The organism is Streptomyces macrolidinus (assembly GCF_023887685.1).
In the GTDB taxonomy this organism is placed as follows: Bacteria; Actinomycetota; Actinomycetes; order Streptomycetales; family Streptomycetaceae; genus Streptomyces; species Streptomyces macrolidinus.
Map to the genome: position 1 here is coordinate 57,672 of NZ_JAMWMR010000011.1, position 56,041 is coordinate 113,712.

Sequence of the window (56,041 nt, forward strand, 5' to 3'; positions counted from 1 at the left end):
CGGCGAAACGACCATGCACGTCACGCATCTGTCGCTGGCCGACTTCCGCTCGTACGCCCGGGTCGAAGTCCCCCTCGACCCGGGCGTCACCGCGTTCGTCGGACCCAACGGCCAGGGCAAGACGAACCTCGTCGAGGCGGTCGGCTATCTCGCCACGCTCGGCAGCCACCGCGTCTCCTCCGACGCGCCCCTGGTCCGTATGGGCGCCGACCGCGCCATCGTCCGGGCCGCCGTCCGGCAGGGCGAGCGCACGCAACTGGTCGAGCTGGAGCTGAACCCCGGCAAGGCCAACCGCGCCCGCATCAACAGGTCCTCGCAGGTCAGACCGCGTGATGTGCTCGGCATCGTACGAACCGTGCTGTTCGCGCCCGAGGACCTCGCCCTGGTCAAGGGCGACCCCGGTGAGCGCCGCCGCTTCCTGGACGAGCTGATCACCGCCCGCTCCCCGCGCATGGCCGCAGTCCGCTCCGACTACGACCGGGTCCTCAAGCAGCGCAACACCCTCCTCAAGACGGCCGCGCTGGCCCGTCGGCACGGTGGACGCGCTCTGGACCTGTCCACCCTGGACGTCTGGGACCAGCACCTCGCGCGCGCGGGCGCCGAACTGCTCGCCCAGCGCCTCGATCTGATCTCCGCGCTCCAGCCGCTCGCGGAGAAGGCGTACGAGCAGCTCGCCCCCGGCGGCGGCCCGGTCACCCTGGACTACAAGCCGTCGGCGCCCGGCGAGGCCCACACGCGCGAGGCCCTCTACGAGCAGCTCATGGCCGCCTTCTCCGACGCCCGCAAGCAGGAGATCGAGCGCGGCGTCACCCTCGTGGGACCCCACCGCGACGATCTGCTGCTGGGCCTCGGCCGACTGCCCGCGAAGGGGTACGCCTCCCACGGCGAGTCCTGGTCCTACGCGCTGGCGCTGCGCCTGGCCTCGTACGAACTCCTGCGCGCGGAAGGCAACGAGCCGGTGCTCGTCCTCGACGACGTCTTCGCCGAGCTGGACGCCCGCCGCCGCGAGCGCCTGGCGGAGCTGGTCGCGCCCGGCGAGCAGGTCCTGGTGACCGCCGCGGTCGACGACGACGTACCGGATGTTCTGACCGGGACGCGGTACACCGTGTCCGACGGCACGGTGGAACGCGCATGAGCACCGACGAACCGGCACCGGCACCGAAGACCCCCGAGCTCTCGGGCGTCGACCTCGCGCGCGTGGCGCTCAGAGCCGCGAAGGAGCAGGCACGCGCGCGTGGCGACGCGGCCCAGCAGAAGCGGCAGGCCCGGCGCGGCGGACTGCGTTCCGGCGCCCGCGCCGACCGCCGCGACCCGATGGAGCTGGGGGCGGCCATCAACCGCCTGATCACCGAGCGCGGCTGGGAGACCCCGGCCGCGGTGGGCGGGGTGATGGGGCGCTGGCCGCAGATCGTCGGCGAGAACCTCGCGAAGCACTGCGTTCCCCAGCGGTACGACGAGGACGAACGCGTCCTGACCGTGCAGTGCGACTCCACGGCGTGGGCGACGCAGTTGCGGCTGCTGGCCCCGCAGCTCGTCGCGCGCCTCAACGAGGACCTCGGGCACGGCACGGTGCGGCTGCTCAAGGTCCAGGGCCCAGGCGGTCCCACCCAGCGTTATGGCCGCCTGCGCGCCCCCGGGAGCACGGGGCCCGGTGACACCTACGGGTGACCGACATCACGCCGGGGCCGCTGGAAACGGGCGTCGGCGGCCCTGTCACCACGGTCGCGCGCGCCCATGAAGATCGACCTGACTCCGAAGTAGCCAAGGGTTGACAGACGGAAGCGCTGAGTGCCGCTCAGAGGCTCTTGGAGCCCCGCTCCGCATATGGGGAGTCGGGCGAGACCGGTTGAGGGCGGCACATGCGTACTCAGGTACCGGCAAACCCCCATCACTGTCAGTGCTACCGGTAGACTGGAAGCCAATCCCGCCCCAAACGTGGGGACCGTCCGGGAAAAGCTGAGCAACGCTGATTCAGGGCTTACCAACGCAACATGCCGCAGCCGCTCCGGCAACCCTCCTTGGAGGGGGCACCCCCAGGAGCCTGGCTCGTGCTGTGCCAGAAAGGGCGCTTCGTGGCCGATTCCGGCAACCCCAACGAGAACATCCCGTCCACCGATGCCGACGTGAACGACGCGGCCGTCGCTCCGAGCGGCGAGGCAGCCGCGTCGTACGACGCGAGCGCCATCACCGTCCTCGAGGGTCTGGACGCGGTCCGCAAGCGACCCGGTATGTACATCGGCTCCACCGGTGAGCGCGGTCTGCATCACCTGGTGTACGAGGTCGTCGACAACTCGGTCGACGAGGCGCTCGCCGGTTACGCGGACACCATCGACGTGACGATCCTCGCCGACGGTGGCGTACGCGTCATCGACAACGGCCGTGGCATCCCCGTGGGCATCGTGCCCTCCGAGGGCAAGCCGGCCCTCGAGGTCGTGCTGACCGTGCTGCACGCGGGCGGCAAGTTCGGCGGCGGCGGCTATGCCGTGTCCGGCGGTCTGCACGGTGTGGGCGTCTCCGTCGTGAACGCCCTGTCGTCCAAGGTCTCCGTCGAGGTCAGGACCGACGGCCACCGCTGGACGCAGGACTACAAGATGGGCGTCCCGACGGCACCGCTGGCCGAGCACGAGGCGACCGAGGAGACCGGCACGTCGGTCACCTTCTGGGCCGACGCGGAGATCTTCGAGACCACCGAGTACTCCTTCGAGACGTTGTCCCGGCGCTTCCAGGAGATGGCGTTCCTCAACAAGGGCCTGACGATCCGGCTCACCGACGAGCGCGAGCAGGCCAAGGCCGTCACCGGGGCGGACGAGGCCGGGGCGGACGAGAAGGCCGAGGTCAAGTCCGTCACGTACCACTACGAGGGCGGCATCGTCGACTTCGTGAAGTACCTCAACTCCCGCAAGGGAGAGGTGGTGCACCCCACGGTCATCGACCTGGAGGCCGAGGACAAGGACAAGAGCCTGTCCCTCGAGGTCGCGATGCAGTGGAACAGCGGCTACAGCGAGGGCGTGTACTCCTTCGCGAACATCATCCACACCCATGAGGGCGGTACCCACGAAGAGGGCTTCCGCGCCGCGCTGACCTCGCTGATCAACAAGTACGCGCGCGACAAGAAGCTGCTGCGGGACAAGGACGACAACCTCACGGGTGACGACATCCGCGAGGGTCTGACCGCGATCATCTCGGTCAAGCTGAGCGAGCCGCAGTTCGAGGGCCAGACGAAGACCAAGCTGGGCAACACGGAGGCCAAGACCTTCGTGCAGAAGGCGGTCTACGAGCACCTCACCGACTGGCTGGACCGCAACCCCGTCGAGGCCGCGGACATCGTCCGCAAGGGGATCCAGGCGGCCACCGCGCGCGTGGCCGCCCGCAAGGCCCGCGACCTCACCCGCCGCAAGGGCCTGCTGGAGACGGCGTCCCTGCCCGGCAAGCTGTCGGACTGCCAGTCCAACGACCCCACCAAGTGCGAGATCTTCATCGTCGAGGGTGACTCCGCCGGCGGCTCGGCCAAGTCCGGCCGCAACCCGGAGTACCAGGCGATCCTGCCGATCCGCGGCAAGATCCTCAACGTCGAGAAGGCCAGGATCGACAAGATCCTGCAGAACCAGGAGATCCAGGCGCTGATCTCCGCCTTCGGCACGGGTGTGCACGAGGACTTCGACATCGAGAAGCTCCGCTACCACAAGATCATCTTGATGGCGGACGCCGACGTCGACGGCCAGCACATCAACACCCTGCTGCTGACCTTCCTGTTCCGCTTCATGCGGCCGCTGGTGGAGGCGGGGCACGTGTTCCTCTCCCGTCCCCCGCTGTTCAAGATCAAGTGGGGCCGGGACGACTTCCAGTACGCGTACTCCAACCGCGAGCGGGACGCCCTGGTCGAACAGGGCCGCCAGCAGGGCAAGCGGATCAGGGACGACTCCATCCAGCGCTTCAAGGGCCTCGGCGAGATGAACGCCGAGGAACTGCGCGTGACCACGATGGACCAGGACCACCGGGTCCTCGGCCAGGTCACCCTGGACGACGCCGCGCAGGCGGACGACCTGTTCTCGGTCCTGATGGGCGAGGACGTGGAGGCCCGCCGCCAGTTCATCCAGCGCAACGCCAAGGACGTCCGCTTCCTCGACATCTGAGTCGGTCTCGGCTGACCGCACCAGGAAGGATCTTCACCAGCAATGGCCGACGAGAACACCCCCGTCACCCCGGAAGAGGGCGGCGAACTCGCGATGCGTGTCGAGCCCGTCGGGCTCGAGACGGAGATGCAGCGCTCGTACCTGGACTACGCGATGTCCGTCATCGTGTCCCGTGCGCTGCCTGACGTCCGGGACGGCCTCAAGCCCGTCCACCGCCGCGTCCTGTACGCGATGTACGACGGCGGCTACCGCCCCGAGCGCGGCTTCTACAAGTGCGCCCGTGTCGTCGGCGACGTCATGGGCAACTACCACCCGCACGGCGACTCCTCGATCTACGACGCCCTGGTGCGCCTCGCGCAGCCGTGGTCGATGCGGATGCCGCTGGTGGACTCCAACGGCAACTTCGGCTCTCCGGGCAACGACCCGGCGGCGGCCATGCGCTACACCGAGTGCAAGATGGCGCCGCTGTCGATGGAGATGGTCCGCGACATCGACGAGGAGACCGTCGACTTCACGGACAACTACGACGGCCGCTCCCAGGAGCCGACCGTCCTGCCCTCCCGCTTCCCGAACCTGCTGATCAACGGCTCGGCCGGGATCGCGGTCGGTATGGCGACCAACATCCCGCCGCACAACCTGCGCGAGGTCGCGGCCGGTGCCCAGTGGTGCCTGGAGAACCCCGAGGCCTCGCACGAGGAGCTGCTGGACGCGCTCATCGAGCGCATCAAGGGCCCGGACTTCCCGACCGGCGCCCTGGTGGTGGGCCGCAAGGGCATCGAGGAGGCCTACCGCACCGGCCGCGGCTCGATCACGATGCGCGCGGTGGTCGAGGTCGAGGAGATCCAGAACCGCCAGTGCCTGGTGGTCACCGAGCTTCCGTACCAGGTCAACCCGGACAACCTGGCGCAGAAGATCGCCGACCTGGTGAAGGACGGCAAGATCGGCGGCATCGCGGACGTCCGTGACGAGACGTCCTCCCGTACAGGCCAGCGCCTGGTGATCGTCCTCAAGCGGGACGCGGTCGCCAAGGTCGTCCTGAACAACCTGTACAAGCACACCGATCTGCAGACGAACTTCGGCGCCAACATGCTGGCGCTGGTGGACGGCGTGCCGCGCACGCTGTCACTGGACGCGTTCATCCGCCACTGGGTGACGCACCAGATCGAGGTCATCGTCCGCCGGACCCGCTTCCGGCTGCGCAAGGCCGAGGAGCGCGCCCACATCCTGCGCGGCCTGCTCAAGGCCCTGGACGCCATCGACGAGGTCATCGCGCTGATCCGGCGCAGCGAGACCGTCGAGGTCGCGCGCGGGGGCCTGATGAGCCTGCTGGAGATCGACGAGATCCAGGCCAACGCGATCCTCGAGATGCAGCTCCGGCGGCTGGCGGCCCTGGAGCGGCAGAAGATCGTCCAGGAGCACGACGAACTCCAGGCGAAGATCACCGAGTACAACGAGATCCTCGCCTCCCCGGTCCGCCAGCGCGGCATCGTCAGCGAGGAGCTCGCGGCGATCGTCGAGAAGTACGGCGAGGACCGCCGCACCCAACTGGTGCCCTTCGAGGGCGACATGTCCATCGAGGACCTGATCGCCGAGGAGGACATCGTCGTCACGGTCTCCCGCGGCGGCTACATCAAGCGCACCAAGACCGACGACTACCGCGCGCAGAAGCGCGGCGGCAAGGGCGTCCGCGGCACGAAGCTCAAGGAAGACGACATCGTCGACCACTTCTTCGTGTCCACGACGCACCACTGGCTGCTGTTCTTCACCAACAAGGGCCGCGTCTACCGGGCGAAGGCCTACGAGCTGCCCGACGCCGGCCGGGACGCGCGCGGCCAGCACGTAGCGAACCTGCTCGCCTTCCAGCCGGACGAGGCGATCGCCCAGATCCTCGCGATCCGCGACTACGAGGCCGCGCCGTATCTGGTGCTCGCCACCAAGGGCGGTCTGGTCAAGAAGACGGCTCTGAAGGATTACGATTCGCCGCGCTCCGGCGGTGTCATCGCGATCAACCTCCGCCAGATGGAAGACGGTTCGGACGACGAACTGATCGGCGCCGAGCTGGCCTCCGCCGCTGACGATCTGCTCCTGATCAGCAAGAAGGCGCAGTCGATCCGGTTCACCGCGACCGATGAGTCCCTGCGCCCGATGGGCCGCGCCACCTCCGGTGTGAAGGGGATGAGCTTCCGCGAGGGCGATGAGCTGCTCTCGATGAATGTTGTCCGACCCGGTACGTTCGTGTTCACTGCCACCGACGGCGGGTACGCGAAGCGGACCGCCGTCGACGAGTACCGCGTCCAGGGGCGCGGCGGTCTCGGTATCAAGGCCGCCAAGATCGTGGAGGACCGCGGCTCCCTCGTCGGCGCGCTGGTGGTCGAGGAGAACGACGAGATCCTCGCCATCACACTGGGCGGCGGTGTGATCCGTACCCGGGTCAGTGAGGTCAGGGAGACGGGCCGTGACACCATGGGCGTCCAACTGATCAACCTGGGCAAGCGAGATGCCGTGGTCGGCATCGCGCGGAACGCCGAGGCGGGGCGCGAGGCGGAGGAAGTCGACGGCGACGAGGCCGTGGACGAGACCGCCGAAGGTGCCGCGAGCACCAGCACGGACGAGGGCGAGGCGCCCTCCGCCGAGTAGCACTAGGAAGTGAGTCAGCGTGAGCGGAGCCACGGGCGCCGGATCGACCGGTACGGACACGGACGGCGGCGGCCGTGGCTCCGCCACGCACTCCCATGACTTTCATGGATCCCAGGGGGGAACTGTGACGGACACCCGAGGCCCGCAGCAGCAGTACGCGGCTGGAGCGGGCCCGGCCGCCGCCGGCGCACAGCCGAGCGCGGCACAGGCGGGCGACGCGCCCGCCTCTCCGCTGCCGGGGCAGCGCCCGCAGCAGCCCGCGAGCCCCTACCACCCGCCGCAGGCCTATCAGGCGCAGCCGTCGACGGGTGGCGTGCGCCGCCCCCGGACCGGCGCGAGCACCACACCGCGCACCCGCAAGGCCCGTCTGAGGGTGTCGAAGGCCGACCCGTGGTCGGTGATGAAGGTCAGCTTCCTGCTCTCCATAGCCCTCGGCATCTGCACGATCGTCGCGTCGGCGGTGCTGTGGATGGTCATGGACGCGATGGGCGTCTTCTCGACGGTGGGCGACACGATCTCGGAGGCCACCGGCTCGACCGACTCGAAGGGCTTCGATCTCCAGTCGTTCCTGTCCCTGCCGCGTGTGCTGACCTTCACGACGATCATCGCGGTCATCGACGTCGTCCTGGCGACGGCTCTCGCGACCCTGGGGGCGTTCATCTACAACATCTCGGCGGGCTTCGTCGGCGGTGTCGAGCTGACCTTGGCGGAGGACGAGTAGCGACCCGGGAGCGGCCCAACGGGCCTGTCCTGGAAGCGACTTCGGACGGCAGAGCGCATCCCGGCGCGGGGTGCGCTCTTCTCGTACCCGGATCGTTCCCGGCCGGCCGGAGCCCGGCGCCGTTATCGATTTTGGGACTTCCCACGTCGTGCGCTAATCTTCAGGAGTCAGCGCGCGGGACACACACCGCACAGCGCGGCGGGGCTATAGCTCAGTTGGTTAGAGCGCATCCCTGATAAGGATGAGGCCACAGGTTCAAATCCTGTTAGCCCCACAGTGAAGATCGCAAGAGCAGGCGTTTCCCCTGGTGGGAAGCGCCCGCTCTGCGTTGTGAGGTGGAGCGGGGGTATGGCCGTCCGCGCGGCTGGTCTCGCCCTGCTGCCGTACGGGGAGCAGCATGGGAGGAGAGCGACCGAGGGAGGCCCATCATGAGAACCGGAGCCTCGGGCTACGACAGCTCGCCGTACTCCCACACCCCGTCCCAGGCCGAGGGCGAACGCGACGAACCAGCCGCGCGTTCGGCCATGGAGGAGCACCCGGACGTCCCCAGGACCGAGCCGTCCCAGGCGGAGGGGGAGCGGCCGGAGGACACCAAAACCGCGTGAATCTGACGAAGGCGGACAGCGACGGCCCGGCACCGTGGACAGGTGCCGGGCCGTTCTCGTGTTCTCGTGCGGGGCTTGGTACGCAAGTTCGCCGCTGGAGTGGTGGGGCTCCCCAAGGGAGCGGTGAGGTCTGAAGCGGGGGGCCGGATCAGCTCTGGAGGGGCGTGGTCCCCTTGTGCGGGGCGATGGGTTCGGTACGGGGCCGGGGGACCGAGGGGGGAAGCGGGTCCGCGGCGATGAGATCCATGAGCGGGTCGCGTCGGCAGGACGGGGAGGTGTTGTGGGCCTCCGCGTGGATGCGTTGTTTCATCGTGGGGGGCAGGGACCGTTCGCGGGCCGCTCTGCGCTGCAGGGGCCTCGGCTTCGGCGGCGTCAGGCGCGTGCTGCTGTTGTGCTCCGGCTGGGGCTGGGGTACGGCCGCCGCGGCGGCCGGGGTGATGAGTCCGAGCGCGGTGCACAGAGCAAGGAAGGCGGTGACGATAGCGGTCCACAGCGTCATGACCTTGTTCTCGGCCATGGCCCCTCACTTTCGGGTTGGGCGATTTGCGTACTTTGCTCATGATGTGTATGTGGACCCAGAAGTGGTGGACCTACGCCCGTGGCGCATCGATCTTCGGATGAACACCACTCGGATGGGCGCAGAGAGCCCGGAAAGCTCGGAAAGTGGGCCGGAGAGCGGCGAACATCACAGTCCGTGGTGCCGTGGTCGCCGAAGGTCCGGAGCGGCGCCCTCCGGTCGTTTCGGCCGTATCGCCCTGTCCAGAGCCGGAGTTGGGGAGCCGATCCAGGTCACCGATCGATATCGATCGGTGTGTATAGTCGGGCGCCAGAGGTCCCCTACGTCAAGGAAAGACGAGGTCGCGCGGTGAAGAAGCTTCTCCTGGTCGCACTGGCCGCCATCGGCGGGCTCCTCGTGTACCGCCAGATCCAGGCGGATCGCGCCGAGCAGGATCTGTGGACGGAGGCGACTGACTCCGTGCCCACGGGTTCCTGAGTCGACAGACAACAGGTTCAGAGCAGGCCCCGATCGCAGTGGCGGTCGGGGCTTTGTGTTGCCCTCATGGCGCGAGCCGGGTGAGCGACCGCTCAGGCACGGGCGTGGGCGGGGTGTGCCGGGGTCCAGGAGGCCGTGTGACGGGGCTGTGGTGGTGTCGTGCCCTCTTCTGTGGTCGCGCGGCCCGTGAGGGCTCGTAGGGGGCTTGCGGCCCGTCCGGATTCCCGGCCGGGTACGGCTCGGAGATCCCGCTCGGTGTTCCTGGTGTGCTGTGGGTGACGACGTCACCTGCGGTGGACTCCCGCGTGCCCCGGGCGCGGGAGTCACCGGTGGTCGAGGCGTCGGATCAGTTCTGGTGGGACTGGTAGTGGGCGACCGCGTCGGAGGTGCGGCCGGCCCCGTAGACCCGGAGGAACTCCGCCAGTTCCGGGTGGGTCGGGGCGAGGGTGTCCGCCGCCTCGATGATGTCGCCCGCCGCCGCCACCGAGCGCATCAGCGACTGGATCTCGCGGACCACGCGCTTGACCGTGGGAGCGCCCGAAGTGATCGTCGCGTGCGTGGAGTTGTTGAGCACCGAACCCCCCTGCGACTTTCTGATCTCGTCCATCCGCTCCGTCGCCTCGGCCGCGCTCACACTGCCGTCCGCGACCTGGCCTGCCAAGTCCTGCAGCAACTGCACCCGTTGGACCACCGCCGGATTACCGATCTTGGCGCGCTGACCGCTCATCAACTGCGACAGCATCGGAGCGGACAGCCCCAGTACACCGGCGAGACGGGCCTGGTTGAGGCCGAGATCGTCGATGAGCTTGCGGAAGAGCACCCCCAGCGGCTCCCCGTACCAGTTCCGCTGAAGCTCCCGCGCTCTTGCGGTTGCTTCCTGCTGTGCGGTGTCCATTGCGTCTCCCCATCGCTTCCCCAAATACCGTGGTTCGCTGTAGCGAACCACGACGAGCATCTTACGGAGAGTGTTTGTCCACCGGGACCCCCCTCTTTTTGTGAGTTACAGCCGAAGACCCGGTACGCTGGTCCGCAGCGCCCGCCGGTCCGCTTCACCGCCGGTCGGACGCAGTCCTCCGGGGCCTTAGCTCAGTTGGTAGAGCGCTGTCTTTGCATGGCAGATGTCAGGGGTTCGACTCCCCTAGGCTCCACACATCGGACCGGTCAGGTGCCCACGCGGCGGCTGACCGGTTTCTCGTATGCGGTGACCCACGTCACATCAAACCCTTTGCAGGCGTTGCACTTCTTTGCGCAAACGCTCGCGGCGGCCGAGGGGTCCGCAGCCGTCGCGCGGACGTCCGATGTGGTCGCAGAGTGATGTGTGGTGACGTAAGAGGTCGAGTGTGGGCGCGTATGTCCCGGTATGTACGCGCGAGATGGTGCATCCCGTAGGGGAAGTCTCCACCGAACCCGCACAGTTGGCGCATTGCAAACGTCATCAAGGGGCGTGTGCGTAAACGCTCCCGAGCGGGGGCGTGGTGTTCCACGTGAAACATGGCTGTGGGGCAGAAGACCTCAAGTCCTCTGCCCCACAGTGGTGATGGGAGGAACGTTCAGAGACGGCCGCGACGGCCGCCGTTCTCTCCTTCGTCGTCGGCTCGCATCGCCTGTACCTCGGGATCCAGTGTGTTCGCGCCGCTGCCGTCCACCGATGCCAGGCGGTCCCCCTGCGGGACCTCGGTCGCGGCGGGCGGCTCGACCAGCCAGTCGGGGTTGGTCTGCTTGTCCCACCACTTCCAGGCGGCGCACGCGGTGCCGGCCAGCACGCCCAGCAACGCCAGGCCCTTCACGGCGCGAGCGGCGTTGGCCCGCCGCTGTTGTCGGCGCACCAGCTTCTGGATCTGCTGCGGGGTGACCTGGCCGCGCAGGGCCGCCAGCGCCGCGGTGCTCCGGGCCGCGGCCTCCTCTCGCGCGGGACCGGCGACGGCCATCGCCTGCTCGATCATCGGCCGGGAGTACTCGGCCGCCTGCCGATAGGCTCTGGCGGCGTTCTGGGCCGCCTGATCCACCCTGGACGGCACATGGGAGCGCGCCTGCACCAGGCGGGGGGCGAGATGGGCGTCGTACTGGATGCGCGCCTGGTCGGCGGCCTGCGACATCTTCGGCGCGAGACGGACACCTGCCTCGCGCGCACACTGTGCTGCCTTGGTCCTGGCCATGTCGGCGTAGGGCGCCACCACTTCCGCGGCATGCAGCACGCTGTCCCTCGCCGAGCCGGTCGCGGCGCGCACGCTGTCGATGCGGGTCACGGCTTCCTCCTCCTCGGTGGCGTACAGAACTTCGACTTTCCAGCCTTGAACGGATCATGCCCCGGGCAGCGCTCGCGGGCATGCGAGCGCGGGCATCCGGGTCATAGGAGCTTTCGGGGGTGATTCGGGGCGACAAGCCCCTTTTCGACGACAATGCCATGGATCGTCGCACCGCGCCCCGCGAGCGGGACCACTCGGTCGTAGCCGGACGACGCACCGCCCGTCCCGTGCGAGGATCGGGGAGTCACAGAGGACAACGGAAGGCAGATCGTGGCTGAGCAGCTTTACGCCACCCTGAAGACCAACCACGGCGACATCGTGATCCGGCTCCTGCCGAACCACGCGCCCAAGACGGTCCGTAACTTCGTCGAGCTCGCCAAGGGCGAGCGTGAGTGGACCCATCCCGCGACCGGCGAGAAGTCCACGAAGAAGCTCTACGACGGCACGGTCTTCCACCGGGTGATCAGTGGCTTCATGATCCAGGGCGGCGACCCGCTGGGCAACGGCATCGGTGGCCCGGGGTACCAGTTCGGGGACGAGTTCCACCCGGACCTCGCCTTCGACAAGCCCTACCTGCTGGCCATGGCCAACGCCGGCCCCGGCACCAACGGCTCGCAGTTCTTCATCACGGTCGCTCCGACGGCCTGGCTGAACCGCAAGCACACCATCTTCGGTGAGGTCGCCGACGCGGCCAGCACGAAGGTCGTGGACGCCATCGCCGCGGCCCCGACCAACCCGCGCACGGACCGTCCGGTCAACGACGTCGTCATCGAGTCCGTCGTCGTCGAGACCCGCGAGGGCTGAGCCCGCGGGACACCGCACGAGGGAACAAAACGGCCCCACTCGTCCGTACAAGGAAGGGCGGGGCACCCCGTCGTACGGAGAAGTGAGGGAACCGCATGGACGAGGCGCCTGGCACCCCGCAGGGCCCGCAGAGCCAGGGTCCGCACGGCGCCCCGGAGCTGCCGGTCTGCTACCGGCACCCGGACCGCGAGACCGGCATTCGCTGCGCCCGCTGTGAGCGCCCCATCTGCCCGCAGTGCATGGTCGACGCGGCGGTGGGCTTCCAGTGCCCGCAGTGCGTCAGCAGCGGCTCCGGCACGGGCCACTCCCCGGCCGCCAACCGGCCCCGCACGCTCGCGGGCGGCACGATCACCGCCGACCCCCGGCTGCTCACCAAGCTGCTGATCGGCGTCAATCTGGCCGTGTTCCTGGTCCAGCTCTCCGTGGGCGATCGCTTCACCGAGCGCTTCGAACTCTTCGGCCGGGCCGCCTCCTACTGGCAGCACGGTGAGATCGTGGGTGTCGCGCAGGGTGAGTGGTACCGCCTGCTGACCGCGATGTTCCTGCACGACCCCCAGAGCTACTTCCACATCCTGTTCAACATGCTCAGCCTGTGGTGGGTCGGCGCCCCGCTGGAAGCGGCCCTGGGCCGCGCCCGCTATCTCGCGCTGTACTTCACCGCCGGACTGGCAGGCAGCGCGCTCACCTACCTGGTGGTCGCGCCCAACCAGCCCTCGCTCGGGGCCTCCGGTGCGATCTACGGGCTCTTCGGCGCCACGGCCGTGCTGATGCGCCGGCTCAACTACGACATGCGCCCGGTCCTGGCCCTGCTGGCGGTCAACCTGATCATCACCTTCAGCCCGGGGTTCCACATCTCCTGGCAGGCGCACGTCGGCGGACTCGTCGGCGGTGTCGTGGTCGGCTACGCGATGGTGCACGCGCCCCGCGAGCGGCGGACGCTCGTGCAGTACGGGACCTGTGCGGTGGTGCTGGCCGCAGTGATCGTCATGACCCTGGTGAGGACCGCCCAGCTCACCTGAGTGGCGGGTATGCACACGCCGTAGCCCGAGGTTGTACCCAGTGTTGTCCACAGCCCGCAGATGATCTTGTGCACAGTGCGGAGAACACGCGTGCCCCCTGTCGCCGACTGGAGTTTTCCCAGGTGGGACAGGGGGCGAACAGGTTTACGAGGCCCGGTGATTCCGTCATACCGACGTCACGACCCCCATGAGTTATCCACAGATCGTCGTTCTTTTTCCACCGCCCCACCCTTCTGTGGACAAGGCTGTGGATAACTAGGCCGCTACTTCCACTGCGTGGAGACGCCGAAGCCCGCCGCGATGAACGCGAAGCCCACGATGATGTTCTTGTTGCCCAGCGCGTCCACCGGCAGGGACCCGTCGGTCACGTAGAAGACGACAATCCAGGCGAGCCCGATGACGAACATGGCCAGCATGACCGGTACGACCCAGCGGCGGCTGCTGAGGTTGACGCTCGTCGTCTGCTTCGACGGCGGGGGCGTGTAGTCGGCCTTCTTGCGGATACGTGACTTCGGCACGAGAGTCTCTCCTGTCGATGCGCTGCGTGGCCACGCAGGGAACGGGGGCGCGTTCCGGGGCAGCGTACAAGGGGACACCGGCGCTCCCCCGGGCGTCCGTTAGCGTAGTGCTTCCGAGGCGCCGAAGGAGATAAGGGTACGTGAGCGATACGGCCGACTCCCCCCAGGGGGGTTCCGGTTCGCCGGAATCGAAGTCCACGTCCTCCCCCGGGCACCGGCTCCGGCCCGTGCGCGTGCTCACGGTGGGTGTCTTCGCGCTCGCGGGGCTCATCTTCTTCACGAGCTTCGACACGGCCAAGGGGACCAACATCCGTACGGACTCCTCGCTGCTGAAGCTCTCGGACCTCATCCACGAGCGCAGCCACAAGAACGCCCGGCTCGACGAGTCCAACGCCGCGCTGCGCGACGACGTCGAGGGCCTGGCCAAGCGGACCGGCGGCAGCACCGGCAAGGCGGAGCAGGCACGGCTCGCTGCGCTGGAGAAGAACGCGGGCACCCGGAAGCTCACCGGCAAGGCCATCACCGTCACGCTCAACGACGCGCCACCGAACGCGACCGCCAAGCTTCCCGGCTACCCCGAGCCCCAGCCCGACTACCTGGTCATCCACCAGCAGGACCTCCAAGCCGTGGTGAACGCGCTGTGGCAGGGCGGTGCCGAGGGCATCAGGGTCATGGACCAGCGGCTGATCTCCACCAGCGCCGTGCGCTGCGTCGGCAACACCCTGATCCTCCAGGGCCGCGTCTACTCGCCTCCGTACAAGATCACCGCGGTCGGGGACCCGGAGAAGCTCAAGAAGGCGCTCGCCGACTCACCGGCGATCCAGAACTACATGGTCTACGTCAACGTCTACGGCCTCGGCTGGAAGGTCACCGACGACGGGACGGTGACCCTTCCCGGGTACACGGGCACGGTGGATCTGCACTACGCACAGCCCGTGCAGTAGGGCGGTCCCGCACGGTCCGGCGGAATTGTACGGCCCTTTGTCGATCCGATACCGGAACCACGAAACAGGCGGCTCGGCGCCGTTAGTCTGGTGGAGTACGGCGTGAGTCCGGTGCCGTGGTGAGACGGAAGGGACGGCATGTACGGCTGGATCTGGCGGCATCTGCCGGGGAACGCGTGGGTGAGGGCGCTGCTGTCGGCGGTGCTGGTGCTGGCCGTGGTCTACGTCCTGTTCCAGTACGTCTTCCCGTGGGCCGAACCGCTGCTGCCCTTCAACGATGTGACGGTGGACAACCAGTGAGTGTGCGCATTCTCGTCGTCGACAACTACGACAGCTTCGTCTTCAACCTGGTGCAGTACCTGTACCAGTTGGGCGCCGAGTGCGAGGTGCTGCGCAACGACGAGGTGTCGACGGCGCACGCCCAGGGCGGAGGGTTCGACGGCGTGCTGCTGTCCCCCGGCCCCGGGACCCCGCAGGAGGCGGGCGTCTGCGTCGAGATGGTGCGGCACTGCGCCGCGACCGGCGTCCCCGTCTTCGGTGTCTGCCTGGGCATGCAGTCGATGCAGGTGGCCTATGGCGGTGTCGTCGACCGGGCGCCCGAGCTGCTGCACGGCAAGACCTCACTCGTCGAGCACGAGGGCAAGGGCGTCTTCGCCGGGCTGCCCTCCCCCTTCACCGCGACCCGCTATCACTCCCTGGCCGCCGCGCCGGAGACGGTGCCGGCCGAACTGGAGGTCACGGCGCGGACGCACGACGGGATCATCATGGGGCTCAGGCACCGTGAACTCCCTGTCGAGGGCGTGCAGTTCCACCCCGAGTCGGTGCTGACCGAGCACGGCCACCGGATGCTGGCCAACTGGCTGGCGGAATGCGGCGACCAGGAGGCCGTGGCGAGGTCGACGGGGCTTGCCCCGGTGGTGGGCAGGGCCACGGCGTGACCGCGCTGCGCCCCGAGCGCGACAGCGGCGCGGCTCCCGTGGGTGCCGCGGACGACGGGGCCTCGTACGGGGAGCAGCCGTACGAGGGCTTCGGCGCGTGGCAGGGGCAGCAAGGGCGGCAGGGGTACGCGGGCACGGGCGCGGGGCGCGAGGGGGCGTCGTACGAGCAGCAGGCGCCGCAGTCCTCGTACGAGGCGACGGCGGTGCTTCCCGTCCTTTCCGGCTACGAGGACCCCGAGACGTACGAGGCACCGGACCGGCGGGGCGCCTTCGCGCCCAGGGACAGCGAGACCGTCGCGCTGCGCACCGTGGACATCGAGGGGATGCCGCGGGCCGCGGAGCGTGCCGGTGAGTCGTCCGGGCCCGCTCCCGGCGGCCGGGCCGCCCGGCGCAAGGCGGCCAGGAGACAGGGACGGCGGCACGCAGGACGGTCACAGACGGCCGAGAAGCCCGCTGGGAGCGCCGGAGCGGCGCCCCTGTCCCGGGTGGAGGCCCGACGGGCCGCACGGGCGCGCAAGCCCAGCGCGGGGGTCATCGCGAGCCGGGTGCTCGGCGAGCTGTTCATCACCACCGGTGTCCTGATGCTGCTGTTCGTGACCTACCAGCTCTGGTGGTCGAACGTACGGGCGCACCAGCAGGCGGACCGAGCCGCTCAGCATCTCCAGCAGGACTGGGCGAGCGGCAAGCGGGAGCCGGGGGAGTTCGAGCCGGGGCAGGGCTTCGCCATTCTGCACATCCCGAAGCTCGACGTGGCGGTGCCGATCGCGGAGGGCACGAGCAAGTCCGCGGTGCTCGACAAGGGGATGGTCGGGCACTACGGCGAGGAGGGCCTGAAGACGGCGATGCCGGACGCCAGGACGGGCAACTTCGGGCTCGCGGGCCACCGCAACACCCATGGGGAGCCGTTCCGGTACATCAACCGGCTGCAGCCGGGGGACAAGATCGTGGTCGAGACCCAGACGGAGTACTACGTCTACACGATGGCGTCCCTCCTTCCGGTGACCTCACCGGCGAACACGAGTGTCCTCGATCCCGTACCGAAGGGGTCGGGTTTCACCAAGCCGGGCCGTTACATCACACTGACCACCTGCACGCCTGAATTCACCAGCAAGTACCGGCTGATCGTCTGGGGCAAGATGGTCGAGGAACGGCCGCGCAGCAAGGGCAAACCGGACGCGCTCATTCGGTAGGGCATGTGGGCGCACGAGCACGTGGAACAGGCGGGGCAGACGCAGTGGGAGTGACGACCGACCAGGACGAGCAGAACGGCGCGCCGTCACCGGGCCTCGCCCCCTCCCCGGTGCCGCGGCGCCGCGGGCGGCGCCGGATCGCGCTGGCGGTCAGCTTCCTCGGGGAACTGCTGATCACGGCGGGCCTGGTGCTCGGACTGTTCGTCGTCTACTCACTGTGGTGGACGAACATACTCGCGGACCGCCAGGCCGACCGGCAGGGCGACAAGGTGCGCGACCACTGGGCGGCGGGCAAGGACAGCGGGCCCGGCGCCCTGGACACCAAGGACGGCATCGGCTTCCTGCATGTGCCGGCGATGCACAACGGCGAGGTGCTGGTCGAGAAGGGCACGTCGACGAGCATCCTCAACGACGGCGTGGCCGGCTACTACACGGACCCGGTCAAGGCGACGCTGCCGACGACGGGGAAGAACGGCAACTTCACGCTGGCCGCGCACCGGGACGGGCACGGGGCGAAGTTCCACAACATCCACAAGCTGAAGGACGGCGACCCGATCGTCTTCGAGACGAAGGACAAGTGGTACGTCTACAAGGTCTTCGCGACCCTTCCGGAGACCTCGAAGTACAACGTGGACGTCCTCACCGCCGTCCCGAAGGAAGCGGGCGTGAAGAAGCCGGGCCACTACATCACGCTGACGACGTGCACACCGATCTATACGTCGGAGTACCGGTACATCGTGTGGGGCGAGTTGGAGCGCGTGGAGAAGGTGGACGGCAAGCGGACGCCGCCGAAGGAACTGCGCTGAGCGGGATGCCGCCTCGGCCCTGATGACGCCCAAGGGCCTGGAATCCGTCATGGATTCCAGGCCCTTGGCGAACTCCGCGCGGACCGCGGCGAGTTCTTACCGCTGTTCTACTGTGGCGGGCCGCCGGTGCCGATGGCCCAGAGGGTCACCTTGTCGCCCTTCTTGACCTGTGCGCCCTCCGTCGGCTCGCTCTTCACCACCATGGCGTTGTCGTCGTTCGCGCCAGGACCCACAGCCTTGTCGAGTTCCAGGCCGGCCCCCGCGAGGACCTGCTTGGCCTGGCCGAGCGTCATCTGGGTCACCTTCGGCATCGCGAAGGGCTGCTCCTGCGGGGCCTTGGCGATCTTGACGTCGATCGTGGTGTCACGGGCGACCTCCGAGCCGGCGCCCTGGCTCTGCCAGAAGATCGTGCCCTCGGGCTGGTCGCCCGACTCCTCTTCCGTCTGGGTGCCGAGCTGGAGGCCCTTGGACTGGAGATAGGTCCGCGCGTCCTCGGCCGACTTGCCCGACAGATCGGGGACGGTGACCCGAGACGGCTCCTGGGCGTAGGTGATCGTGATCGTGGAGCCCTTCTGCACCCTCTTGCCTGCCGCGGGGTCGGTCGAGAGGACCGTGTTCGCGGCGGCCTGGCCGGACTCCTGGGGCTTGAGCTCGACCTTGAACCCGTACTCCTCGCCCTCGAGCTTGGCCTTGGCGTCGTCGACGTTCTGCCCGTCGACATCGGGCACCGCGACCTTCGGCGCGCCCGTGGACACCACCAGGTTGATCGTGTCGCCCTTCTTGACCTCGGTCGGCGGTTTGGGGTCCTGGGAGCAGACGTAGCCCTTCCGCTCCTTCTCGCACGGCTTCTTCGTGATGGCCAGCTTCAGATCGGCGTTCTCGGCGTTCCGCTCGGCCTCGTTCTGCGAGAGGCCGACGAAGTTGGGCGTCGGCACCATGTCGTTGCCCGCGCCTCCGCCGCCGGAGATCCACTTGCCGATGAACACCGCGCCGACCAGGACCAGCACGGCCGAGACGACGAGCAGGATCGTCGACAGGTTCGACTTCTTCTGGCGGCGGCGGGCCGGGCGGTCGTCGTAGCCGTAGCCGCCGTCGTCCGGGTTCATCGGCGGCAGCATCGCCGTGGCTCCGCCGCTCGGGTCCGGGCGCAGGGCCGTCGTGGGCTGCTCGTCGGGGTAGCCGCCGTAGCCGCCCGCACCGACCGCGCCCAGCGCCGCCGTCGCCGCGACGGGCTGTCCGTCGAGGCAGGCCTCGATGTCCTGGCGCATCTCGTCGGCGCTCTGGTAGCGGTAGTCCGGGTCCTTGACCAGGGCCCGCAGCACGATCGCGTCCATCTCGGGCGTGATCTCGGGGTCGAAGACGCTCGGGGCCTGGGGCTCCTCGCGTACGTGCTGGTAGGCGACCGCGACCGGGGAGTCGCCGACGAAGGGGGGACGGACGGTCAGCAGCTCGTAGAGGAGGCAGCCCGTCGAGTACAGGTCGGAGCGCGCGTCGACCTGCTCGCCCTTGGCCTGCTCCGGCGAGAGGTACTGGGCGGTGCCGATGACCGCCGCGGTCTGCGTCATCGTCATGCCGGAGTCGCCCATGGCGCGGGCGATGCCGAAGTCCATCACCTTGACCTGGCCGTTGCGCGTCAGCATGACGTTCGCCGGCTTGATGTCGCGGTGGACGATGCCGCTGCGGTGGGCGTACTCCAGGCCCTGGAGGATGCCGATGGTCATCTCCATGGCCCGCTCCGGCAGCAGCTTGCGGCCGCTGTGCAGCAGTTCACGGAGCGTGGAGCCGTCGACGTACTCCATGACGATGTACGGGATGGAGACCCCGTCGATGTAGTCCTCGCCCGTGTCGTACACCGCGACGATCGCGGGATGGTTGAGCGAGGCGGCCGACTGGGCCTCCCGGCGGAACCGGGCCTGGAAGGAAGGATCGCGCGCCAGGTCGGCGCGCAGGGTCTTCACTGCCACGGTGCGGCCGAGACGGGTGTCATGCGCGAGGTAGACCTCGGCCATGCCACCACGGCCGAGCACCTGGCCCAGCTCGTACCGGCCGCCGAGGCGACGCGGCTCTTCCATAGCTTCCTACCAGCCCTCTCCGTCGGTCCCGACCACACCCGCGTGTGGTCCGGCGGTGTGCTGTCCGGGCATACGCTACCCGGCTCGCTCTGCGTGACCTGGCCACATCCGCCACCCGATACAGGACCGGTATCGCAACGTGCACCGATGTGAAGGGGACGTGACGGGGGTCACTGCCTGCTGTCGATGACAGCCTTCATGACGTTCTTCGCGATGGGGGCGGCGAGGCCACCGCCGGAGATGTCGCCGCGGTTGGCGTTCTCGTCCTCGACCACCACGGCCACGGCGACCGGCGAGCTGCCGTCGCTCATCTTCGCGTAGGAGATGAACCAGGCGTACGGCTTGCCGGAGTTGTTGATGCCGTGCTGGGCGGTACCGGTCTTGCCGCCCACGGTGACGCCGTTGCCGAGCTGCGCGTTCGTGCCGGTGCCGGTCTTGACGACCGTCTCCATCATCGACTGCAGGATCTGGGCGTTCTTCGAGGACAGCGGCTGGCTCAGCTCCTCCGGCTGCGTCTGCTCCAGGGTGTCGACGCTCGGTGACTGGAGCTTGTCGACCATGTACGGCTTCATCAGCTTGCCGTCGTTGGCGATCGCCGAGACGACCATGGCCATCTGCAGCGGGGTGGCCGCGGTGTTGAACTGGCCGATGGAGGACAGGGCCGTCTGTGACACGTTCATGTCCTTGGAGAACACGGAGGCGTCGGCGCGGGTCGGGACGAACTGCTGCTTGTTGAAGCCGAACTTCTCCGCCTCCTCGAGCATCTTGTCGTTGCCGAGGTCCGCGCCGATCTTGCCGAAGACGGTGTTGCAGGAGACCCGCAGCGCCTCGCGCATGGTGGCGTTCTTGCAGGGGAGGTTGCCCTCGTTCTGCAACGGCGTGGTGGTGCCGGGCATGGTCCACGGCAGCGGGGAGTCGGTGGGCTGGTCGGCCGAGGCGTACTTGCCGTTCTCCAGCGCGGCGGCGGCGGTGACCACCTTGAACGTGGAGCCCGGCGGGTAGGTCTCGCGCAGTGCCCGGTTCAGCATCGGGTCGCTGGGGTTGTTCTTCTTCTGCAGCCCCTCCCAGGCCTTGCCGTCGTAGCTGCCGGCGATCGACCCGGGGTCGTAGGACGGGTAGGAGGCCAGCGCGAGGATCTTGCCGGTGGACGGTTCCAGGGCGACGACGGCGCCCTTGCCGTGGCCCTGGAGCCCGTTGTAAGCCGCCTTCTGCGCCGCCGCGTTGAGCGTGGTGACGACGTTTCCGCCCTGCTTCGGCTTGCCGGTGAGCATGTCCAGGGTGTTGCGGAAGAAGAGCTTGTCGTCGGTGCCGGTGAGGATGCCGTCCTCGACGCCCTCGAGGAAGGTCGCGCCGTAGACCTGCGAGGCGTAGCCGGTCACGGGCGCCCACATGGGGCCGTCCTTGTACGTGCGCTTGTACTTCAGGTCGTTGAGCGCGTCGGTCTTGGTCTCCACCGACCCGGTGACCGGGGAGCCGCCGACGATGATGTCGCCGCGCGGCGAGGCGTAGCGGGTGATGTTGACGCGACGGTTGTCCTTGGCGTTCTTGAGGCTGTCGGCCTTGGCGTACTGGAGCCAGTTGACGCGGACGAGCAGCGCGAGGACCAGGAGGCCGCAGAAGATCGCGATGCGGCGCACGGGCTTGTTCACGGGCGGACCACCTGGGTCATCTCGGCGTCGGGGTTGGGAGCGGGGGACGGGGCGGGTCTGCGCGCCGTGTCGCTGATGCGCAGAAGGATGCCGATCAGCACCCAGTTGGCGATGACGGAGGATCCGCCGTAGGCCAGGAAGGGCATCGTCATACCGGTCAGCGGGATGAGCCCCATGACACCGCCGGCGACGACGAAGACCTGGAGCGCGAAGGCGCCGGACAGGCCGACGGCCAGCAGCTTGCCGAACGGGTCGCGGGCGGCGAGGGCGGTGCGCACGCCGCGCTCCACGATCAGACCGTAGACCAGCAGGATCGCCATGAGGCCGGCCAGACCCAGCTCCTCACCGAAGGTGGCGAGGACGAAGTCGGAGTTGGCGGCGAAGCGGATGAGGTCGGAGTGGCCCTGGCCGAGGCCGGAGCCGAGAGTGCCGCCGGACCCGAACGCCCACAGAGCCTGCTGGAGCTGCTCGGAGTGCACGACGCCGTCTTTGACCCCGGCCCGGCTGAGCAGGTACTCGTTCATCGGGTCGAGCCAGGCCTGCACACGCGTCTGGACGTGCGGTTCGAAGCTCGCCACACCGACGGCACCGGCTGCGGACATCAGCAGACCGAAGACGATCCAGCTCGTCCGCTCGGTCGCCACGTACAGCATGATGACGAACATTCCGAAGAACAGCAGCGACGTACCGAGGTCGGTCTCGAAGACCAGGATGAGGATCGAGATCGCCCAGACGACGAGGATCGGGCCGAGGTCGCGGCCACGCGGCAGGTACAGCCCCATGAAGCGGCGGCTGGCGAGCGCGAGCGCGTCCCGCTTCACCATCAGATAGCCGGCGAAGAAGATCGCCAGGACGATCTTCGCGAACTCACCGGGCTGGATGGAGAATCCGGCGACCGAGATCCAGATCTTGGCGCCGTAGGTGAGGTCGGCGCCGAGTCCCGGTACCAGCGGCAGCAGCAGCAGGATCAGCGCGCCGACCATGGAGATGTACGTGTAGCGCTGGAGGGCCCGGTGGTCCTTGAGGAAGATCAGTACGACCACGAACAGCCCGATACCCAGGGCGGTGTACAGCAGTTGGCGGGGTGCCGCCGTGCCGGCCTGGTGGATGTGCTGCAACAGCTTGGACTGGTCGAGGCGCCAGATGACCACCAGACCGAGCCCGTTGAGCAGGGTGGCCAGCGGCAACAGGAGCGGGTCCGCGTACGGAGCGAACTTCCGTACGACGAGATGGCCCACGCCGGCCAGCAGACCGAGGCCGAGGCCGTAGCTTAGCAGGCCGGGCGGCACCGTGTTGTTGATGGCGAGGCCGACGTTGGCGTAGGCGAACACCGGGATGACGACGGCGAACACCAGCAGCGCCAGTTCGGTGTTGCGGCGGCTGGGCGCGCCGATCGCGCCGATCGTGGACGTGTGGTGCGTCGTCGAGTTCGTGCTGCTGCTCATGGGTGTGACAGGCCCTCTCACGGCTCGCTTACTGCTTACCGCACAGTGAGACGACCTTCTGCTCTTCCTCCGAGAGGGTGGGGCCGGGTGTGGACGTGGGTGCGGTCTGGGTCTTGGTCTGCGACGCGTTCGGTGTCGGGGTGGCCTTGGACTTGGCGGTCCGCTCCTCCGTGGCCCGGCGCTCGGCGTCCTTCTTGCACGCGGACGCCTGGACGGCCAGCTCGGTGACCTTGGACTGGGCCGCCTTGAGGTTGCCCTGGGCGATGGTCGCCCTGACCTGCTTCTGCTGGTAGGGCGGCAGGTACTTGAGTTCGATCTCCGGGTGGTCCTTCTGCACCTTCGACAGCGACAGCCAGGCCAGGTCCTGGCTGATGCCGCGGTACAGCGCGACGTGCTCGCCCTCGGCGCCGACGTAGTACTGCGTCTGCGTCCAGCGGTAGCCGCCGTACAGCCCGCCGCCGACGAGGGCGAGCGCCAGGGCCGAGTAGAGCGACCCCTTGAGCCACTTGCGGCCCTTCTTCGGCTTGACGAAGTCCTCGTCGCTGTAGGAGTCGAAGCTGCCCGACGAGTCGTAACCCTCGCCGTCGCCGCTGCCGGGGGGCCCGAACTCGCCTCCGCCGCCCTGCCGGGGCGCCGGGCGGCCGAGGCCGGAGGCGCGGCCCGCGGGGGTCTGCATGATGCCGTTGTCCTGCGCGTACTGCTGGTTCTCGGCGACCGCGCCCACCACGACGGGGGTGTCGGACAACTGCGCCGCGAGGGTGTCCCCGGTGTCCAGGTCGAGGACGTCGGCGATGATGACGGTGATGTTGTCGGGGCCGCCGCCGCGCAGCGCGAGCTGGATCAGCTCCTGCACGGTCTCCTGCGGGCCCTGGTAGCTGGCGAGGGTCTCCTCCATCGTCTGGTGGGAGACCACGCCGGACAGGCCGTCCGAGCAGATCAGATACCGGTCGCCGGCGCGCACCTCGCGGATCGACAGGTCGGGTTCGACGCGGTCGCCGCTGCCGAGCGCGCGCATGAGGAGCGAGCGCTGCGGGTGGGTGGTGGCCTCTTCCTCGGTGATACGGCCCTCGTCTACGAGCCGCTGCACCCAGGTGTGGTCCTGTGTGATCTGCGTCAGGACGCCGTCGCGCAGCAGATACGCGCGGGAGTCGCCGACATGGACGAGCCCGAGTCGCTGACCGGTCCACAGCAGGGCGGTGAGGGTGGTCCCCATGCCTTCGAGCTGGGGGTCCTCCTCGACCATGGCGCGCAACTGGTCGTTGGCGCGCTGCACGGCGGTGCCGAGCGAGGTGAGGATGTCGGATCCGGGGACGTCGTCGTCCAGCGCGACGATGGTGGAGATCACCTCGGAGGAGGCGACCTCACCGGCGGCCTGGCCGCCCATTCCGTCGGCGATCGCGAGCAGGCGCGGACCGGCGTAGCCGGAGTCCTCGTTGCCCTCGCGGATCATGCCTTTGTGCGATCCGGCGGCGAAGCGCAGTGACAGACTCATGTGCACCTCGCCCGTCGGCTCCGGGTACATCCGCACGGTGCCCACCCTCCGGTCGGGAGCGCGCCGAGGCCCGTCGTCCGGGCCGCTGCCGCGTGCTCGCTCCGCTCGCTCATTGTCGTACTACTTCCGCAGCTCGATGACGGTTTTGCCGATGCGGATCGGCGCGCCCGGCGGAATCGGTGTGGGGGTCGTCAGCCGGGACCGGTTGAGGTAGGTGCCGTTGGTGGACCCGAGGTCCTCGACGATCCACTGGCCGTTCTGGTCGGGGTAGATCCTGGCGTGGCGGCTGGAGGCGTAGTCGTCGTCCAGCACGATCGTGCTGTCGTGCGCGCGGCCGAGCGTGATCGTCTGGCCCTGCAACGCGACCGTGGTGCCCGTGAGGGAGCCCTCGGAGACGACCAGCTTCGTGGGGGCGCCACGGCGCTGACGGCCGCCGCCCGACTGCTGGCGCTGCTGCGGGGGTGCCGCCGCCTGGCGGTTCTGCCGGGCGGCCTGCTGGGGCCGCCCCGCGTCCCGGCGTGAGCCGCGCTGTGTGACACGCGTTCCGAACAGGTCGCTGCGGATGACCTGCACGGCCACGATCACGAACAGCCACAGTACGGCCAGGAAACCCAGCCGCATGACCGTGAGGGTCAGCTCTGACATTGCCCCCGCTTCACCCTTCGGCTTGCCGGTAAATGATGGTGGTGCTGCCCACGACGATCCGCGAGCCGTCGCGGAGCGTAGCGCGGGTGGTGTGCTGCCCGTCCACCACGATGCCGTTGGTGGACCCGAGATCCTGGATCGTCGAGGGCGTTCCGGTCCGGATCTCACAGTGCCGGCGCGAGACGCCGGGGTCGTCGATCCGCACGTCGGCGTCGGTGCTGCGGCCCAGCACCAGCGTCGGGCGGGAGATCTGATGGCGGGTGCCGTTGATCTCGATCCAGTAGCGCGTGCGCCCGCCGCCCGTCGGTGCGGCGGCCGGCCGCTGGCCGTAGGGGGCGGCGCCGGGACGTCCGCCGGGCGGCGGCGTGGACGGCATGGGAGGGGCGCCCGAGGGCGAGGCGGCCGGGGGGTAGCCGTAGCCGCCGGGGCTCTGCCGTCCGGCCGGAGGGGCGGACGGGGGAGCCTGTTGGTCGGCGGAGGAGGCGAGCGTACGGCTGCGCACCCGGTACAGGCCGGTGTCGAGATCCTCGGCCTTCTCCAGGTGGACCTTGATGGGGCCCATGAAGGTGTAGCGCTGCTGCTTGGCGTAGTCGCGCACCATGCCGGCGAGTTCGTCGCCGAGCTGGCCGGAGTAGGGGCTGAGGCGCTCGTAGTCCGGGGCGCTCAGCTCCACGATGAAGTCGTTGGGGACGACGGTCCGGTCGCGGTTCCAGATGGTCGCGTTGTTGTCGCACTCCCGCTGGAGTGCTCCGGCGATCTCCACTGGCTGGACCTCGGACTTGAACACCTTGGCGAAGGTGCCGTTGACCAGACCTTCGAGACGCTGCTCGAATTTCTTCAGGACTCCCATGGGGCACCTCCTCCTTCGTTGCCGTCCTGCGTACTGCTTACCTGGTACTGCTCACTGATCGTATCTACGCGCCGGAAAATCGGCTGGTTCCCCCTGTCGGCCCTGTCGAGGGGTGTCGACGCCTGCGGAGTTCCCTCCACGGGCCCCCTTCGAACTCCTTGTGCACGTAGTCCTGGCATGGATCGTAGAGGCGGCCGGAGACCAGTGTCCCGCACCGGAGTGCGGGCCCTGCCCGTCATCTGTAGAGATGAGCTGGACCGGTACGAGGTTGATACGTGAACCGGTTCACGTCGAGACGTTGCCGGACCGTTGCGTGCGGGGTGCGCGGGCTGTGCAGGGCGTGCGGCGGTGCGGTGCGGGCGGAAGGCGCAGCGGAGGCGGAGAGCGGCGACGGGGCCCCGCGGCTGGGGTCGCAGGCCAGGCGGCGTTGATCGTGCCCGGCGGCCCTCGGGTCCGGGTCCGCGGGCCCGTCCCTCCCTGGCTGTGGCCCCTGCTGCCGGGTCGTCGCTGGTCGGGCCGGGGGCGGGCGGGGGCGGGCGAGGGGGTCGGGCGGGAAAAGGGATGTGAAGCCACCCAGTCCACCGTGCTAATGTTCTCGATGTCGGAAGGCGCCAGCACCGCAAGGGGCAGGAGCCGGAGACACACCCAATGCGCGGGTGGCGGAATAGGCAGACGCGCTGGATTCAGGTTCCAGTGCCCGCAAGGGCGTGGGGGTTCAACTCCCCCCTCGCGCACCACGACGAGACGGGTCTCTGTCCGTGACGGAAGTCACGACAGGGGCCCGTTTCTCGTATCCCCGCAGATGTGAGGCATCGCACAGTCGGGAGACGGGTGCGGTGGAGGCTGAGAGCGGTGGCGGGGCGAAGTCGGCCGTGAGCTATCTCACGAAGCTCGCTCGGGCGGCATCCCGGTGTCCGGTGTCCGTCGTTGGGGGGCGACCCCCTGCTCCATTGAGGTGTGCGCCCCGGCCCGGCATCGGTTGCCACCAGAAGCCGACAGCCGCAGGTCACCGGCGCATCGACGGACCGGATCACATCGCCGCACCCGCAGATTTTGCGGCATCCGAGTTTTTAGCTACAGCTAAAGGTGGCATCCTTGAGACAGCGGCAACAACCGTTGCCCTGACGTGAGTTGGGGGTCATGTCATGAGCATCTTCGCTCGTAGCGAGAGCAACGCCGAGCCGGCCGGTGGGTATCTGGCACGGCAGGCGTCGGCCTCTCTCGCGGGCTTGCTGGCAGGGCTCGGTAAGTCGCGTACGGACCTTGCCAGAGCGATGGGCGTCAGCCCCGGTCGGGTCAGTCAGATCATGTCGGGCGACGCGAATCTGACGGTGCGCACCTTGGCCGCGGCTGCGGAAGCGCTGGGGGCCGACGTCGAGATCAGGTTCTCTCCCCGCCTTCCCTGTGCCGCGGACGAGCCTGCCGCGAGCCGCGGAGAGTCATCGCCGCTCCGTGGAAGCGGTGTCGCTGCGCATCGATGAGGTGCGACGGAGGCCGAACCGTCGTCGTTGCCGAGGCAGCGGTGAGCTGTGGAAGGCGTCGTCGGACAGGGACTTGACGCGCAGGGTCTCGAGTTCGGGCTGTTCCGTGCGGCGACCGTGCACATAGGCGAACAGCAACAGGTCGCCGCAGCGGTTGAAGGCTTCACCGAGAGCGCTGCGGCACTGGTAGATCTCCTCGTCGGTGGGCTTGCGCATCCAGCCGCTGCGGACGTCCCCGCAGGCCTCGTCGGTCCTCGTCTGCACTTCAAGGGCGTGGACCATGGCACGGTCCGCTTCTTCGAAGAGGCCGACGATCGCCTTGACGCGCGTGGGATGCCGGTCCAACAGATAGTTCTTGAGTTCGTGTACGAACACACGCAGATGTGTCGTCTTCTCGAAGCCTTCCAGGAACCGGTCGGACCAGGTGCGGGCGTCGAGTTGCATGCGGTAGTCGAGGCGCTCCCTGAACCAGGCAAGGCCGAGCGTCATGTACTTGACGTAGGGCTGGGTCGTGTCGTCGGGCCTCTTGCGCGGCATGGTCGTGACACCGGTGGCCAGACCGGCGGCGGCCGGAGGCAGCTTCGCCAGGTGCGGAAGCGCGAGCCCGGCGGCGACCCCGACCGCACCTGTCAGTGCGAGGACCAGGAAGGTCAGGCCGGCCGATCTCCAACTGCCGAGCAGTCGGCCCTTGCCGACGGAACTGCGGGCCAGACCGACCCACGCAAGGCCGGCGCCGAGAGCGGCCGGTAACACGTAACCGGCAAGCCAGCCGTGGTGATTCCAGGTCATGAACGGCCCCAAGTCATGCATGGACGGGTGAGCCCTCGGGCAGGCGGAGGGCGAGCCGGGCTCCCCCTTGGCATGTGCGGCCCGGCACTCGCGCTGCGGACCCATGGCCCGGGGCGGCAGCGACTGCCCGCAGATGATGTCATCCGCCGTCTCGCCACGGCATCACGTTGAGCGACAATCGGCCACTGAGCGCGGTGTTCCGGCCACCGCGTGCCTCGTCACGGCGACGGCCCCGACCTCGCTCGCCGCAGAGGGCTGTACACGCGCGTCGACCCTCCGCGGCGTGTCATACGCTGGTCCGGTGACGACGCCCGAAGCCGAGCAGAGCGAATCCGAGTCCGCCGTCGAGGAGCCGGTCGGCGGCGGCCCGGGTGACCCAGGGGACACCGGAGCGGACGGCGCGGAGACGCGTCCCGAGGAGCGGCTGGAGCGGGCCGTACGGGCCGCCGAGCAGGCGTTGATCGAGTACGAGATCGCCGTGGAGACCTTCCGCATCGAGGTCGAGAACTTCTCGCGGCTGCACCACCAGAAGCTCGGGCCGATGTACGCGCGCCTCGATGAACTGGAGGCGGAGATCGCCGAGGCGACGGCCGCCCGTACCGGCGACCCCGAGGACATACGCCGTGCCCATGAGGCACGCGCCCGGGTCATGCCGATTCCGGGCGTCGAGGAGCTGTTCCATGGCTGGATGGACTCGGGTGGTCTGTTCCCGGAGGCCCAGGCCATGCTGACCGACCAGCCCGTACGGCCCCCGCAGCGCGTCCGCCCCAGCGAGGAGGCCCGCAGGCTCTACCGCGAACTCGCCCGCAAGGCCCACCCGGACCTCGCCCAGGGCGAGGACGAGCGCAAGCGGCGCGACGAGTTCATCGCGCGGGTCAACGCCGCCTACGGCCGCGGTGACGAGGCCCTTCTGCGGGAGCTCGCGCAGGAGTGGGAGGCCGGGCCCGCCCCCGAGGTGCGCGGGCCGAGCCGCGGCGAGGAGCTGTACGCCCGCCTCGAATGGCTCGCCCGGCGCAAGGAGTTGATCTCCGTCGTGGCCCGCGAGCTGGAGGAGGGCGCGATCGGCTCGATGCTCAGGCTCGCCCCCGACGACCCCGACGGTCTCCTCGAAGAGATCGCGGAGCAACTGCTGGTCCAGGTCGCGCAGAAGGAAGCCGAGCTGGCGGCGCTGCGCGGCTGAGAGGCCGTGCACCGTGCGCTCGGGGCGGGGCCGGGTCCGGCGGGGCCGGGTCCATCGGTCTCGGTGTCGGGTAGCGTCGGAGCATGCGTTTCGGAGCTGGTGTGCCCACGGTCGAGGTCGCGGACCTCAAGGACGGCGACTTCCTGCTGGATGTCCGCGAGGACAACGAGTGGCAGGCGGGTCATGCCGAGGGGGCGCTGCACATTCCCCTCAGTGAATTCGCCGCGCGCTACGGCGAGTTCACACAGGCCGCGCCGCAGGACGGCCGGGTCCATGTGATCTGCCGCTCCGGTGGCCGTTCGGCCCAGGTGACGATGTACCTGGTCCAGCAGGGCATCGAGGCGGTCAACGTCGACGGCGGCATGCAGGTCTGGGCCGCCGCGGGCCGCCCCGTCCTGGACGACAAGGGCGCTCCGGGCGTCGTGCTGTAGCCCGGCCCGCGGGCCCCTCCGGGAGGGGCCCGACCGGTGTCCTCGGCGAGCGTGTTCTTCTCCTACCGGTCGCAGGCTCTAACCGGTCGCAGTCCTACCGGTCGAAGTCCAGCTCCACCCTCTCCGTGAGCGGATGCGACTGGCAGGCCAGTACATAGCCCGCTTCGGTCTCCTCCGGCTCCAGGGCGAAGTTGCGGTCCATCCGCACCTCGCCCGAGACCAGGAAGGCCCGGCAGGTCCCGCACACCCCGCCCTTGCAGGCGTAGGGCGCGTCGGGGCGGTTGCGCAGCACCGTCTCCAGCAGCGACTCACCGTCGTCGACCGGCCAGGTTCCGCCGCGTCCGTCCAGCCGCGCGGTCACCGTGCTGTGCGCGAGGGACGGGGCGGGCGGTGTGGCCACGGAGCCGTCGTCCACGTGGAAGATCTCCTCGTGGATACGGGTGCGCCGCACTCCGAGCCCGCGCAGCGCGCGCTCCGCCGACTGCACCAGTCCGAACGGCCCGCACAGGAACCAGCCCGCGACACTCTCCACCGGCAGCAGCGACGGCAGCAGCCCGGACAGCCGCTGCTCGTCGAGCCGCCCGGTCGGCAGGCCTGCCTGCTGTTCCTCCCGGGAGAGCGCGGTCACCAACTGGAACCGGTCAGGAAAGCGGTCCTTCAGATCGGCGACCTCCTCCAGGAACATCGTCGAGGCGGATGTCCGGTCGCTGCGGACGAGACAGAACCGCGCCCCGGGCTCCCGGTCCAGCAGGGTCGCCACGATCGACAGCACGGGCGTGATCCCACTGCCGCCCACCACGGCCGCGTACAGCCCGGGTGCGGGCTCCAGCGTGAACCGTCCGGCCGGCGTCATCACCTCCAGCTCGTCGCCGATCGCGATCTCCTTGAGCGCGTACGGGGAGAAGGCGCCGCCCTCCACCAGGCGCACCCCGACCCGCAGGGTGCGCGGTCCCTCCTCGTCCGGGGCCGGCGCGGGGGAGCAGATCGAGTAGGTGCGGCGTATCTCCGTGCCGTCGACGACGCGGCGCAGGGCGAGATGCTGGCCGGGCGCGTGCCGGTACTCCTCGCGCAGGCCGGGCGGCACGGCGAAGGTCAGGGCCACGGAGTCCTCGGTGAGCCGGTCGACCGCGGCCACGGGGAGCGAGTGGAACCGAGCCATCACAGCTCCTTGAAGTGGTCGAACGGTTCGCGGCAGGTAAGACAGCGGCGCAGGGCCTTGCACGCGGTGGACGAGAAGCGGCTGAGCAGTTCGGTCTCGGCGGACCCGCAGTGCGGGCAGCACACGGGACCGTCCGGCTCGGGGGAGCCGGCGACCGTATGCGTCGGGCCCAGTCGCACCGCCACCGGCCCGGACGCCTGCGGGCGGTTCGGGCGCGGTGGTGCGATCCCGAACTCCTGCAGTTTGCGGCGGCCTTCGGCGGTGATGTCGTCCGTCGACCAGGCAGGCGTGAGCACCGTGCGCACGACGACCTCGCGCATGCCGTGCTCGTGCAGCACCCGCTCTATGTCCCGGGACATCGTCTCGACCGCGGGGCAGCCCGTGTAGGTCGGGGTCAGCTCGACCTCCACCGCGTCCGTGCCGCGCGCGTGGACGGCCCGTACGACGCCCAGGTCCTCCAGCGTCAGCGTGGGCAACTCCGGGTCGGGGACGGAGCCGGCGAGCCGGAGCAGTTCCTCTTCGAGAGCGGTGACCGTCACCATGACGCCCCCGGGTGACTGCGGTGCAGATGCTGCATCTCCGCGAGCATCCGCCCGAACGGTTCGGTGTGCAGCCCCTGCCGTCCCGCGCCCGCGGCCCACGCCCCGGACCGCGGACCCTCGGGGACCTCCAGGGTGGCGCGGCGCAGCGTGTCACTCACCGATTCCAGCCAGGCGGTCTGCAATCCGGCCCAGTCGACCTCCACGCCCTCGATCGGCTGGAACATCTCTCCGGTGAACCGCCACAGCGCCTCGCACGCGCGGCGCATCCGCTCATGGCTCTGCGCCGTGCCGTCGCCGAGCCGCAGGGTCCACTGCTCGGCGTGGTCCTGGTGATAGGCGACCTCCTTGACCGCTTTGGCCGCCAGGCCCGCGAACGCGCCCTCCTGCGCCGCGAGTTGGGTGTAGAGCAGTCGCTGGTAGGTCGAGAAGTAGAGCTGGCGGGCGATGGTGTGGGCGAAGTCGCCGCCCGGCTGCTCGACCAACTGCAGGTTGCGGAACGCGCGTTCCTCGCGGAGGTAGGCCAGTTCGTCCTCGTCGCCCGCCATGGACAGCAGCACCCGCGCCTGGCCCAGCAGATCCAGCGCGATGTTGGCGAGGGCGACCTCCTCCTCCAGCACCGGGGCATGTCCTGCCCACTCCCCCAGGCGGTGCGAGAGCACCAGGGCATCGTCGCCGAGGGCCAGGGCGGCCCCGGTGTGCGCGGTGACGGTCACAGGTGCTTCACCCCTTCCGGGATCTCGTAGAACGTCGGGTGCCGGTAGGGCTTGTCGGCGGCCGGTTCGAAGAACGCGTCCTTCTCGTCGGGTGAGGACGCGGTGATCGCCTTCGACGGCACGACCCAGATCGAGACGCCTTCGCCGCGCCGTGTGTACAGGTCGCGGGCGTTGCGCAGGGCCAGCTCCGCGTCCGGGGCGTGCAGGCTGCCCGCGTGGGTGTGCGAGAGGCCGCGGCGCGAGCGCACGAAGACCTCCCACAGCGGCGATTGCTCGGTCGTCATCGTCACGCCTTCCCGTTCATGTCGGCCGTGTCCGCCGACGGTTCGACGGCCGCGCCTGTCGCGCCGTTGTGCTTCGCCGCGTACGCCGCGGCGGCCTCTCGTACCCACGCGCCCTCGTCGTGGGCCTTCCTGCGCTGGGATATCCGCTGCTCGTTGCAGGGGCCGTTGCCCTTGATGACCTCGCGGAACTCCGCCCAGTCGATGGGGCCGAAGTCGTAGTGCCCGCGCTCCTCGTTCCAGCGCAGGTCGGGGTCGGGGAGCGTGAGGTTCAGTGACTTCGCCTGGGGGACGCAGATGTCGATGAAGCGCTGGCGCAGCTCGTCGTTCGAGTGCCGCTTGATCTTCCAGGCCATCGACTGCGCGGAGTGCGCGGACTCGTCGTCGGGCGGGCCGAACATCATCAGGGAGGGCCACCACCAGCGGTCCACGGCGTCCTGTGCCATGGCGTGCTGCTCGGGGGTGCCCTGGCTGAGGGCCAGCAGCAGTTCGTACCCCTGGCGCTGGTGGAACGACTCCTCCTTGCAGACGCGGACCATCGCGCGGGCGTACGGGCCGTAGGAACAGCGGCACAGGGGCACCTGGTTGGTGATCGCCGCGCCGTCCACCAGCCAGCCGATGGCGCCGACGTCGGCCCAGGTCAGCGTCGGGTAGTTGAAGATCGATGAGTACTTCTGGCGGCCGGTGTGCAGCTTGTCGAGCAGCTCCTCGCGGCTGACGCCGAGCGTTTCCACGGCGCTGTAGAGATACAGCCCATGGCCCGCCTCGTCCTGGACCTTGGCCATCAGGATCGCCTTGCGGCGCAGGGAGGGCGCGCGCGAGATCCAGTTGGCCTCCGGCTGCATGCCGATGATCTCGGAATGCGCATGCTGGGCGATCTGCCGGACCAGGGTGGAGCGGTAGGCATCGGGCATCCAGTCGCGCGGTTCGATGCGCTCGTCGGCGGCCACGGCGGCATTGAAGACGGCCTCGTACACCGCCGTGTCGGCCTCTGGTACTGCGCCGTCCACGCTGGCCGTGCGGTGGGCTGCTGCTGGCGCCATGCGGTCCCCCTCGACCACTCTCTGTCTCCCGACCGATCGTTCGGTCCGGTCGATTCCATGGTGCGGTGAGGCACGTAGGGTGTCAACCGCTGTGGACAACCTCCGAGTCCCGTTCGGCCGCTGTGTCCATCCGGCTGTGCGGGGCGGGTGGGGCTGAGTACCGTTCCGGTGCGGACGCCGTGGTGGAGCCGCGCACGGGCGGGGCCGCCCGCGCCGCCCACGGCGACAGCCGAGGGACCCGGGCCGATGGTGCCGGGGCGGGGAAGCTCGAAAGACGGGACGGGATGGACGCGTACGACGAGGAATCGGGCGCCCGGGAGGCCGAGCCGGACGGCTCCGACGCCCCGGTGTCCCCGCCGCCCGAGGGCGGCGGGCCCGACGTCCCCCCGGCCCCGCCGGGTGAGGGATCGGCGGGTCCGCGGGAGGCGAGCACCGGTATAGCCGCCCTGTCCCCGCACTACCGCGTCGCCGCAGCGCTGGCGCTCGTGGCCGTCGCCGCCGTCTCCGCCGTGCACCTCGGCATGGTGTTCCTGCACGTCGCGCCCCCGAACACCGTCACCAAGCAGCACGGCAAGGCGATCGACGACTGGATCTACCCGGAGTTCGAGCAGAACTGGAAGCTGTTCGCGCCCAACCCCCTGCAACAGAACATCGACGTCCAGGTCCGCGCCGAGGTGCTCACCCCGGACGGCGGCGGGCGGACGACCGGCTGGTACGACCTGTCCGCGCGCGACGGCGAGGCCATCGCGGGCAACCTCCTGCCGAGCCACACCCAGCAGAACGAACTGCGCCGCGCCTGGGACTTCTACGTCACCTCGCACGACGGCCGGAACCGGCCCCAGGGCCCGCGCGGTGCCCTGTCCGAGAGCTATCTGCGCCGTGTCGTACTGGGGCGCCTGGACCGTGAGCGCACCGCCCTGCGCCCCGGTGAGACCGTCGACCGCGTCCAGGTCCGCTCCCGCACCACGAACGTGCCCTCCCCCCGATGGAGCGACGAGCGGGTGCCCACCGCGCCCGTGTACCGGCATCTGCCCTGGTGGCCGCTGCCCGCCGACGACGAGACGGGGGCGGGTACCCGATGAACCGCGTCGTCCGCTCCGCCGCGCGCGGCATCAGCCGCCTCACCGACGCTCCCCTCGGCCCGTACCAGAGCGCGGTCGTCCGTATCGGCTTCGCCGCCACCTGGCTGCTGTTCCTGCTGCGCGAGTTCCCGCACCGGCAGGAGATGTACGGACCCGACGGCCCCTGGAGCTGGGACCTGGCCCGGCAGCTCGTCGCCGGCAACCACGCGTTCACGGTCCTGCTGTGGTCCGACAGCCAGGCGTGGTTCCAGGCGGTGTACTTCCTCGCCCTGCTCTCGAGCGCCCTGCTGCTGGTCGGCTGGCGCACCCGCACGATGTCCGTGCTGTTCATGGTGGGCGTCCTGTCGCTGGAGAACCGCAGCGTCTTCATGGGAGACGGAGGCGACAACGTCCTCCACCTGATGTCGATCTACCTGGTGTTCACGCGCTGCGGGCAGGTGTGGTCGCTGGACGAGCGGCGCGCCCGGCGGGCCCGCGCGGGGGACGAGCGGCTCCGTCCCGACCGGGTGGGACCGGCCCTGTGGGGGGTGCTCGGCTGTGTGCTGGCCCTGGCGACGGTGGCGGGCCGGATGAGCGGCGGCTGGCTGACTCTCTTCTGGGGGCTGTGGGCCGTGCAGGCCCTGTGGTGGTACGTCGCTCGGCGCGCCCCGCACGCCGAGCCGCGGATCCTGCTGGACATCGTGGCCAACCTCGTCCACAACGCCGCCCTGTTGATGATCATGGCCGAGGCCTGTCTGATCTACTCGACCGCCGGCTGGTACAAGATCCAGGGTTCGCGGTGGCAGGACGGCACGGCCGTCTACTACCCGCTCCACCTCGACGCCTTCTCGCCCTGGCCCGCCCTGTCCGACCTGCTGTCCTCGAACGGGGTGATGGTGCTGCTGGTGACGTACGCGACGGTCGTCGCGCAGGTCGCCTTCCCGTTCACCCTGTTCAACCGGCGGGTGAAGAACGTGCTGCTGGCGTTCTTGATGACCGAGCACCTGGTGATCGCCGTGGTGCTCGGGCTGCCGTTCTTCTCGCTCACGATGATCGCGGCGGACGCCGTGTTCCTGCCGACGTCCTTCCTGCGACGGCTGGGCAGCTGGGCGGCACGCGTGAGGAGACGGTCGGGCGCCGCGCTCGTACGCCGTGAGCCGCCTGGTGGCCCGCGCGGCCCGCAGCCGCAGGCCGAGGAGACGGCCGACCCCACGCAGGTGGGCTCGACCGTCTGAGCCCGTAGGCTGCACTGCATGAAGGATCCGTCCCGCAGCACCGACCCGCTGAGCCTGTGGCACCGGCTCGCCGACGCCTCGGTCCTGCTCGACGGTTTCCACGCTCTCAAGCACGCGCTGCGCTTCGAGGCGCGCGTGCCCGTCGCCGTCACCACCGACCGGGCGGCGACGCTCACCCTGGCCGGTGAACTGGCCCCCGACGTACGGGAGTCCCTGGACGCGCTGCTGACGGAGGTCCCGGAGGCCACGTACCGCGCGCTGGTGCCGCGCCCGCATCCCACCGGGGTCGCCGCGCTGGCCGTGCGTCCCTCGCGCGAGGCCGCCCTGGAGACGCTCCGGCGTATCCCCCGCGCCGCCCCGGTCGTCGTCCTCGACAACCCGCGCAACCTCGGCAACGCGGGGGCCGTGATCCGGCTCGCGGCCGGCTTCGGCGTGACCGGGGTCGTCACGACCGGCACGCTCGACCCCTGGCACCCCACGGTCGTGCGCGGCGGTGCCGGGCTGCACTTCGCCACCGCCGTGGAACGGCTGCCCGTGACCGAGCTGCCGCCGGGGCCGGTGTTCGCGCTGGACCCGGAGGGCGACGACATCCGCGGGCTGAAGCTGCCGGACGACGCCGTGCTCGCGTTCGGCTCCGAGCGCACCGGCCTGTCCGCCGACCTGCGCGCCCGCACCGACCATCTGGTGTCCCTGCCGATGCGCCCCCAGGTCTCCAGCTACAACCTCGCGACCAGCGTGGCCATGACGCTGTACCACTGGAGCATCACCGGGAGCGCACCGGACTGAGCGGCCTCACGCCTCGCGGCGTACCTCCACCACCCGGAAGCGGTTCGCCACGAACGCCCCGTCGCACAGGGCCGCGTTGGCCGCGGGGTTGCCGCCCGAGCCGTGGAAGTCGGAGAAGGCGGCCGTCTGGTTGACGTACACCCCGCCGGTCAGGTTGAGCGAGAGCTGGGCGCACTCCTCCAGGCAGACCTCCTCGACGGCCCGCTCGACCTCCTCGGAGGTGGTGTACGCGCCGACGGTCATCGCACCCTTGTCCCTGACGGTGCGCCGCAGCAGCTCCACCGCGTCCTGGGCCGAGTCGACCGCGACGGCGAAGGACACCGGGCCGAAGCACTCGCTCAGGTAGGCGGCCTCGGCGTCCGGCTTGGCGCCGTCGAGCTTCACGATCAGCGGTGTGCGGACGACCGCCTTCGGGAAGTCGGGGTTGACGATCTCCCGTGAGGCCAGGGCGACTTCGCCGAGTCCGGTGGCCGCCTCCAGACGGGCCGTGACGTCCGGGTTCACGATCGCGCCGAGCAGTCCGTTCGCGCGCGCGTCGTCGCCGAGCAGGCCGCCGACCGCCCGCGCGAGGTCCGCGACCACGTCGTCGTACGACTTCGGGCCCTCGTCGGTGGTGATGCCCGCCCGTGGGATCAGGAGGTTCTGCGGGGTGGTGCACATCTGGCCGCTGTACAGCGACAGGGAGAACGCGAGGTTCGACAGCATCCCCTTGTAGCTGTCGGTCGACTCCACGAGCACCGTGTTGACGCCGGCCTTCTCCGTGTAGACCTGGGCCTGGCGGGCGTTGGCCTCCAGCCAGTCGCCGAACGCCGTGGAGCCCGTGTAGTCGATGATCCGGATCTCCGGGCGCACGGCCAGGGTCTTCGCGATGCCCTCGCCGGGGCGCTCGGCGGCCAGCGCCACCAGGTTCGGGTCGAAGCCTGCCTCGGCCAGGACCTGGCGGGCCACCCGCACGGTGAGCGCGAGCGGCAGCACCGCGCGCGGGTGGGGCTTCACCAGGACCGCGTTGCCCGTGGCCAGGGAGGCGAACAGGCCCGGGAAGCCGTTCCACGTCGGGAAGGTGTTGCAGCCGATGACCAGCGCGATGCCGCGCGGGACGGGCGTGAACTCCTTGGTGAGCGCCAGGGGGTCGCGCTTGCCCTGGGGCTTGGTCCACTCCGCGGTGCCGGGCGTGCGGACCTGCTCGGCGTACGCGTACGCCACCGCCTCCAGGCCTCGGTCCTGTGCGTGCGGGCCGCCCGCCTGGAACGCCATCATGAAGGCCTGGCCGCTGGTGTGCATGACCGCGTGCGCGAATTCGTGCGTCCGGTCGCTGATGCGCTTGAGGATCTCCAGACACACCACCGCGCGGGTCTCCGCGCCCGCGTCGCGCCATGCCCGCTGGCCCGCGCGCATGGCGGGCAGCAGGACGTCGATGTCCGCGTGGGGATAGCTGATGCCGAGCTCGATTCCGTACGGCGACAGCTCCTCGCCGGTCCAGTCGTCCGTGCCGGGCTGGCCGAGGTCCATACGGGTGCCGAGCAGGGCGTCGAAGGCGGCCTTGCCCGCCGCGGCGTCCAGGCTGCCGTTCTCCCCGTAGGCCTTGGGATGCTCGGGGTGCGGGGACCAGTACGCGCGGGTCCGGATCGCGTCCAGGGCCCGGTCGAGGGTGGGGCGGTGCTGGGTGATCAGCTCGTGCGCGGTGAGTTCGGCGGCCATGTCGGGGACCAACTCCTCGTCTTGTGAGCTCTTCTCATGAAGCTCGTGACCTGGGCAGGAACAGCCGGACAGAGTTAGAGTAACCGAACGATCGGTCGGGACAAGGGGGTCCGCCGCATCTGTGGAAAACCCCGTGCGGGAGGATCGCGTCCATGACAGCACTCGACCTCAGCAGCCCCGTGGCCGTTGTCGGCACGGGCACCATGGGCCAGGGCATAGCCCAGGTCGCGCTGGTCGCGGGCCACCCCGTGCGGCTGTACGACGCCGCGCCCGGCCGCGCCCAGGAGGCGGCCGACGCGATCGGTGCCCGCCTCGACCGGCTCGTCGAGAAGGACCGGCTCACCGGCGCCGAGCGGGACGCGGCACGGGCCCGCCTGGTGCCCGCCGAGCGCCTGACCGAGCTGGCGGACTGCTCGCTCGTCATCGAGGCGGTCCTGGAGCGCCTCGAGGTGAAGCAGCGCCTGTTCGGGGAGCTGGAGGACATCGTCGGCGAGGACTGCCTGCTCGCCACCAACACCTCCTCCCTGTCCGTGACCGCCATCGGCGGCGCGCTGCGTCACGCGGGTCGCCTCGTCGGCCTGCACTTCTTCAACCCGGCGCCGCTGATGCCGCTCGTGGAGGTCGTCTCCGGGTTCGCCACCGACGTCACCTCGGCCACGCGCGCGTACGAGACCGCCCGCGCCTGGGGCAAGACGCCGGTCGCCTGCGCGGACACCCCTGGGTTCATCGTCAACCGCATCGCGCGGCCCTTCTACGCCGAGGCGTTCGCGGCCTACGAGACGCAGGCCGCCGACCCGGCCACGATCGACGCGATCCTGCGCGAGTCGGGCGGCTTCCGGATGGGCGCCTTCGAACTGACCGACCTGATCGGCCAGGACGTCAACGAGTCCGTCACCCACTCGGTGTGGGAGTCCTTCTTCCAGGACGTGCGCTTCACGCCCTCGCTCGTCCAGCGACGGCTGGTCGAGTCGGGCCGCCTCGGCCGCAAGACCGGGCAGGGCTGGTACGCGTACGGGGACGGCGCCGAGCGCCCCGAGCCGCACACCGCGGAGAAGGCGCAGGCGCCCGCGTACGTCGTCGTCGAGGGCGACCTCGGGCCCGCCGCGGACCTCCTCGCGCTGATCCGTGAAGCAGGCATATCCGTGCGCGAGGACGAGGAGGACCACGGGACGCGCCTGGTGCTGCCGAGCGGCGGCCAACTGGTCCTCGCCGACGGACAGACCTCCGTCGAGTTCCGCGACGTCGTCTACTTCGACCTGGCGCTCGACTACCGCAAGGCCACCCGTATCGCCCTGTCCGCCTCCCAGGACACCTCCCCGCGGACGCTCGCCGAGGCCACCGGGCTCTTCCAGGCGCTCGGCAAGGACGTCAGCGTCATCGGGGACCTGCCCGGCATGATCGTCGCCCGGACGGTGGCCCGGATCATCGACCTGGCGCACGACGCGGTCGCCAAGGGCGTGGCCACCGAGGAGGACATCGACACCGCGATGCGCCTGGGCGTCAACTACCCCCTCGGACCCTTCGAATGGGGTCGCAGGCTCGGCCGCGGCTGGGCTTACAGCCTGCTGGAGGACCTGCACCCGCGCGACCCCTGCGGCCGGTACGCGCCGTCCCTCGCGCTCTACCGTCACGCCTACGCCTCCGAGGACCGGGAGGGCACCTCATGACCACGGCCAAGCGCGACACGTACACCCCGGAGAGCCTGCTCTCGGTCGCCGTGCAGGTCTTCAACGAGCGCGGCTACGACGGCACCTCCATGGAGCATCTCTCCCGGGCCGCCGGCATCTCCAAGTCGTCGATCTACCACCATGTCGCGGGCAAGGAGGAGCTGCTGCGCCGTGCCGTCAGCAGGGCGCTGGACGGTCTCTTCGGGATCCTCGACGAGGAGCACGCGCGCGTGGGGCGCGCGGTGGAGCGGCTGGAGTACGTCGTCCGGCGCATGGTCGAGGTGCTCACGGCCGAACTGCCGTATGTGACGCTGCTGCTGCGGGTGCGGGGCAACACCGCCACCGAGCGGTGGGCCCTGGAGCGGCGCCGCGAGTTCGACCACCGCGTCGCCGAACTGCTCAAGGCGGCGGCGGCCGACGGGGACGTACGCGGCGATGTGGAGGTACGGCTCGCGACCCGGCTGGTGTTCGGGATGATCAACTCGATCGTGGAGTGGTACCGGCCGGACGGGCGCGGCATGGGTGAGCGGGAAGTCGCCGACGCCGTCGTGCAGTTGGTCTTCTCGGGGCTGCACAGGAGCCGCTGAGCGCGGCCGTCCGCCGAGGTCAGTTCTCCGGGTCCAGGTCCTCCTCCTCGAAGACCAGCAGGGTGCGCGTGCTGAGTACTTCGGGGATGGCCTGGAGCTTGGTGAGGACCAGTTCGCGCAGCGCCCTGTTGTCGGTCGTGTGCACCAGCAGCAGGACGTCGAAGTCCCCGCCCACCAGGGAGATATGGGAGGCGCCGGGCAGCAGCCGAAGCTGCTCGCGCACCGCGCGCCAGGAGTTCTGCACGATCTTCAGCGTGATGTACGCCGACGTGCCCTGGCCCGCGCGCTCGTGGTTCACGCGCGCCCCGAAGCCGCGGATCACGCCGTCCTCGATGAGGCGGTTGATCCGCGCGTACGCGTTGGCCCGCGAGACATGGACGCGCTCGGCGACCGACCGTATCGAGGCGCGGCCGTCCGCCTGGAGTATCTGGAGGATGTCCTGATCGATGCCGTCGAGGGGCCGCGCGGGCGGCGCCATGCCCGGCTCAGGAGGTTCGGCCATTTGTTCAGATGCCATGTGCCCCCGCCTCTTTACCATGGACGTACTGCATCCATCTCAGGTTGTGGAGAACCGTTTGTCCACAGCCTGGAGGCACCTGTAGCCAAAATGTGCCGTCGACCGAACAATCGGTAGGTGAGGCGCATCACACCCGTGGCGCGTCGAAGCCGCTCCCACGAGGAGGTGCCGTCATGACGGTCATGGAGCAGCGGGGTGCCTACCGGCCCACGCCGCCGCCCGCCTGGCAGCCCCGCACGGACCCCGCTCCGCTGCTGCCCGACGCGCTGCCCCACCGCGTTCTCGGCACCGAGGCGGCGGCCAAGACCGACCCCGAGCTGCTGCGCCGGCTGTACTCCCACCTGGTGCGGGGCCGCCGCTACAACGCGCAGGCGACGGCGCTCACCAAGCAGGGCCGGCTGGCCGTCTACCCCTCCAGCACCGGGCAGGAGGCCTGCGAGGTCGCCGCCGCGCTCGTCCTGGAGGAGCGCGACTGGCTCTTCCCCAGCTACCGCGACACGCTCGCCGCCGTCGCGCGCGGGGTCGACCCCGTCGAGGCCCTGACCCTGCTGCGCGGCGACTGGCACACCGGCTACGACCCCTACGCGCACCGCGTGGCCCCGCTGAGCACCCCGCTGGCGACCCAGCTTCCGCACGCGGTGGGCCTCGCGCACGCCGCCCGTCTGAAGGGCGACGACGTGGTCGCGCTCGCGATGGTCGGCGACGGCGGCACCAGCGAGGGCGACTTCCACGAGGCCCTGAACTTCGCCGCGGTCTGGCAGGCGCCGGTCGTCTTCCTGGTCCAGAACAACGGCTTCGCGATCTCGGTCCCGCTCGCCAAGCAGACCGCCGCGCCCACCCTGGCCCACAAGGCCGTCGGCTACGGCATGCCGGGCCGCCTGGTCGACGGCAACGACGCGGCGGCCGTGCACGAGGTCCTCGCCGAGGCCGTACGGCGCGCGCGCGAGGGCGGCGGCCCCACGCTCGTCGAGGCGGTGACGTACCGCATCGACGCCCACACCAACGCCGACGACGCGACCCGCTACCGCGGCGAGGACGAGGTCGCGGCGTGGCGCGACCACGACCCGATCCTGCTGCTGGAGCGGGAGTTGACGGAACGCGAACTACTGGACGAGGACGCGATACAGGCCGCGCGTGAGGACGCGGAGACGATGGCGGCGGATCTGCGGGCGCGGATGAACCAGGACCCGGTGCTCGACCCCATGGAACTCTTCGCCCACGTGTACGCACAGCCCACCACCCAGCTTCTGGAGCAGCGGGCCCAGTTGCAGGCCGAGTTGGACGCCGAGGCCGCGGGGCCGGAAGGAGCCGGACGATGACGACCGTTGCCCTCAAGCCGGCCACCATGGCCCAGGCCATCACGCGCGCGTTGCGCGACGCTCTGGCGGCCGACCCGTCCGTGCACGTCCTCGGCGAGGACGTCGGCGCGCTCGGCGGTGTCTTCCGGATCACCGACGGGCTCGCCGCGGAGTTCGGCGAGGACCGCTGCACGGACACGCCCCTCGCCGAGGCGGGCATCCTGGGCACCGCCGTCGGCATGGCGATGTACGGCCTCAGGCCGGTCGTGGAGATGCAGTTCGACGCGTTCGCCTACCCCGCGTTCGAGCAGGTGGTCAGCCATGTCTCGCGCATGCGCAACCGCACGCGCGGCGCGATGCCGCTGCCGATCACCATCCGCGTCCCCTACGGGGGAGGCATCGGCGGCGTCGAGCACCACAGCGACTCCTCCGAGGCGTACTACATGGCGACTCCGGGGCTCCATGTCGTCACGCCCGCGACCGTCGCCGACGCGTACGGGCTGCTGCGCGCCGCCATCGCCTCCGACGACCCGGTGGTCTTCCTGGAGCCGAAGCGGCTGTACTGGTCGAAGGACGCCTGGAACCCCGAGGAGCCCGAGGCGGTCGCCCCGCTGGGCCGCGCGGTGGTGCGTCGACCGGGCCGCAGCGCCACGCTGATCACCTACGGCCCCTCGGTGCCGGTCTGCCTGGAGGCGGCCGAGGCGGCGCGGGCCGAGGGCTGGGACCTCGAAGTCGTCGATCTGCGCTCCCTGGTGCCCTTCGACGACGAGACGGTGACCGCGTCCGTACGCCGGACGGGACGGGCCGTGGTGGTGCACGAGTCGACCGGATTCGGCGGGCCGGGCGGCGAGATCGCCGCGCGCGTGACCGAGCGCTGCTTCCACTACCTGGAGGCGCCGGTGCTGCGGGTGGCCGGGTTCGACATCCCCTATCCGCCGCCGATGCTGGAGCGCCACCACCTCCCGGGGGTCGACCGGATCCTCGACGCGGTGGGGCGCCTGCAGTGGGAGGCGGAGAACTGATGGCGCAGGTACTGGAGTTCAAGCTGCCGGACCTCGGCGAGGGGCTGACCGAGGCGGAGATCGTCCGCTGGCTGGTGCGGGTCGGGGACGTGGTCGCGACCGACCAGCCGGTGGTCGAGGTCGAGACGGCCAAGGCGATGGTCGAGGTGCCCTGCCCCTACGCGGGCGTGGTCACGGCCCGCTTCGGCGAGGAGGGCACGGAACTGCCCGTCGGCGCACCGCTGTTGACGGTCGCCGTCGGCGCCCCCGACGAAGCGTCCGACGAGCCCTCCGGGAACGTACTGGTCGGATACGGTACATCGGCGCCCTCGGCCCGGCGCCGCCGGGTACGGACGCAGCAGCCCGGTGCGCGGCTCACGGACGGGGCACCTCGCGCGGACGAACCCACCGCAGTGGCGGTCGCCGACGCGCCGATGTCCCCAGCGCCTCGCCCGCCCGCCCCGGAGCACGCGGCCGACCCGACCCACCCCGACGGGCCCGTCCCGGTGATCTCCCCGCTCGTGCGCAGGCTCGCGCGCGAGAACGGCGTGGATCTGCGGCGGTTGGCGGGATCGGGCCCCGACGGGCTGATTCTGCGGGCGGATGTGGAGGGCGCCCTCGAGAACGGGCACGGACAGGCCGCGGACATGGCAGGGACCCGTACACCGGGAGCACCCGCCACCCCGGCCGCGCAGGACACAGGCACCCGGGTCCCTCTCCGCGGCGTGCGCGGCGCCGTCGCCGACAAGCTCTCCCGGAGCCGGCGCGAGATCCCCGACGCCACCTGCTGGGTGGACGCCGACGCCACGGAACTCCTGCGCGCGCGGGCGGCCATGAACGCGACGGGGCCCAAGGTCTCCCTGCTCGCGCTGCTCGCCCGGATCTGCACCGCCGCGCTCGCCCGGTTCCCCGAACTCAACTCCACCGTCGACATGGAGGCCAGGGAGGTCGTCCGGCTCGACCGGGTGCATCTCGGGTTCGCCGCGCAGACCGAGCGGGGGCTCGTCGTCCCGGTCGTACGGGACGCGCATACGCGGGACGCCGAGGCGCTGACCGCCGAGTGCGCGCGGCTGACCGAAGCGGCACGCGCCGGGACCCTCGCGCCGTCCGAACTCACCGGCGGGACCTTCACGCTGAACAACTACGGGGTGTTCGGCGTCGACGGCTCCACGCCGATCATCAACCACCCCGAGGCGGCCATGCTCGGCGTCGGCCGTATCGTCCCCAAGCCCTGGGTGCACGACGGGGGGTTGGCGATACGGCAGGTCGTTCAGCTCTCGCTGACCTTCGATCACCGGGTGTGCGACGGCGGCACGGCGGGCGGCTTCCTGAGGTACGTCGCGGACTGCGTGGAACAGCCGGCGGTGCTGCTGCGCACGCTCTGAGCACAGGTGCCGAGGGGGGCGGGGTGGCGGTGATCGACGGGGCGTCCATACTCGGTGCATGACGTCGTACGGGACAGCGGGCGCCGAGGAGTTCGACGCCGTGGTGCTCGCGGGTGGCGCGGCGCGGCGGCTCGGCGGGGTCGACAAGCCCGGGGTGCGCGTCGGCGGGCGGGCGCTGCTCGACCGCGTACTGACGGCGTGCTCCGGCGCGGCCACCACGGTGGTCGTGGCCGAGCCCCGGCCCACCGCGCACGCCGTGGTCTGGGCGCGCGAGGAGCCGCCGGGCGGCGGTCCGGTGGCCGCGCTCGACGCGGGCCTGCGACGGACCACCGCCGCGCACGTGGTGGTGCTCTCCGCCGACCTGCCGTTCCTGGGCCAGGCGACGGTACGGCGGCTGTTGGACGCCCTTCGGGTGAGCGGTGCCGAAGGGGCGCTGCTCACCGATCCCGAGGGTCACGATCAGCCGCTGGTCGCCGCCTATCGCGCTGCGGCGCTGCGCCGGGAGCTGGACCGACTCGCCACCGCGGACCTCGGCGGTTCCCGTCCCGATGGGCCCGACACAGGCGTCGGGCGGCGCGGGCTCGCCGGTCTCCCCTTGCGGCGTCTGGTCGCGGGCCTCGACCTCACCCGGGTCCGTGACGCGCTCGCGTCCTTCGACTGCGACACCTGGGGCGATATTGCCGCCGCCCGATCACGTATCAGGGAGCATGGGCACGTGTTGGATGAATGGATCTCCTCAGCCAAGGACGAGTTGGGCATCGACCTCGACGTCGACACCTCCGCTCTCCTCGATCTCGCGCGGGACGCCGCGCACGGTGTCGCGCGCCCCGCGGCCCCGCTGACGACCTTCCTCGTCGGCTACGCCGCCGCACAGGCCGGAGGCGGGCCCGAGGCGGTCGCCGAGGCCGTGCGCAAGGCCGCCGCGCTGGCCCGGCGGTGGGCGGACGAGGCCGCCGCCGAGGCCACGCCGGACGCCGGATGACCCGTCGAGGTGTCCCGGGGCGCCCGGACGTCCCGGACACCGAGGAACGCTACGTGGAGGAGGCCCTGGCCGTGGTCGACGACAGCGGCGGGCGCGGCCGTCAGGAGGTCCGCCCCGGCCACCGGTCCGAGGGCCGGCGCGTGCTGGAGCAGCACGACCTCGATGTCGAAGAGGCCCTCGCCCTCGTACGGGGCTTGGGCTCGCACGCCGCGCGGCACTCGGGCGCCGAGGACCCCGTCCACGTACGACAGGGCGGGGGCGACACCTCCCGTACCCGGTCCGGGCACAGCGCCACCTCCTGGCCCGAGGCCCGCGCCGCCGCCGAGCGCGCCGCACGCTCCGTGCCACGGCGGGAACCCGTCGCCGTCCCCCTCGACGACGCGCTCGGGCTGGTGCTCGCCGCACCTCTCACCGCCCTCACCGACCTCCCCGCCTTCGACACCTCGGCCATGGACGGCTGGGCCGTCGCGGGCCCCGGCCCCTGGGCCGTACGGGAGGAGGACATCCTCGCCGGGCACGCGGAAGCGGCGCCCCTCGGGGACGGCGAGGCCGCGCGGATCGCCACCGGCGCGCGTGTCCCACCGGACACCACGGCCGTCCTGCGCAGCGAACACGGACGCACGGACGACAAGGGGCGGCTGCACGCCACCGCCCCGGCTCCCGGCCCCGGTCGCACCGGAAGGACGGCCTCGACGGTCGCGCACGGGCAGGACATCCGGCCCCGCGGCCAGGAGTGCCACGCCGGTGACCAGCTCCTCCCTCCGGGCACCCGCGTCACCCCGGCCGTGCTGGGGCTCGCCGCTGCGGCCGGTTACGACACCCTCCGCGCGCTGCCGCGTCCGCGGGTCGACGTCCTGGTGCTGGGCGACGAACTGCTCACGCAGGGACTGCCCGAGGACGGCCTGATCCGGGACGCGCTCGGCCCCATGCTGCCGCCATGGCTGCGCGCGCTCGGCGCGGACGTGGTGAGCGTCCGCAGGCTCGGTGACGACGCCGAGGCGCTGCACCAGGCGGTCGCCTCCTCCCAGGCCGACCTGATCGTCACCACGGGCGGCACGGCCGCGGGGCCCGTCGACCATGTCCACCCCACCCTGCGCCGTATCGACGCCGCACTCCTCGTCGACGGGGTGAAGGTGCGCCCGGGACACCCCATGCTGCTCGCCCGCACCCGCGAGGACCAGTACCTCGTCGGGCTGCCCGGCAACCCCCTGGCGGCCGTCTCCGGCCTGCTCACGCTCGCCGAACCGCTGCTGCGCGTCCTCGCGGGCCGGGCGGCCCCGGAGCCCTACGTCCTGCCGCTGCAGGACTCCGTCCAGGGGCATCCGCACGACACGCGGCTCGTCCCCGTCGTCGTACGAGGCGAGCGGGCCGTGCCGCTGCGCTACCACGGTCCGGCCATGCTGCGGGGCATCGCCGCCGCCGATGGCCTGGCCGTCGTCCCGCCGGGCGGCGCCCGGCTCGGGGAGGACGTGGAACTCCTCGATCTGCCATGGGCCGTGGCGGGGTGACCATGGCTGGGTGAGCCGGATCGGTGAGTCGGCTCGGGGCGCGTTTCACGTGAAACATCCCAGCCGACACGTTCACCCGCCCACCGCGGCCGATACGTTCACCCGCCCACCGGACGGGCCGTCTGTCACCCCTCGGGGGCGTGTTCCTTCGCGGACCGCTGGATCGTGATCAGGCGGTCTCCGGCCTGGAGAGGGTCCACTTCGGGCGCCCGGTAGTCCAGGAACACACGGCCGCGGACGACGCCGACCACCAGGTCCTCGCTCTCGTGCGGTGAACGCCCCACCTCGGCCTGGGTGATCCGGCGCTCGACCAGGTCCAGCCCTCTGCCGTAGGTCATGAGGTTCTCCAGCGTGACCGCGGTGTTCGGGCTGGCCACGGAGACGCCGAGCAGGCGTCCGGCAGAGCTCGAACTGGTCACCACCGTATTGGCGCCGCTCTGCTTGAGAAGCGGGGCGTTCTCGTCCTCGCGGACGGCCGCCACGATCGCGGCGCGCTTGTTGAGCTGACGCGCGGTGAGGGTGACCAGGGCCGCGGTGTCGTCGCGCGGCGGGGCGACGATGACCTGCGAGGCCCTCTGCAACTCCGCCTTGCGCAGCGTGTCGGCGCGGGTGGCGTCGCCGAGGACGGCCACCAGACCGTCACTGCCCGCGGCCTCGACCGCCTTGGGTTGGGGATCGACCACGACGATCCGCTCCTTCGGCGTTCCCTGGCCCAGCAGGGTCTCCACGGCGTACCGCCCCTTGGTGCCGTAGCCGACGACGACCACGTGTTCCCGGATCCGGGTGCGCCAGTGGCGGACGCGGACCTCGCGACGGGTGCGCTCGGTGAGCACTTCGAGCGTGGTGCCGACCAGGATGATCAGGAACAGCACGCGCAGCGGCGTGATGACCAGGACGTTGGTGAGCCGGGCGGAGTCGCTGACCGGGGTGATGTCGCCGTATCCGGTCGTGGAGAGGGTGACCGTCGCGTAGTAGGCCGAGTCGAGCAGGTCGACGCCGTCGCTGCCCGTGTTGTCCTGGTAGCCCGCGCGGTCCACCCACACGATCACCGTGGTGGCGGCGAGCACCAGCAAGGCCATGGCCAGGCGCCGGAGCACCTGCCGGAAGGGCGGGACGCTCACCCCGGCGGGCAGCTTGACGGACTGGTCTCCGTCGGGGGAGAAGCCGTCGGGCCGTGCCCGTTGCCGGAGCGACTGCAAGATCGGGAGCCGGGTCCGGTCGGACAGTGATTGCTTGGGGAGGCTCATCCCGCGCTTCCTCTGTGGTGGCGTGTCGGGGTCGGTGGTGGCATGTCGGGGTTGCTGGGACCATGTTCCCGGACCGGTGGGCAGGAAGTGTGGCTGCCCCCGGCGGCGAGGCGGGCCGCGCCGCTCCGGCCGCCGTGACGCGGTGCTCGTACGCGGTGCTCGTACGCGGTGCCTGTCTCGATACGGTCGACCCTGTTCCGGTGTGTATCGGGTGGGCACTCGTGCGTCTGTCATCCGTGCCGGGCATCAGGTACGTCACAACGCTGGAGGGTGGCCTTGAGGGATCACACCGTCGTCGTCGGCTTCGGGACCAAGGGACGGTCCGCGATCCAGACCGTGTGCGCGACCGGCCTGAAGAAGGAGCAGGTCGTGGTGGTGGACCCCAACTCCAAGGCCGTCGACGCGGCGGTCGCGCAGGGGTACACGGGCGTGATCGGTGACGCGACCCGCAGCGATGTGCTGATGCGGGCCGAGGTGCACCGGGCGGGGCAGATCATCGTCGCCACCCAGCGGGACGACACGGCCGTCCTCGTCACGCTGACCGCGCGCCAGCTCAACCAGTCGGCGAAGATCGTGGCCGCCGTACGGGAGGAGGAGAACGCGCCGCTGCTCCAGCAGTCCGGCGCCGACGCGGTGATCACCAGCGCCAGCGCCGCCGGGCGGCTCCTCGGGCTCTCCGTGTTCAGCCCCGCGGTCGGCATGGTGATGGAGGACCTCATCCAGCAGGGCAGCGGGCTCGACCTGGTCGAACGGCCCGTCACCAAGGCCGAGGCGGGCCGTGGGGTACGGGAGACGGAGGACCTGGTGGTGAGCGTCGTACGCGGCCATCGGGTGCTCGGCTACGACGATCCGGCCATCGGCAGGCTCCAGTTGACGGACCGTCTGATCACGATCGTACGGGTGACGTCGGGAACCCAGGACGTACCGGACACCCGCCCGCTGCCCCGGAGTTGAGGCGCGTCCCTCGCGGGGGCCGGGCAATGGCGCCCCGAGCGCCGTCGCCGCGAGGAGTAGCGTCCCCCTCATGTACGCGATCACGATTCCTGAACCCGGTGGGCCCGAGGCGCTGGTGTGGACCGAGGTCCCCGAGCCCGTACCCGCCGAGGGCGAAGTGCTCGTCGAGGTGGCGGCCAGTGCCGTCAACCGCGCCGACCTCCTCCAGCGGCAGGGCCACTACAACCCGCCGCCCGGCGCCTCCCCGTACCCCGGACTCGAGTGCTCCGGACGGATCGCCGGGCTCGGCCCGGGGGTCTCGGGGTGGGCGGTCGGCGACGAGGTCTGCGCGCTGCTCGCGGGCGGCGGATACGCCGAGAAGGTGGCCGTCCCGGCCGGGCAGTTGCTGCCCGTGCCCCAGGGGCTCGCACTGCGGCAGGCGGCGGCCCTGCCCGAGGTGACCTGCACGGTCTGGTCCAACGTGTTCATGATCGCCCACCTGCGGCCGGGCGAGACGCTGCTCGTGCACGGCGGTTCCAGCGGCATCGGCACGATGGCGATCCAGCTCGCCAAGGCGGTGGGCGCGCGGGTCGCGGTCACGGCGGGCAGCGCGCAGAAGCTGGAGCGCTGCGCGGAGCTGGGCGCGGATGTGCTGATCAACTACCGCGAACAGGACTTCGTGGAGGAGATCCGGCAGGCCACGGCGGGGGCGGGCGCGGACGTCATCCTCGACAACATGGGCGCGAAGTACCTGGACCGCAACGTCCAGGCCCTCGCGGTGAGCGGGCGGCTCGCGATCATCGGTCTGCAGGGCGGTGTGAAGGGCGAGTTGAACCTCGGCACGCTGCTGCGGAAGCAGGCGGCGATCACCGCGACCTCGCTGCGCGCGCGTCCGCTCGGGGAGAAGGCGGCGATCGTGGCGGCGGTGCGGGAGCATGTCTGGCCGCTGATCGCCGCCGGGCATGTCCGACCGGTCGTCGACCGCGAACTCCCCATGCGCGACGCGGCCACGGCCCATCGGGTGCTGGACGAGAGCGGGCACATCGGGAAGGTGCTGCTGGTGTCGTAGGCCCGCGCGCGTATCCCCGCGGGCGTCCGGCCGTCCCCGCAGGCGTCGGCTATCCCCGTCGAAGGCGCAGGGCGAGCAGGCCCAGCCCGAGGCCCAGCCCTACGAGGACCAGGCCGCTGCCGAGGGGCAACAGCTCCGGGTCGGGCCTGGACGCGGCGCTCTGCCGGGAGGGGGTGGCGGAGGCCCTCGGCGGCGTCGGGGAGCCGTCCCCGGGGCCGAAGCCGCCCACGGAGGCGTCGGCGCCCGTGCCGGGCTCCTCGGCGGGCGAGGTCGTCGGTGTGGGCGTAGGGGCGGGGGTGGTGTACGGCGGATCGGCGGTCTCGCTCTCCTGCCGACCGGGCCGCGTACGCCCCTCACCGGCTCGGCTCCCGGCGTAGGAGCGGTCGGGCGAGGGCTGGGCGGGGGAAGAAGGGGAAGCGGACGCCTGCGGACGCGTGGGGACGGCGGATGCCGTGGGCCCGGCGGCGGACACGCGGGTCGGTGTGGGGGAGACCGTGGGTCCTGGGGGCCGCGAAGGGGCCGTGGGCGGCGAGACGGAGGCGGGGGTGGTGCGGTACGTCGACCGCAGAGCGTCCATCGGCGCGGTGGCCGGGCGCGCGCCCCGGGGGCCGTACGCGGGTTGAACGGCGCAGGCGGCGGGCCGGACCCCCTGCGTGGACCGTATCCCGTACCCGGAGGGCGCCCCGTTCGCGGTGGCCATGCCGCACGCGCCGATGACGGCGGTCGTGGTGAGGACGGGCGGCAGGACGGCCAGCCGGAGTATCCGGAACGAACACGGCGGACCGGGCCGGAGAGCCCTGCAGTCGGAACTGGATATACGGGCGCTGCGGGATACACGGCCGCTGCGGGATATACGGGATATACAGGCGATGCGGGATATGAGAAACGGTGTACGGAGCCATGGAGTCACGCGGGTGACCCCCTCCCGTTGCTCGGGCTGCGAGATCAACGCCACCAGCCTCACACGGCCCCTGAGGCCCGGCATCCCGGCCGCTGGGGCGGTACGTCCGTTCGACGGAACGCGCCGGTCCGCCGGGGACGCGGAGGGCACCTGGAGGGCACCTGGGTGATGAGGTTCCGGGTGCGAGAGAATGGCGGCATGGAGATGCCGAGGAACGAGAGGTCGTCGGAGAACGCCCAGAAGATCCTGGTCGTCGGCCAGGACGGAATGGCTCTCGGCGGCGGCGCGGACGACGACTCGCGCGAGATCCCGATCACGGAACAGGTGGAGCAGCCCGCGAAGGTCATGCGCATCGGAAGCATGATCAAGCAGCTTCTGGAGGAGGTGCGCGCCGCTCCTTTGGACGAGGCGAGCCGACAGCGTCTGAAGGAGATCCACGCCAGCTCGGTGAAGGAGCTGGAGGACGGTCTCGCGCCCGAACTGGTCGAGGAGCTGGAGCGGCTCTCCCTGCCCTTCACGGACGAGACGACCCCGAGCGACGCGGAACTGCGCATCGCGCAGGCCCAGTTGGTGGGCTGGCTGGAGGGTCTCTTCCATGGGATCCAGACCACGCTGTTCGCTCAGCAGATGGCGGCGCGGGCCCAGTTGGAGCAGATGCGCCGCGCCCTCCCGCCGGGCGTCGGCGGCCCCGACGGCGAGGAGGACTCTCGCGCGGGCGGTCGCGCGGGCGGCCCGTATCTGTAACCCCGGAGCAAGCCTGTATCCGGCACCGCGGAACCACTGACGAGGGGCCCGGCACCACCGAGGTGCCGGGCCCCTCGCACGTGCACGAGCGGAGGTCAGGTCCGGATCACGGCGGGTTGCCCGTCGACACGCGCAGCGTGATGTCCGGCATCTTCTCGGGATCGACATCCGTGCCGGCCGACGGGAACTGGCGCAGGACCATGTCCTCGCCGAACGTGTTCTCGTCCTCGCGCTCGACGTTCATCGTCCAACCCGCGGCCTGGAAGCAGGACTTGACCGACGCCAGGTTCTTGTAGGTGAAGTTCGGTACCTCGATCTTCTTCGGATCGTTGTACGACTCCTCCGGCTCGGTGCACTCCGTCGTCTCGATCGTCTTCGTCGTGTCCGGGCCCCGGTGGCCCGCGGCCACGGTCGGGGACGGGCTCGTGTCGCCGCCGGCCTCGCCTCCGCCGTCGCTCTTGTTCAGCGTCAGCGCCGTGACCAGGCCGCCCACCACGACCAGGGCGACCACGATCGAGCCGATGAGCACCGCCCGGTTCTTCTTCCGCCCGCCCGAGTCGCCCGTGGCGGGCGCCGTGGTCTGCGGGGTGGCGCTGTAGGGCGGCGGGGTCGACGCGTACTGCTGCGGCGCGTACGCGGAGGTCGGCTGCGGCGTCTGATAGCCGCTCTGCTGCGGATAGCCGTACGAGGGAGACGGGGCCGGGGTGGGGCTGCCGTAGGGGCCGGGCTGGTACGGCGTCTGCACCGGGCCCGTCGGACTCGGCGCCGACTGGTCGACCGGCGGGAAGACCGCCGAACCGACACCGGCGCCGCTCGACGTCTGCGCGCCCGGCACGATGCTCGGCGCCGCAGCCGTGAAGGACGCCGCCACACGCAGGCACTCGTCCCGCATGGACTCGGCGTTCGGGAAGCGTTCGTTGGGGTTCTTCTTCAGCGCGCGGGCGACCAGCGCGTCCACCGCGGGCGGCAGCGAGCGGTTGATCGACGAAGGAGCCACCGGCTCCTCCTGCACATGCGCGTACGCGATCGCGAGCGGCGAGTCGGCCTCGAACGGCAGCCGCCCGGTGACCAGTTGGAAGAGCATGATGCCGACCGAGTACAGGTCGCTGCGCGCGTCCACGCCCCGGCCGAGGGCCTGTTCCGGCGACAGGTACTGCGGGGTGCCGACCACCATGCCGGTCTGGGTCATCGACGTGACACCGGACTGCATGGCGCGGGCGATGCCGAAGTCCATCACCTTGACGACGTTGCGCTTCGTCATCATCACGTTGCCCGGCTTGATGTCCCGGTGGACCAGGCCCATCTCGTGGCTGATCTCCAGGGCGGCCAGCACATCCGCGGTGATCTTCAGCGCCTTGTCGGCGGGCATCGCGCCGTACTGATGGATGTCCGCGTCGAGGACCGAGCCGAGCGGCTTGCCCTCGATGTACTCCATGACGATGTACGGGGTCGTCATCCCGTCGAAGTCGTCCTCGCCCGTGTCGAAGACCGAGACGATGTTCGTGTGCGTGAGTTTCGCCACGGACTGCGCCTCGCGCCGGAACCGCTCGCGGAAGGCCTGTTCGCGGCCCAGCTCGGTGTGCAGTGTCTTGATCGCGACCTGCCGGTCGAGCACGCTGTCGTAGGCCAGGTGCACCGACGCCATGCCGCCTTCGCCGAGCAAGTCGCGCAACTGGTAGCGGCCACCGGCGAACGAACGCTCCCCGTACCGGCCCTGCGCGCCGTCCTGGCTCATGTTCTGGGTCCCCCATCGGCGTGGCGACAGCGACTGGCTGTGCTCCCGCGGTCCGTGATCGGTGTCATCTCTTCGGCGATCGGTTGCGATTGTTCCGTGATCGACTGGCCTATTCCCGGCCAAGTCTGCCCGAGGGTGGTGACAGGTCAAGTTCGGTGCCCGTTCCGTGACCGTTCGCGAAAGAACCGTCGCGGAAGCGTTACGGGGGACGTACGGCCGGTACACAGAATTTGCACCCGCCTTTCGGTGGGCGGTTGGATGGCCGCTCCCTCTCGGCTCCATCCCGGAACGAGGCCCTGCGCAAAGCCTGTAGCGTGGCCTGTCGGAGACCGTGACAACCACCGCGCAGACGCGGGCAGAAACGACGGCGAGGACTGATGGCACAGACGCAGCGCGCCCAGGGCCCGTCCGACCCCGAGGCGACTGGCGGCGGGATGTCGGACGCGCCGGAGACGTGGGGCAACGGCGGACTGGTCGGGGACGGCCGGTACCGGCTGACCCGCAGACTCGGCCGGGGCGGCATGGCCGAGGTCTTCGCCGCCGAGGACGTGCGCCTCGGCCGGACCGTCGCGGTCAAGCTGCTCCGCTCCGACCTCGCCGAGGACCCGACGTCCAAGGCCCGCTTCACGCGCGAGGCCCAGTCGGTGGCCGGGCTCAACCACCACGCGATCGTCGCCGTGTACGACTCCGGCGAGGACCAGGTGAACGGCCAGGCGGTGCCGTACATCGTCATGGAGATCGTCGAGGGCCGCACGATCCGCGATCTGCTGCTCAACGCCGAGGCGCCGGGCCCCGAACAGGCCCTGATCATCGTCTCCGGCGTCCTGGAGGCGCTCGCCTACTCGCACCAGCACGGCATCGTGCACCGCGACATCAAGCCGGCGAACGTCATCATCACCGACAACGGCGCGGTGAAGGTGATGGACTTCGGCATCGCCCGCGCGCTGCACGGGGCGTCCACCACGATGACCCAGACCGGCATGGTCATGGGCACGCCGCAGTACCTCTCCCCGGAACAGGCCCTCGGCAAGGCCGTCGACTACCGCTCCGACCTGTACGCGACCGGCTGCCTGCTGTACGAACTGCTCGCGCTGCGGCCCCCGTTCGTCGGCGAGACCCCGCTGTCCGTGGTCTACCAGCACGTCCAGGACATCCCGGTGCCGCCGTCCCAGGTCTCGGACGGGGCGCCCCCGGAGCTGGACGGGCTTGTCATGCGCTCGCTCGCGAAGGAGCCGGACGACCGGTTCCAGACCGCCGAGGAGATGCGCGGGCTGGTCCAGTACGCCCTCCAGATGCTGTACGACCAGGGCAGCCACACGGGCACCTGGAACACCGGCCCGGTGGAGGCGCACGACGGCCGGCACACCCCGGCGGCGGGCTTCGCCCATACGACGGCGATGCCGCACCCCGACTCCGGTACGACCCAGATCCCGCAGCCGATCCTGCCCTCGGGCTACGGCAGCGGGGACGACGGCGGCTTCGAGGGGCACGGCAACAAGGGCAGCGGCCGGGGCAAGCTGCTGATCCTCGCCGTCCTCGCGATCATCGCCATCGTCGGAGGCGTCGCACTCGCGATGAACAACGGGGGCGACAAGCCCAGCGGCGAGACCGGCACGACGCAGTCGCCGACCGCCAGTCCGTCCGACAAGGACAAGAAGCCCAGCGAAGAGCCGTCCGAGGAAGCGACCGACGACAGCGGCACGTCCACGGACGACAACTCGCAGACGGGCAACGACTCGGGTTACCGGCCCTCGTACCGGCCGACGCAGAACTGGACGCAGGAGCCGACCTTCCAGCCGTCGACGGAGCCGCAGGAGCCGACCGACCCGGCCACCGAGCAGCCGACCACGGAGGAGCCGCCGGCCACGACGCCCACGGGCGGCAACGGCGATACAGAGCAGCCGCCGGCGACGGACGGCGGCACCGGCGGGGACAACCAGGGCGGCGGCGGCCCTCCGACGCCCTGACCGTCACTGTCCGCATACGACCGCCACGCGCGCGTGCGGCCCGGCAACGGGCACACGCGCGCGTGGCGTTTGTGCGGGGGCACGTCGTCGGGACCCGGGTCATGATGGGCGGTGGGCGATCCCGGTGGATCGTGCGGTGCCATGTGCTTCTTTGACCGTGCTTCGTCGACCAGGACACGAGCGCCCCGCGACGCGCCGTCCGAACGGCCCCGGATGATGTCTTCCCGAGCCCCAGGTCAGCGGGATAACGTGCGGTTGTTCCGGCCCCCTGCAAGGCCGTGACCAGCGCGTGGTGCCCGACTTACTCGATTTACTTGGAAATCCAAGAAAAATCCCAGGTCAGGAGGGGTTTCACAGAAATGTGGAGCACTGGGTAACGTGCCTACAGCAGGG

General features: G+C 70.4%; 51 protein-coding genes, 3 tRNA genes and 1 pseudogene. 34 read left to right on the forward strand and 21 right to left on the reverse strand.

The genetic code is table 11. The features are described 5' to 3' along the window. Window positions 1–13: 13 nt before the first annotated feature. The 7 genes from recF to NGF19_RS14950 all read left to right on the forward strand — a co-directional run bounded on the left by recF (window position 14) and on the right by NGF19_RS14950 (window position 8,096). Complete coding sequence (gene recF / locus NGF19_RS14920) at window positions 14–1,135, forward strand: DNA replication/repair protein RecF (protein WP_252425369.1); 1,122 nt, start codon at window positions 14–16, stop codon at window positions 1,133–1,135. Continuing rightward, window positions 1,132–1,668, forward strand: coding sequence for a DciA family protein (locus NGF19_RS14925; protein WP_252425370.1), 537 nt, complete (start codon window positions 1,132–1,134; stop codon window positions 1,666–1,668). The genes recF and NGF19_RS14925 overlap by 4 nt, the downstream gene beginning before the upstream one ends. Window positions 1,669–2,048: 380 nt before the next feature. After that, window positions 2,049–4,133: a DNA topoisomerase (ATP-hydrolyzing) subunit B gene (gene gyrB / locus NGF19_RS14930; RefSeq protein WP_252425371.1), complete on the forward strand. Its 2,085-nt coding sequence runs from the start codon at window positions 2,049–2,051 to the stop codon at window positions 4,131–4,133. A gap of 42 nt (window positions 4,134–4,175) precedes the next feature. Continuing rightward, window positions 4,176–6,770, forward strand: a complete 2,595-nt coding sequence (gyrA, locus tag NGF19_RS14935) for a DNA gyrase subunit A (RefSeq protein ID WP_252425372.1) — start codon at window positions 4,176–4,178, stop codon at window positions 6,768–6,770. A gap of 19 nt (window positions 6,771–6,789) precedes the next feature. After that, window positions 6,790–7,491, forward strand: a complete 702-nt coding sequence (locus NGF19_RS14940; protein WP_252425373.1) for a DUF3566 domain-containing protein — start codon at window positions 6,790–6,792, stop codon at window positions 7,489–7,491. A gap of 200 nt (window positions 7,492–7,691) precedes the next feature. Continuing rightward, window positions 7,692–7,765 (forward strand) — tRNA-Ile (locus NGF19_RS14945). 154 nt (window positions 7,766–7,919) lie between these two features. Continuing rightward, the gene (locus NGF19_RS14950) at window positions 7,920–8,096 is read left to right on the forward strand and encodes a hypothetical protein (protein ID WP_252425374.1); all 177 of its coding nucleotides are present in this window, start codon (window positions 7,920–7,922) and stop codon (window positions 8,094–8,096) included. Between the two features lie 148 nt (window positions 8,097–8,244). Here the strand turns inward: NGF19_RS14950 and NGF19_RS14955 are convergent, their stop codons facing one another. Beyond that, complete coding sequence (locus NGF19_RS14955; protein WP_252425375.1) at window positions 8,245–8,613, reverse strand: DUF6344 domain-containing protein; 369 nt, start codon at window positions 8,611–8,613, stop codon at window positions 8,245–8,247. A 348-nt stretch (window positions 8,614–8,961) separates the two neighbouring features. Here NGF19_RS14955 and NGF19_RS14960 point away from each other — a divergent pair, with 348 nt between their 5' ends. Beyond that, window positions 8,962–9,090, forward strand: coding sequence for a DLW-39 family protein (locus tag NGF19_RS14960; RefSeq protein WP_003999697.1), 129 nt, complete (start codon window positions 8,962–8,964; stop codon window positions 9,088–9,090). Between the two features lie 346 nt (window positions 9,091–9,436). Here NGF19_RS14960 and NGF19_RS14965 read toward each other — a convergent pair whose 3' ends face one another. Further along, complete coding sequence (locus NGF19_RS14965) at window positions 9,437–9,985, reverse strand: DNA-binding protein (protein ID WP_252425376.1); 549 nt, start codon at window positions 9,983–9,985, stop codon at window positions 9,437–9,439. Window positions 9,986–10,165: 180 nt separating this feature from the next. Here NGF19_RS14965 and NGF19_RS14970 point away from each other — a divergent pair. After that, window positions 10,166–10,238 (forward strand) — tRNA-Ala (locus tag NGF19_RS14970). Between the two features lie 402 nt (window positions 10,239–10,640). On the opposite strand, the gene NGF19_RS14975 is transcribed toward NGF19_RS14970, so the two are convergent. After that, window positions 10,641–11,336, reverse strand: a complete 696-nt coding sequence (locus NGF19_RS14975) for a DUF5324 family protein (protein ID WP_252425377.1) — start codon at window positions 11,334–11,336, stop codon at window positions 10,641–10,643. A gap of 270 nt (window positions 11,337–11,606) precedes the next feature. Here NGF19_RS14975 and NGF19_RS14980 point away from each other — a divergent pair, with 270 nt between their 5' ends. Next, the gene (locus NGF19_RS14980) at window positions 11,607–12,140 is read left to right on the forward strand and encodes a peptidylprolyl isomerase (protein WP_252425378.1); all 534 of its coding nucleotides are present in this window, start codon (window positions 11,607–11,609) and stop codon (window positions 12,138–12,140) included. Between the two features lie 95 nt (window positions 12,141–12,235). Then, window positions 12,236–13,159, forward strand: a complete 924-nt coding sequence (locus NGF19_RS14985; RefSeq protein ID WP_252425379.1) for a rhomboid family intramembrane serine protease — start codon at window positions 12,236–12,238, stop codon at window positions 13,157–13,159. Window positions 13,160–13,422: 263 nt separating this feature from the next. On the opposite strand, the gene crgA is transcribed toward NGF19_RS14985, so the two are convergent. Next, window positions 13,423–13,677, reverse strand: coding sequence for a cell division protein CrgA (gene crgA / locus NGF19_RS14990; RefSeq protein WP_252425380.1), 255 nt, complete (start codon window positions 13,675–13,677; stop codon window positions 13,423–13,425). Window positions 13,678–13,817: 140 nt separating this feature from the next. On the opposite strand from crgA, the gene NGF19_RS14995 reads away from it, so the two are divergent. From NGF19_RS14995 to NGF19_RS15015, 5 genes are all read left to right on the forward strand, one after another. Continuing rightward, complete coding sequence (locus NGF19_RS14995) at window positions 13,818–14,621, forward strand: DUF881 domain-containing protein (protein WP_252425381.1); 804 nt, start codon at window positions 13,818–13,820, stop codon at window positions 14,619–14,621. Between the two features lie 138 nt (window positions 14,622–14,759). Continuing rightward, window positions 14,760–14,921: a hypothetical protein gene (locus NGF19_RS15000; RefSeq protein WP_252425382.1), complete on the forward strand. Its 162-nt coding sequence runs from the start codon at window positions 14,760–14,762 to the stop codon at window positions 14,919–14,921. Continuing rightward, window positions 14,918–15,559 (forward strand): aminodeoxychorismate/anthranilate synthase component II, encoded by a 642-nt coding sequence (locus NGF19_RS15005; protein ID WP_252425383.1) that lies wholly within the window; start codon window positions 14,918–14,920, stop codon window positions 15,557–15,559. The genes NGF19_RS15000 and NGF19_RS15005 overlap by 4 nt, the downstream gene beginning before the upstream one ends. Then, window positions 15,556–16,749 (forward strand): class E sortase, encoded by a 1,194-nt coding sequence (locus tag NGF19_RS15010; RefSeq protein WP_252425384.1) that lies wholly within the window; start codon window positions 15,556–15,558, stop codon window positions 16,747–16,749. The genes NGF19_RS15005 and NGF19_RS15010 overlap by 4 nt, the downstream gene beginning before the upstream one ends. A gap of 44 nt (window positions 16,750–16,793) precedes the next feature. After that, window positions 16,794–17,555: a class E sortase gene (locus tag NGF19_RS15015; protein WP_372505659.1), complete on the forward strand. Its 762-nt coding sequence runs from the start codon at window positions 16,794–16,796 to the stop codon at window positions 17,553–17,555. Between the two features lie 107 nt (window positions 17,556–17,662). Here the strand turns inward: NGF19_RS15015 and pknB are convergent, their stop codons facing one another. The 6 genes from pknB to NGF19_RS15045 form a co-directional block, all read right to left on the reverse strand. Next, a complete protein-coding gene (gene pknB / locus NGF19_RS15020) occupies window positions 17,663–19,627 on the reverse strand; it encodes a Stk1 family PASTA domain-containing Ser/Thr kinase (protein WP_252425385.1) in 1,965 nt (654 codons plus the stop codon). Window positions 19,628–19,797: 170 nt separating this feature from the next. Further along, on the reverse strand, window positions 19,798–21,276 hold the full coding sequence (locus NGF19_RS15025) for a peptidoglycan D,D-transpeptidase FtsI family protein (RefSeq protein ID WP_252425386.1): 1,479 nt from the start codon (window positions 21,274–21,276) through the stop codon (window positions 19,798–19,800). Continuing rightward, on the reverse strand, window positions 21,273–22,721 hold the full coding sequence (locus NGF19_RS15030; RefSeq protein WP_252425387.1) for an FtsW/RodA/SpoVE family cell cycle protein: 1,449 nt from the start codon (window positions 22,719–22,721) through the stop codon (window positions 21,273–21,275). Before NGF19_RS15030 ends, NGF19_RS15025 begins: the two co-directional genes overlap by 4 nt. Before the next feature lie 28 nt (window positions 22,722–22,749). Further along, window positions 22,750–24,213: a Stp1/IreP family PP2C-type Ser/Thr phosphatase gene (locus NGF19_RS15035; protein ID WP_252425388.1), complete on the reverse strand. Its 1,464-nt coding sequence runs from the start codon at window positions 24,211–24,213 to the stop codon at window positions 22,750–22,752. Window positions 24,214–24,333: 120 nt separating this feature from the next. Continuing rightward, the gene (locus NGF19_RS15040; protein WP_252425389.1) at window positions 24,334–24,858 is read right to left on the reverse strand and encodes an FHA domain-containing protein FhaB/FipA; all 525 of its coding nucleotides are present in this window, start codon (window positions 24,856–24,858) and stop codon (window positions 24,334–24,336) included. Between the two features lie 10 nt (window positions 24,859–24,868). Next, complete coding sequence (locus NGF19_RS15045) at window positions 24,869–25,708, reverse strand: FHA domain-containing protein (RefSeq protein ID WP_252425390.1); 840 nt, start codon at window positions 25,706–25,708, stop codon at window positions 24,869–24,871. Between the two features lie 650 nt (window positions 25,709–26,358). Here NGF19_RS15045 and NGF19_RS15050 point away from each other — a divergent pair. Together NGF19_RS15050 and NGF19_RS15055 are read left to right on the forward strand one after the other, a co-directional pair. After that, a tRNA-Leu gene (locus NGF19_RS15050) sits at window positions 26,359–26,445 on the forward strand. Window positions 26,446–26,853: 408 nt separating this feature from the next. Further along, the gene (locus NGF19_RS15055) at window positions 26,854–27,189 is read left to right on the forward strand and encodes a helix-turn-helix domain-containing protein (RefSeq protein WP_252425391.1); all 336 of its coding nucleotides are present in this window, start codon (window positions 26,854–26,856) and stop codon (window positions 27,187–27,189) included. Here the strand turns inward: NGF19_RS15055 and NGF19_RS15060 are convergent. Continuing rightward, complete coding sequence (locus NGF19_RS15060) at window positions 27,148–27,978, reverse strand: hypothetical protein (protein WP_252425392.1); 831 nt, start codon at window positions 27,976–27,978, stop codon at window positions 27,148–27,150. The genes NGF19_RS15055 and NGF19_RS15060 overlap by 42 nt on opposite strands. A gap of 301 nt (window positions 27,979–28,279) precedes the next feature. Between NGF19_RS15060 and NGF19_RS15065 the strand changes: the two genes are divergently transcribed. After that, complete coding sequence (locus NGF19_RS15065; RefSeq protein WP_252425393.1) at window positions 28,280–29,158, forward strand: J domain-containing protein; 879 nt, start codon at window positions 28,280–28,282, stop codon at window positions 29,156–29,158. A 101-nt stretch (window positions 29,159–29,259) separates the two neighbouring features. After that, window positions 29,260–29,589: a rhodanese-like domain-containing protein gene (locus NGF19_RS15070; protein WP_252425459.1), complete on the forward strand. Its 330-nt coding sequence runs from the start codon at window positions 29,260–29,262 to the stop codon at window positions 29,587–29,589. A gap of 94 nt (window positions 29,590–29,683) precedes the next feature. Here the strand turns inward: NGF19_RS15070 and NGF19_RS15075 are convergent, their stop codons facing one another. From NGF19_RS15075 to paaA, 5 genes are read right to left on the reverse strand one after another with little or no spacing between them, the layout of a single operon-like run. Beyond that, window positions 29,684–30,748, reverse strand: a complete 1,065-nt coding sequence (locus tag NGF19_RS15075; RefSeq protein ID WP_252425394.1) for a 2Fe-2S iron-sulfur cluster-binding protein — start codon at window positions 30,746–30,748, stop codon at window positions 29,684–29,686. Then, a complete protein-coding gene (paaD, locus tag NGF19_RS15080; RefSeq protein ID WP_252425395.1) occupies window positions 30,748–31,290 on the reverse strand; it encodes a 1,2-phenylacetyl-CoA epoxidase subunit PaaD in 543 nt (180 codons plus the stop codon). The genes NGF19_RS15075 and paaD overlap by 1 nt, the downstream gene beginning before the upstream one ends. Further along, complete coding sequence (paaC, locus tag NGF19_RS15085) at window positions 31,284–32,003, reverse strand: 1,2-phenylacetyl-CoA epoxidase subunit PaaC (protein WP_252425396.1); 720 nt, start codon at window positions 32,001–32,003, stop codon at window positions 31,284–31,286. Before paaC ends, paaD begins: the two co-directional genes overlap by 7 nt. Beyond that, on the reverse strand, window positions 32,000–32,287 hold the full coding sequence (gene paaB, locus NGF19_RS15090; RefSeq protein ID WP_252425397.1) for a 1,2-phenylacetyl-CoA epoxidase subunit PaaB: 288 nt from the start codon (window positions 32,285–32,287) through the stop codon (window positions 32,000–32,002). The genes paaC and paaB overlap by 4 nt, the downstream gene beginning before the upstream one ends. A 2-nt stretch (window positions 32,288–32,289) precedes the next feature. Then, entirely contained in the window at window positions 32,290–33,327 is a 1,038-nt protein-coding gene (gene paaA, locus NGF19_RS15095; protein ID WP_252425398.1) for a 1,2-phenylacetyl-CoA epoxidase subunit PaaA, read from the reverse strand. A gap of 284 nt (window positions 33,328–33,611) precedes the next feature. Here paaA and NGF19_RS15100 point away from each other — a divergent pair, with 284 nt between their 5' ends. The 3 genes from NGF19_RS15100 to NGF19_RS15110 are packed head-to-tail and all read left to right on the forward strand — an operon-like array spanning window position 33,612 to window position 36,409. Beyond that, window positions 33,612–34,409 carry a DUF5819 family protein gene (locus NGF19_RS15100; RefSeq protein WP_252425460.1) on the forward strand — a complete coding sequence of 266 codons (798 nt, stop codon included), beginning with the start codon at window positions 33,612–33,614 and terminating at the stop codon, window positions 34,407–34,409. Further along, window positions 34,406–35,623: an HTTM domain-containing protein gene (locus tag NGF19_RS15105; RefSeq protein WP_252425399.1), complete on the forward strand. Its 1,218-nt coding sequence runs from the start codon at window positions 34,406–34,408 to the stop codon at window positions 35,621–35,623. Before NGF19_RS15100 ends, NGF19_RS15105 begins: the two co-directional genes overlap by 4 nt. Before the next feature lie 18 nt (window positions 35,624–35,641). After that, on the forward strand, window positions 35,642–36,409 hold the full coding sequence (locus tag NGF19_RS15110) for a TrmH family RNA methyltransferase (protein ID WP_252425400.1): 768 nt from the start codon (window positions 35,642–35,644) through the stop codon (window positions 36,407–36,409). A gap of 6 nt (window positions 36,410–36,415) precedes the next feature. Here NGF19_RS15110 and paaN read toward each other — a convergent pair whose 3' ends face one another. Beyond that, window positions 36,416–38,107, reverse strand: coding sequence for a phenylacetic acid degradation protein PaaN (gene paaN, locus NGF19_RS15115; protein ID WP_252425401.1), 1,692 nt, complete (start codon window positions 38,105–38,107; stop codon window positions 36,416–36,418). Between the two features lie 152 nt (window positions 38,108–38,259). Between paaN and NGF19_RS15120 the strand changes: the two genes are divergently transcribed. Continuing rightward, on the forward strand, window positions 38,260–39,774 hold the full coding sequence (locus tag NGF19_RS15120; protein WP_252425402.1) for a 3-hydroxyacyl-CoA dehydrogenase: 1,515 nt from the start codon (window positions 38,260–38,262) through the stop codon (window positions 39,772–39,774). Beyond that, window positions 39,771–40,361 carry a TetR/AcrR family transcriptional regulator gene (locus NGF19_RS15125; protein WP_252425403.1) on the forward strand — a complete coding sequence of 197 codons (591 nt, stop codon included), beginning with the start codon at window positions 39,771–39,773 and terminating at the stop codon, window positions 40,359–40,361. Before NGF19_RS15120 ends, NGF19_RS15125 begins: the two co-directional genes overlap by 4 nt. Window positions 40,362–40,380: 19 nt before the next feature. Here the strand turns inward: NGF19_RS15125 and NGF19_RS15130 are convergent, their stop codons facing one another. Next, window positions 40,381–40,863 (reverse strand): Lrp/AsnC family transcriptional regulator, encoded by a 483-nt coding sequence (locus tag NGF19_RS15130; protein ID WP_252425461.1) that lies wholly within the window; start codon window positions 40,861–40,863, stop codon window positions 40,381–40,383. A 188-nt stretch (window positions 40,864–41,051) separates the two neighbouring features. Between NGF19_RS15130 and pdhA the strand changes: the two genes are divergently transcribed. Genes pdhA through NGF19_RS15155 form a run of 5 tightly spaced genes read left to right on the forward strand, consistent with a single transcriptional unit; the run spans window position 41,052 to window position 47,052 of the window. Next, window positions 41,052–42,197, forward strand: a complete 1,146-nt coding sequence (pdhA, locus tag NGF19_RS15135; RefSeq protein ID WP_252425404.1) for a pyruvate dehydrogenase (acetyl-transferring) E1 component subunit alpha — start codon at window positions 41,052–41,054, stop codon at window positions 42,195–42,197. Further along, entirely contained in the window at window positions 42,194–43,198 is a 1,005-nt protein-coding gene (locus tag NGF19_RS15140) for an alpha-ketoacid dehydrogenase subunit beta (RefSeq protein ID WP_252425405.1), read from the forward strand. Before pdhA ends, NGF19_RS15140 begins: the two co-directional genes overlap by 4 nt. Then, window positions 43,198–44,562 (forward strand): dihydrolipoamide acetyltransferase family protein, encoded by a 1,365-nt coding sequence (locus NGF19_RS15145; protein ID WP_252425406.1) that lies wholly within the window; start codon window positions 43,198–43,200, stop codon window positions 44,560–44,562. Before NGF19_RS15140 ends, NGF19_RS15145 begins: the two co-directional genes overlap by 1 nt. 58 nt (window positions 44,563–44,620) lie before the next feature. Continuing rightward, complete coding sequence (locus NGF19_RS15150; RefSeq protein ID WP_252425407.1) at window positions 44,621–45,544, forward strand: NTP transferase domain-containing protein; 924 nt, start codon at window positions 44,621–44,623, stop codon at window positions 45,542–45,544. Next, window positions 45,541–47,052: a molybdopterin molybdotransferase MoeA gene (locus tag NGF19_RS15155; RefSeq protein WP_252425408.1), complete on the forward strand. Its 1,512-nt coding sequence runs from the start codon at window positions 45,541–45,543 to the stop codon at window positions 47,050–47,052. The genes NGF19_RS15150 and NGF19_RS15155 overlap by 4 nt, the downstream gene beginning before the upstream one ends. A gap of 125 nt (window positions 47,053–47,177) precedes the next feature. On the opposite strand, the gene NGF19_RS15160 is transcribed toward NGF19_RS15155, so the two are convergent. Continuing rightward, window positions 47,178–48,299, reverse strand: coding sequence for a potassium channel family protein (locus NGF19_RS15160; RefSeq protein WP_252425409.1), 1,122 nt, complete (start codon window positions 48,297–48,299; stop codon window positions 47,178–47,180). A gap of 261 nt (window positions 48,300–48,560) precedes the next feature. On the opposite strand from NGF19_RS15160, the pseudogene NGF19_RS15165 reads away from it, so the two are divergent. Both NGF19_RS15165 and NGF19_RS15170 read left to right on the forward strand, forming a co-directional pair. After that, window positions 48,561–49,253, forward strand: a pseudogene (locus NGF19_RS15165) (potassium channel family protein); the annotation flags it as partial. Between the two features lie 70 nt (window positions 49,254–49,323). Next, window positions 49,324–50,301, forward strand: a complete 978-nt coding sequence (locus tag NGF19_RS15170) for an NAD(P)H-quinone oxidoreductase (protein WP_252425410.1) — start codon at window positions 49,324–49,326, stop codon at window positions 50,299–50,301. A gap of 49 nt (window positions 50,302–50,350) precedes the next feature. Here NGF19_RS15170 and NGF19_RS15175 read toward each other — a convergent pair whose 3' ends face one another. Then, window positions 50,351–51,001 (reverse strand): hypothetical protein, encoded by a 651-nt coding sequence (locus NGF19_RS15175; RefSeq protein ID WP_252425411.1) that lies wholly within the window; start codon window positions 50,999–51,001, stop codon window positions 50,351–50,353. Window positions 51,002–51,400: 399 nt separating this feature from the next. On the opposite strand from NGF19_RS15175, the gene NGF19_RS15180 reads away from it, so the two are divergent. Next, window positions 51,401–51,946, forward strand: coding sequence for a bacterial proteasome activator family protein (locus NGF19_RS15180; RefSeq protein ID WP_252425412.1), 546 nt, complete (start codon window positions 51,401–51,403; stop codon window positions 51,944–51,946). Between the two features lie 106 nt (window positions 51,947–52,052). Here NGF19_RS15180 and NGF19_RS15185 read toward each other — a convergent pair whose 3' ends face one another. Beyond that, window positions 52,053–53,681 (reverse strand): protein kinase domain-containing protein, encoded by a 1,629-nt coding sequence (locus NGF19_RS15185; RefSeq protein ID WP_252425413.1) that lies wholly within the window; start codon window positions 53,679–53,681, stop codon window positions 52,053–52,055. A gap of 377 nt (window positions 53,682–54,058) precedes the next feature. Here NGF19_RS15185 and NGF19_RS15190 point away from each other — a divergent pair, with 377 nt between their 5' ends. Continuing rightward, complete coding sequence (locus tag NGF19_RS15190; protein WP_252425414.1) at window positions 54,059–55,648, forward strand: protein kinase domain-containing protein; 1,590 nt, start codon at window positions 54,059–54,061, stop codon at window positions 55,646–55,648. The last annotated feature ends 393 nt before the right edge of the window (window positions 55,649–56,041 follow it).

What these genes read in the sequence shown, in the direction of transcription:
- NGF19_RS15035 (WP_252425388.1), bottom strand. Translation starts at nt 24,213, where the DNA reads ATGAGTCTGTCACTGCGCTTCGCCGCCGGATCGCACAAAGGCATGATC.
- pknB (WP_252425385.1), bottom strand. Translation starts at nt 19,627, where the DNA reads ATGGAAGAGCCGCGTCGCCTCGGCGGCCGGTACGAGCTGGGCCAGGTG.
- NGF19_RS15040 (WP_252425389.1), bottom strand. Translation starts at nt 24,858, where the DNA reads ATGTCAGAGCTGACCCTCACGGTCATGCGGCTGGGTTTCCTGGCCGTA.
- NGF19_RS15105 (WP_252425399.1), top strand. Translation starts at nt 34,406, where the DNA reads ATGAACCGCGTCGTCCGCTCCGCCGCGCGCGGCATCAGCCGCCTCACC.
- pdhA (WP_252425404.1), top strand. Translation starts at nt 41,052, where the DNA reads ATGACGGTCATGGAGCAGCGGGGTGCCTACCGGCCCACGCCGCCGCCC.
- paaA (WP_252425398.1), bottom strand. Translation starts at nt 33,327, where the DNA reads ATGGCGCCAGCAGCAGCCCACCGCACGGCCAGCGTGGACGGCGCAGTA.
- NGF19_RS15055 (WP_252425391.1), top strand. Translation starts at nt 26,854, where the DNA reads ATGAGCATCTTCGCTCGTAGCGAGAGCAACGCCGAGCCGGCCGGTGGG.
- paaD (WP_252425395.1), bottom strand. Translation starts at nt 31,290, where the DNA reads ATGGTGACGGTCACCGCTCTCGAAGAGGAACTGCTCCGGCTCGCCGGC.
- NGF19_RS15180 (WP_252425412.1), top strand. Translation starts at nt 51,401, where the DNA reads ATGGAGATGCCGAGGAACGAGAGGTCGTCGGAGAACGCCCAGAAGATC.
- NGF19_RS15075 (WP_252425394.1), bottom strand. Translation starts at nt 30,748, where the DNA reads ATGGCTCGGTTCCACTCGCTCCCCGTGGCCGCGGTCGACCGGCTCACC.
- NGF19_RS15030 (WP_252425387.1), bottom strand. Translation starts at nt 22,721, where the DNA reads ATGAGCAGCAGCACGAACTCGACGACGCACCACACGTCCACGATCGGC.
- NGF19_RS15150 (WP_252425407.1), top strand. Translation starts at nt 44,621, where the DNA reads ATGACGTCGTACGGGACAGCGGGCGCCGAGGAGTTCGACGCCGTGGTG.
- NGF19_RS15125 (WP_252425403.1), top strand. Translation starts at nt 39,771, where the DNA reads ATGACCACGGCCAAGCGCGACACGTACACCCCGGAGAGCCTGCTCTCG.
- NGF19_RS15120 (WP_252425402.1), top strand. Translation starts at nt 38,260, where the DNA reads ATGACAGCACTCGACCTCAGCAGCCCCGTGGCCGTTGTCGGCACGGGC.
- NGF19_RS15000 (WP_252425382.1), top strand. Translation starts at nt 14,760, where the DNA reads ATGTACGGCTGGATCTGGCGGCATCTGCCGGGGAACGCGTGGGTGAGG.
- NGF19_RS15175 (WP_252425411.1), bottom strand. Translation starts at nt 51,001, where the DNA reads ATGGCCACCGCGAACGGGGCGCCCTCCGGGTACGGGATACGGTCCACG.
- NGF19_RS15185 (WP_252425413.1), bottom strand. Translation starts at nt 53,681, where the DNA reads ATGAGCCAGGACGGCGCGCAGGGCCGGTACGGGGAGCGTTCGTTCGCC.
- NGF19_RS14925 (WP_252425370.1), top strand. Translation starts at nt 1,132, where the DNA reads ATGAGCACCGACGAACCGGCACCGGCACCGAAGACCCCCGAGCTCTCG.
- paaN (WP_252425401.1), bottom strand. Translation starts at nt 38,107, where the DNA reads ATGGCCGCCGAACTCACCGCGCACGAGCTGATCACCCAGCACCGCCCC.
- NGF19_RS14950 (WP_252425374.1), top strand. Translation starts at nt 7,920, where the DNA reads ATGAGAACCGGAGCCTCGGGCTACGACAGCTCGCCGTACTCCCACACC.
- NGF19_RS15130 (WP_252425461.1), bottom strand. Translation starts at nt 40,863, where the DNA reads ATGGCCGAACCTCCTGAGCCGGGCATGGCGCCGCCCGCGCGGCCCCTC.
- NGF19_RS15155 (WP_252425408.1), top strand. Translation starts at nt 45,541, where the DNA reads ATGACCCGTCGAGGTGTCCCGGGGCGCCCGGACGTCCCGGACACCGAG.
- NGF19_RS14955 (WP_252425375.1), bottom strand. Translation starts at nt 8,613, where the DNA reads ATGGCCGAGAACAAGGTCATGACGCTGTGGACCGCTATCGTCACCGCC.
- NGF19_RS15160 (WP_252425409.1), bottom strand. Translation starts at nt 48,299, where the DNA reads ATGAGCCTCCCCAAGCAATCACTGTCCGACCGGACCCGGCTCCCGATC.
- paaB (WP_252425397.1), bottom strand. Translation starts at nt 32,287, where the DNA reads ATGACGACCGAGCAATCGCCGCTGTGGGAGGTCTTCGTGCGCTCGCGC.
- NGF19_RS14965 (WP_252425376.1), bottom strand. Translation starts at nt 9,985, where the DNA reads ATGGACACCGCACAGCAGGAAGCAACCGCAAGAGCGCGGGAGCTTCAG.
- NGF19_RS15140 (WP_252425405.1), top strand. Translation starts at nt 42,194, where the DNA reads ATGACGACCGTTGCCCTCAAGCCGGCCACCATGGCCCAGGCCATCACG.
- NGF19_RS15145 (WP_252425406.1), top strand. Translation starts at nt 43,198, where the DNA reads ATGGCGCAGGTACTGGAGTTCAAGCTGCCGGACCTCGGCGAGGGGCTG.
- NGF19_RS15170 (WP_252425410.1), top strand. Translation starts at nt 49,324, where the DNA reads ATGTACGCGATCACGATTCCTGAACCCGGTGGGCCCGAGGCGCTGGTG.
- NGF19_RS15100 (WP_252425460.1), top strand. Translation starts at nt 33,612, where the DNA reads ATGGACGCGTACGACGAGGAATCGGGCGCCCGGGAGGCCGAGCCGGAC.
- NGF19_RS15060 (WP_252425392.1), bottom strand. Translation starts at nt 27,978, where the DNA reads ATGACCTGGAATCACCACGGCTGGCTTGCCGGTTACGTGTTACCGGCC.
- recF (WP_252425369.1), top strand. Translation starts at nt 14, where the DNA reads ATGCACGTCACGCATCTGTCGCTGGCCGACTTCCGCTCGTACGCCCGG.
- NGF19_RS15045 (WP_252425390.1), bottom strand. Translation starts at nt 25,708, where the DNA reads ATGGGAGTCCTGAAGAAATTCGAGCAGCGTCTCGAAGGTCTGGTCAAC.
- gyrA (WP_252425372.1), top strand. Translation starts at nt 4,176, where the DNA reads ATGGCCGACGAGAACACCCCCGTCACCCCGGAAGAGGGCGGCGAACTC.
- NGF19_RS14985 (WP_252425379.1), top strand. Translation starts at nt 12,236, where the DNA reads ATGGACGAGGCGCCTGGCACCCCGCAGGGCCCGCAGAGCCAGGGTCCG.
- NGF19_RS15190 (WP_252425414.1), top strand. Translation starts at nt 54,059, where the DNA reads ATGGCACAGACGCAGCGCGCCCAGGGCCCGTCCGACCCCGAGGCGACT.
- NGF19_RS15110 (WP_252425400.1), top strand. Translation starts at nt 35,642, where the DNA reads ATGAAGGATCCGTCCCGCAGCACCGACCCGCTGAGCCTGTGGCACCGG.